A 55,527-nucleotide genomic window follows, 5' to 3' on the forward strand; every position below is an offset into this window, starting at 1 on the left:
GCCCTGGCTGTGCAGCCGCAAATAGGCGGTAGTGACCTGGCCAGGCGGTAGCTGCAGTTCGAACAGGTAGTTGTTCTGCAGGATCTGCCGGCTATGGTAGGGCAATGCGTCGCCGGTGCGCCGGGCAAGGCGGTAACTGCCACTGCTGTCGGGCAGGTACAGCTCGAGGTGATCCAGCGGCGGATAGGCCAGCTCCAGCAGCCATTGCCGTGGAGCGGCGCCGGGCGCGGCGAGAGGGCGCAGCTCGACCTTGAGCCAGAACACCGAGGTGGAGTAACCGGCGTTCAGCACGTCTTCGTGATGGGGGCGAAAATGCTTGGCAAACCCTGGGGCACTGACCTGGGCGATGCTGGCACTGCCTTCGAGGTCTTCATAAACCTGCATGGCCTTGCCCAGCGGAAGATGCCGGGTAGCGTCGTCGAAGTCGACTGCCCCGGCCAGCATGGGCAGAAAGCCCAGAAGCACAATCAGCAAATAGCGCATACAGCCCCAGCATGGCCTGTCCAGTCGAGTCGCGGTTGCCTCCCATCCGTTTGAGACGACACGATCCGGCAGAACCCGTTTGTAGAGTTATCCGAGCACTCTAGCATAGCTTCGCAACCTGGCAATCGACCACATCCAAACACAAAGAAAAGGCTCTAAATCAACGCTTACAGAAAGATATCCGACAAAAATCTGACCTATTGATCAACAAAACTCGTTTGTAGGACGATCCGCCCAAACGGGATTGGTGGTAAGCTCGCCGACCATGAATACCTACAGCTCCCGCCCCGTTGTCCTCTGTCTCTCCGGCCACGACCCCAGTGGCGGCGCCGGCCTGCAGGCAGATATCGAAGCCCTGATCGCCCAAGGCTGTCACGCCGCACCCGCAGTGACCGCCCTGACCGTGCAGGATACCGTCAACGTTTCCGACTTCCGCGTGCTCGACCGCGAGTGGGTGCTGGCCCAGGCCAACGCCGTGCTGGCCGACTCTACGGTGGCCGCCGTCAAGCTGGGCATGCTCGGTTCGATCGAGATGGTCGACACCGTCGCCGAACTGCTGGCCGCCCACCCGCATCTGCCGCTGGTCTGCGATCCGGTGCTGCGTGCCGGTGGTGGTGGCCGACTGGGCAAGGACGAAGTGGGCTACGCCCTGCGCGAACGCCTGCTGCCGCTGGCGACCATCGCCACGCCGAACCTGCCCGAAGCCCGCATCCTTGCCGAACTGCCCGAAGGCACCGCCGACGAGTGTGCCGAGAAACTGTTGCCGTTCTGTAGACACCTGCTGATTACCGGTGGTCACGGCGACGAAGACGAAATTCACAACCGCCTGTACAGCCGCGACGGCCAGCGCCACACCTGGACCTGCCAGCGCCTGCCGGGCAGCTACCACGGCTCTGGCTGCACCCTGGCCAGCGCCCTGGCCGGCCGTCTGGCCCTCGGCGAGCAGCTGGAAAGCGCCGTCCGCAGCGCCCTGGCCTACACCTGGCGCACCCTGCGTGACGCCGAACAACTGGGCAAGGGCCAGTTCGTACCACGCCGCCTGCCGCTGGATTTCTGTTCCTGACACGAGGCCTCCAATGAAGCTACGCGGTCTGTACGCCATCACCGACAGCCAGCTGCTCGCTGGCCGTTTCCTGTCCCATGTCGAGGCGGCACTGGAAGGCGGCGTGTGCCTGCTGCAGTACCGCGACAAAAGTGACGACGCGGCGCGCCGCCTGCGTGAAGCCGAAGGGCTGCTGAAGCTCTGCGAGCGCTACGGCACCCAGTTGCTCATCAACGACGACGCCGAACTGGCCGCGCGCCTGGGCGTCGGCGTGCACCTGGGCCAGACCGACGGCCCGCTGACCCCGGCCCGCGCATTGCTCGGCCGCCAGGCGATCATCGGTTCCACCTGCCACGCCAGCCTCGAACTGGCCGCCCAGGCTGCCAGCGAAGGCGCCAGCTACGTGGCCTTTGGCCGCTTCTTCAATTCCGTCACCAAGCCGGGTGCACCCGCTGCCAACATCGAACTGCTGGAGCAGGCCCGCGCCCAGGTGAAACTGCCGATCGCGGTGATCGGCGGCATTACCCTCGACAACGCCGCCCCGCTGGTCGCCCATGGCGCCGACCTGCTGGCGGTGATCCACGGCCTGTTCGGTGCCGACAGCGCGCAGGAAGTCACCCGCCGCGCCCGCGCCTTCAACGCCTTGTTCGCATCCTGATTCGAGAGAACCCCATGTCCCGTTCCGAAGCCCTGTTCGCCCAAGCCCAGAAGCACATCCCCGGTGGCGTCAACTCGCCGGTCCGCGCTTTCAAGAGCGTTGGCGGCACGCCGCTGTTCTTCAAGCATGCCGAAGGCGCCTACGTCGTTGACGAGGATGACAAGCGCTACGTCGACTACGTCGGCTCCTGGGGCCCGATGATCCTCGGCCACGGCCACCCGCAGGTACTGGACTCGGTACGCAGGCAGCTGGAGCACGGCCTGTCCTATGGTGCCCCGACCGCCATGGAAACCGAGATGGCCGACCTGGTCTGCTCGCTGGTGCCGTCCATGGAGATGGTGCGTATGGTCAGCTCGGGCACCGAAGCCACCATGAGCGCCATCCGCCTGGCCCGTGGCTACACCGGCCGTGACGCCATCATCAAGTTCGAAGGCTGCTACCACGGCCACTCAGACAGCCTGCTGGTAAAAGCCGGCTCCGGCCTGCTGACCCAGGGCGTACCGAGCTCGGCAGGCGTGCCGGCCGACTTCGCCAAGCACACCCTGACCCTGCCGTTCAACGACATCGCCGCCGTCGAGAAAACCCTGGCCGAAGTCGGCCAGACCGTAGCCTGCATCATCGTCGAGCCGGTAGCCGGCAACATGAACTGCGTACCGCCAGCGCCAGGCTTCCTCGAAGGCCTGCGGGAGCAGTGCGACAAGCACGGCGTGGTGCTGATCTTCGACGAAGTGATGACCGGTTTCCGCGTTTCGCTCGGCGGCGCCCAGGGGCACTACGGCATCAAGCCGGACCTGTCGACTTTCGGCAAGATCGTCGGCGGCGGCATGCCGGTCGGCTGCTTCGGCGGCAAGCGTGAAATCATGGGCTGCATCGCCCCGCTCGGCCCGGTGTACCAGGCGGGTACCCTGTCGGGTAACCCGCTGGCCATGGCCGCTGGCCTGACCACCCTGAAGCTGATCAGCCGCCCGGGCTTCCACGCCGAGCTGACCGACTACACCAGCCGCATGCTCGACGGCCTGCAACAGCGCGCCGATGCCGCAGGCGTGCCGTTCGTCACCACCCAGGCCGGTGCCATGTTCGGCCTGTACTTCAGCGGTGCCGACGACATCGTCACCTTCGAAGACGTGATGGCCAGCGACGCCGAGCGCTTCAAGCGCTTCTTCCACCTGATGCTCGATGGTGGCGTGTACCTGGCGCCTAGCGCGTTCGAGGCCGGCTTCACCTCTATCGCCCATGGCGACAAAGAGCTGCAGATTACCCTGGATGCGGCTGAGAAGGCTTTTGCAGCCCTGAAGTAATTGTCAGCCCGTACCGGCCCTTTCGCGGGCACGCCCGCTCCCACAGGTTCTGCACCAACCTTGAAAATGGTGCGATCCCTGTGGGAGCGGGCGAGCCCGCGAAGAGGCCGGTACAGGCAACAAATACCCATGCACAATCAGCTGACTTCCCCAACCAAGCAGAAAATCGAGTAAAACTTTGTAAGGTTGGCGCTGCTTATCCCATAATGTGCCACCAGAGACATTGGCCGCAGCTTTGCAGAGGTAAGTCGATCCCCATGAACCGCACCGGCCGCGCCCTGACCCTGGGCTGCCTGTTGCTTCTTCAGCCCCTGCTGGCCCTGGCAGAGGGCGGTAACTCGTTGCTCATTCCGGCGACGGGCCGCTGCACCTTGAATGTCCAGCCCGAAGACCTGGCAAACGCCCTCAAGGCTTGTGAGCAGACGGCAACCAGTGGGGATGCCCAGGCGCAATTCGAACTGGGCGAGTACTACTACACGCAAACGCCGAAAAATCTGGGCAAAGCCCTTAACTGGTTCGAAAAGGCCTCGCTGCAAGGCCATGCCGAGGCCCAGTACCGCCTGGGCGCCATGTTCTTCCGTGGCGAAGGGGTCAAGGCCAACAATGTGCAGGCCTACATCCTGCTGAAGATGGCCGCGGTCAACGGCGCCGAGGACGCGCTGGACATGGCCGACGAAGTGACCGAGCAGATGCCCCGCGACGAACTGGAGCATGCCACCCAGGTGCTCGGCCAGATCTTCCGCAAGTACCTGCTGGAGCTGCAGAACGCCGAAGGGCGCACGCCGTTCTCGCCACTGCCCTGAGTGGTCACTTTTCCGGCATCGGCATGGGGAATGGCATCACGTTGCCGCCGCCCTTGGCTTCGCTGATCTTCGCCGTGCCCAGGCGTTCCACCTCGTCGATGCGCACGATCGAGTGCATCGGCACGAAACTGCGGATCACCCCCTCGAACTGGCTCTTGAGCTTCTCCTCGCTTGGGTCCACCACCAGCTGCGAGCGCTCGCCGAACACGAACTCCTCGATCTCCAGGAACCCCCATAGGTCGCTCTGGTAGATCTGCTTGGCATACATCTCGAAGACTTGCCCCTGGTTGAGGAAGATCACTTTATAGATGGCAGGTTCGCGCTTGCTCATGTTCGGTGAAATAACACATGCGTAAGAAAAGGGGTGCATCATACCTGTACCGGCCCCTTCGCGGGCACGCCCGCTCCCACAAGTATTGCATCCATCTTCGAAGCGGTGCGGTACCTGTGGGAGCGGGCGTGCCCGCGAAGAGGCCAGAACAGGCCACACATACCCTTGATCGTTTCAGTGCTTTCGCCACTGCCATTCAAGGGTTATTCTTGAGCTCACATCCATTGCCGTCGAGCGGCTAAAAACGACCTTGAACGCACCCATAGAACCCCATCGTTTCATCCTCGAACCTTTCGAGGCCCACCGTTTCGCCAACTTGTGCGGCCAGTTCGACGAGCACCTGCGCCTGATCGAACAGCGCCTGGCCATCGAGATCCGCAACCGCGGCAATCAGTTCGAGCTGATCGGCGAACCCAAGACCACCTCCGCTGCCGAGCAGTTGCTGCGCCGTCTCTACCGCGAGACCAAGGCCAGCGACCTGTCCCCGGAAACCGTGCACCTGTACCTGCAGGAATCGACCGTCGAGAACATCGACAACCCGGCCGTCAACGAGGTCAGCGTGTCGCTGCGCACGCGCAAGGGCAACATTCGCCCGCGCGGCGTCAACCAGCAGCGCTACGTCAAGGAAATCCTGGCCAACGATATCAACTTCGGCATCGGCCCGGCCGGTACCGGCAAGACCTACCTGGCCGTTGCCTGTGCCGTGGACGCGCTGGAGCGCGAACAGGTGCGCCGTATCCTGCTGGTGCGCCCGGCGGTCGAAGCGGGCGAAAAGCTCGGCTTCCTGCCCGGCGACCTGGCCCAGAAGATCGACCCGTACCTGCGCCCGCTGTACGACGCCCTGTACGAAATGCTCGGCTTCGAGCACGTGGCCAAGCTGATCGAACGCCAGGTGATCGAGATCGCCCCGCTGGCCTACATGCGTGGCCGTACCCTGAACAACAGCTTCATCATCCTCGACGAGAGCCAGAACACCACGCTGGAACAGATGAAGATGTTCCTCACCCGTATCGGCTTCGGCTCCACCGCGGTCATCACCGGTGACATCACCCAGGTCGACCTGCCCCGTGGCACCAAGTCGGGCCTGGCGCACGTCATCGAGGTGCTGAAGGACGTTCCGGGGATCAGTTTCACCCACTTCCAACCCAAAGATGTGGTTCGTCACCCACTGGTGCAGCGCATAGTCGAGGCCTACGACCGCTTCGATGCCCGCCAGGCCAAGCCCGAGGCGCCCGGCAAAGATGCTTGAACTCGATATTCAACGGGCCACGGATGCTGCCGCCCCGGATGACACCGCCTTTCGCCGCTGGTGCGAACTGGCCCTGCGCCAGCGCAGCGCCGACTCGGAAATGACCATTCGCCTGGTCGACGAGGCCGAAGGCCGCGAGCTGAACCACACCTACCGGCACAAGGACTACGCGACCAATGTGCTGTCGTTCCCGGCCGACGTCCCCGACGACCTGCTCGATATCCCGCTGCTGGGCGACCTGGTGATCTGCGTGCCGGTGGTCGAGCGCGAAGCCGCCGAACAGGGCAAGTCGCTGGAAGCGCACTGGGCACACCTGGTCATCCACGGTTGCCTGCACCTGCTCGGCTACGACCACATCGAGGATGAGGAAGCCGAGGAAATGGAAGGCCTGGAACGGGAATTGCTGGCAGAACTGGGTCATCCCGACCCGTACGCCGACGATGAAACCGACACCCTCACACACTGATACACGAAGGATCACGAGAACCGCCATGAGCGAAGATCGATCGAGCAACGGGCAGAAGTCCTGGCTGGGTAAACTGACCCAGGCTTTTGCCCATGAGCCGAAAAACCGCCAGCAACTCCTTGAATTGCTGCGCGAAGCCCATCAGAACAAACTGCTGGACAGCGAAGCGCTGACCATCGTCGAAGGCGCCATCCAGGTGGCCGACCTGCAGGTTCGCGACATCATGGTGCCGCGTTCACAGATGATCAGCATCAAGGCCAGCCAATCGCCCCGGGAGTTCCTGCCGGCGGTGATCGACGCCGCGCACTCGCGCTACCCGGTGATCGGCGAAAGCCACGATGATGTGCTCGGGATCCTGCTCGCCAAAGACCTGCTGCCACTTATCCTCAAAGAGAACGGCGACAGCTTCAACATCAAGGACCTGCTGCGCCCGGCCACTTTCGTGCCCGAGTCCAAGCGCCTGAACGTGCTGCTGCGCGAATTCCGCGCCAACCATAACCACATGGCCGTCGTCATCGACGAGTACGGCGGCGTGGCCGGCCTAGTCACCATCGAGGACGTGCTGGAGCAGATCGTCGGCGACATCGAGGACGAGCATGACGTCGAGGAAGACAGCTACATTAAGCCGCTGCCCAGCGGTGACTTCCTGGTCAAGGCGCTGACCCCGATCGAGAACTTCAACGAGTTTTTCGACAGCGAATTCTCCGATGACGAGTTCGACACGGTCGGCGGCCTGGTGATGAGCGCCTTCGGTCACCTGCCCAAGCGCAACGAGACCACCGAGATCGGCCCTTACAAGTTCCGTATTCTCAATGCCGACAGCCGGCGGATACACTTGCTGCGCCTGACACCGATCACCCGTTAAGGACAAACATGCGTTGGATCACCCGCCCCGGCTGGCCCGGTAACCTGCTGGCCCTGGCGGCCGGTGCCTCCACCCTCCTGGCCCTGGCGCCATTCGACATCTGGCCATTGGCCGTGTTGTCCATCGCCCTGCTCTACCTCGGCCTGCGCGAGCTCAGCCCGCGCCAGGCCATGTGGCGTGGCTGGTGGTTCGGCTTCGGCCTGTACGGTGCCGGCACCTGGTGGATCTACGTCAGCATGAATACCTACGGCGGCGCCTCGCCGCTGCTGGCAATCCTGCTACTGCTGGCGTTCTTCGCCGCCCTGGCCTGGTTCTTCGCCCTGCCCACCTGGCTGTGGGCACGCTGGTTGCGGCGGACCGAAGCACCACTGGCCGACGCCTTGTGCTTTGCCGCTCTGTGGCTGCTGCAAGAGGCCTTCCGCGGCTGGTTCCTGACCGGTTTCCCATGGCTCTATGCCGGCTACAGCCAGCTGGACGGCCCACTGGCCGGCCTGGCACCGCTGGGCGGCGTATGGCTGATTTCCTTTGCCCTGGCCCTGACCGCTGCGCTGCTGTGCAACCTGCACCGCCTGCGTGCCCGCCCCTCGTTCCTGGCGGTGGGCTGCCTGCTGTTGCTGGCCCCTTGGGTGCTGGGCCTGGTGCTCAAGGGCCATGCCTGGACCAAGCCGGCGGGCGATCCGTTGAAAGTGGCGGCCATCCAGGGCAACGTAGAGCAGGACCTGAAATGGGACCCGGCGCACATCGACGCGCAACTGGCGCTGTACCGTGACCTTAGTTTCAGCTCCAGGCCGGTAGACCTGCTGGTGTGGCCGGAAACCGCGGTTCCGGTGCTCAAGGACCAGGCCCAGGGCTATATCGATGTGATGGGCCGGTTCGCCGCCGAGCGGCATTCGGCGCTGATTACCGGCGTGCCGGTGCGTGAAGTGGTGCACCACCAGCGCCGCTACTACAACGGCATTACCGTCACCGGTGAAGGCGATGGCACCTACCTCAAGCAGAAGCTGGTGCCGTTTGGTGAGTACGTGCCGCTGCAGGACATGCTGCGTGGCGCCATCGAGTTCTTCAACCTGCCCATGTCGGACTTCGCCCGCGGCCCGGAAGACCAGCCGCTGTTGCAGGCCAAGGGCTACCAGATTGCGCCTTACATCTGCTACGAAGTGGTCTACCCCGAATTCGCTGCTGGCCTGGCGGCACGTAGCGACCTGCTGCTGACCATCAGCAACGACACCTGGTTCGGCACCTCGATCGGCCCATTGCAGCACCTGCAGATGGCACAGATGCGGGCGCTGGAAGCCGGGCGCTGGATGATCCGCGCCACCAACAACGGCGTGACCGCGCTGATCGACCCGTTTGGCCGCATTACCACGCAGATTCCGCAGTTCCAGCAGGCGGTGCTGTATGGCGAGGTAGTGCCGATGCAGCAGCTGACGCCGTACCTGCAATGGCGGTCGTGGCCACTGGCGATTGTCTGTGCATTGCTGCTGGGTTGGGCGTTGCTGGCGGGCCGTATAGCCAAGACTGTTTGAGCTTTCCTGTACCGGCCTCTTCGCGGGCTTGCCCGCTCCCACAGGTACTGCGCACGCCTCAAGGGCTGTGATGAACCTGTGGGAGCGGGCAAGCCCGCGAAGAGGCCGGTACAAGCAATACAAGGCTCAGTAAAACAGCCGATACCCCACCAGCCCCGCCACTTCATTGAGCAACTGCCCGCTCTGCCACATCGCCCGGCTCTCCGGGAGCAACCCGCCGAACGGCCGCGCATGATCACGCCCGAGGAACCCGACCGGCGCCGGCACCACCTCGAACCCCGCCTGCTCGAAACTCCAGCGCGAGCGCTGCATGTGCCACGCCTGGGTCACCACAACCACCCGGTGAATTCCCAACGGCTGCAGCACCTTGGCCGTCAGCTGGGCATTCTCCCAGGTCGTGCGGCTGCCCTCCTCCCGCCATTTCACCTCGACGCCGAAATCTTCACGCAGGCGATCAGCCATCAAGCGCGCCTCGCTCGGCGGCGTACCATAGTGCAAACCGCCACTGGTCAGCACCGGCAAACCCGAAGCCTTGGCCAGCCGCGCGGCAAAGCGCAGGCGCTCCAGCGCTGTGGCTGTGGGCTGGTCGCTACCGCCCCAGGCTGGGTCACCGCGCTCTCGTCCCGCGCCCAGCACCACGATGGCATCCGCCCGGCTTGCCAGGCCGGCCCAATCGCTTACCGCCAGCGGCGCTTCCGTCTCCAGCACACGAGCGGTTTCCTGCACCACCAGCGGCAGGCTCATCAGCCACAGGCCACCAACGCCCACGGCAAAGCACAGCGCTGCCAGCCTGGGCCGACGGCGGCGCAGCCACCACGCCACGAGCAGCAGCAGGAGCAAGACGCCTGGCGGCATCAACCATTGTTTGACGAAGAATCGGATCGGCATTGGCTACACCTCCTTGGCAGGCGTGCAGCCTAGAAGGATCGACGCCGGTCAACAAGGGTGCGGCCGGCGCCGATCGTGAGCTGTGCAAATTTTGAAGAACCGGCGCGCGATAGCCTGCGCCTGGCGTCCTGAACGGCTAGCGATGTGGCAGCGTCCTGGATCTCGCCGTGCTGGCGGGGCGTTTCTTGTCCTTGAGCCAGATGATCTTGGCCGATGTCGGCTCCGCTTGTGGGTAACTGCCGACACAGGCATTGTGGCGCTCCGGGAGGGAATCCAGGTAGGCCTTGATCACTTCGAACTCTGCGTGGCTCAGGCCACGCAACTCCAGCTCGGCTGGCATCTCGTCGCGCAATCGCACCGAGGTCCTGGCCACTTCCAGTGCCAGGCCAAGCCGGTCGATCAGGCGTTCGTATAGCTCCGGTCTGATTGCGGGTAGCTGCGTCTCTCCCATCCGTTCACCTCATTGAAGATAAGAATATCTCCCCCCACACCTGAGCTTAGCGTCGTTGCAAAAAGCAGCCGTGTGCCGCGACCAGCGGGCATTCGCAACGAAGGTTTCCCACGATGCGCGGCGCTGCTGTATGCTACGGCGTTCACTCTAAACGACACCGGAGTGCCGGACGCAGCGAGGTTCCGCTGCCTGGAACAAGGTCTCTTCCCTCTCAGCAAAAAGTAGCCATGCACGAACAATACACGCCCCGTGATATCGAAGCCGCCGCCCAGAAGTTCTGGGACGAGCAACAATCGTTCGCTGTTACCGAACAGCCAGGCAAGGACACCTACTACTGCCTGTCGATGTTCCCGTACCCGAGCGGCAAGCTACACATGGGCCACGTGCGCAACTACACCATCGGTGACGTGATTGCCCGCTACCAGCGCATGCTGGGCAAGAACGTCCTGCAGCCGATGGGCTGGGACGCTTTCGGCATGCCCGCGGAAAACGCGGCGATGAAGAACAACGTCGCCCCGGCCAAGTGGACGTACGAAAACATCGACTACATGAAGACCCAGCTCAAGAGCCTGGGCCTGGCCATCGACTGGGCACGTGAAGTCACCACCTGCAAGCCCGACTACTACCGCTGGGAGCAGTGGCTGTTCACCCGCCTGTTCGAGAAAGGCATCATCTACCGCAAGAACGGTACCGTGAACTGGGACCCGGCGGACCAGACCGTACTGGCCAACGAGCAGGTCATCGATGGCCGTGGCTGGCGTTCGGGCGCGCTGATCGAAAAGCGCGAAATCCCGATGTACTACTTCCGCATCACCGACTACGCCGACGAGCTGCTGGAAAGCCTCGACGAGCTGCCGGGCTGGCCTGAGCAGGTCAAGACCATGCAGCGCAACTGGATCGGCAAGTCGCGCGGCATGGAAGTGCAGTTCCCCTACGACCTGGCCAGCATCGGCCACGAAGGCACCCTCAAGGTCTTCACTACCCGTCCCGACACGCTGATGGGCGCCACCTACGTCGCCGTCGCCGCCGAACACCCGCTGGCCACCCAGGCCGCCCAGGGCAACCCGGCGCTGCAGGCGTTCATCGACGAGTGCAAGAGCGGCAGCGTTGCCGAAGCCGACATGGCCACCCAGGAGAAGAAGGGCATGGCCACTTCCCTGCTGGTCGAGCACCCGCTGACCGGCGAGAAGCTGCCGGTATGGGTCGCCAACTACGTGCTGATGCACTACGGCGATGGCGCCGTCATGGCCGTGCCAGCCCACGACGAGCGCGACTTCGAGTTCGCCCACAAGTACAACCTGCCGGTCAAGGCCGTGGTACGCACCAGCGCTGGCGATGAAGTCGGCAGCGAGTGGCTGGCCGCCTATGGCGAGCACGGCCAGCTGATCAACTCCGGCGAGTTCGATGGGCTGGACTTCGCCGGTGCCTTCGACGCCATCGAAGCCGCCCTGATCCGCAAGGAACTGGGCAAATCGCGTACCCAGTTCCGCCTGCGCGACTGGGGTATCAGCCGCCAGCGCTACTGGGGCTGCCCGATCCCGATCATCCACTGCCCGTCCTGCGGCGACGTACCGGTGCCGGAAGACCAGCTGCCGGTCACCCTGCCGGAGAACGTGGTGCCGGACGGTGCCGGTTCGCCACTGGCGCGCATGCCTGAATTCTACGAGTGCAGCTGCCCGAAATGCGGCACCGCGGCCAAGCGCGAAACCGACACCATGGACACCTTCGTCGAGTCGTCCTGGTACTTCGCCCGCTACGCCTCGCCGAACTACGAAGGTGGCATGGTCGACCCGAAAGCGGCCAACCACTGGCTGCCGGTCGACCAGTACATCGGCGGTATCGAGCACGCCATCCTGCACCTGCTGTACGCGCGCTTCTTCCACAAGCTGATGCGTGACGAAGGCCTGGTCACCTCGAACGAGCCGTTCAAGAACCTGCTGACCCAGGGCATGGTGGTCGCCGAAACCTACTACCGTGTGGCCAGCAACGGCGGCAAGGACTGGTTCAACCCGGCAGATGTCGAGATCGAGCGTGATGCCAAGGCCAAGATCATTGGCGCCCGCTTGAAGACCGACGGGTTGCCGGTGGAAATCGGCGGCACCGAGAAGATGTCGAAGTCGAAGAACAACGGCGTCGACCCGCAATCGATGATCGATCAGTACGGCGCCGACACCTGCCGCCTGTTCATGATGTTCGCCTCGCCACCTGATGCGAGCCTGGAATGGTCCGACTCCGGCGTCGAAGGTGCCAGCCGCTTCCTGCGCCGTGTCTGGCGCCTGGCCCAGGCCCACGTGGCTCAAGGCCCGGCAGGCAAGCTGGACATCGCCGCCCTGGACGACGAGCAAAAGGTCATCCGCCGCGCCATCCACGCTGCCATCAAGCAGGCCAGCACCGACGTCGGCCAGTTCCACAAGTTCAACACCGCAATCGCCCAGGTGATGACCGTGATGAACGTGCTGGAAAAGGCCCCGCAGGCCACTGAACAGGACCGCGCCCTGCTGCAGGAAGGCCTCGAGGCCGTCACCCTGCTGCTGGCACCGATCACCCCGCACATCTCCCACGAGCTGTGGCAACAGCTGGGCCACCAGCAGGCCGTCATCGACGCCAGCTGGCCAGTCGTCGACGAGGCGGCCCTGGTACAGGACACCGTCACTCTGGTGGTGCAGGTCAACGGCAAGTTGCGTGGCCAGGTCGAAATGCCGGCCGCCGCCAGCCGCGAAGAAATCGAAGCCGCCGCGCGCAGCAACGAGAACGTCCTGCGCTTCATCGATGGCCTGACCATCCGCAAGGTTATCGTGGTTCCGGGCAAGCTGGTCAACATCGTCGCCAACTGATGGCAACGCCCGCCCGCAGCCACTGCGGGCGGGCGAACAGGCCCACAAGGGAGCAACAACATGATCAAACGCAATTTGCTGGTAATTGGCCTGGCGGTCATGCTCAGCGCCTGCGGTTTCCAGCTGCGCGGCACCGGCTCTACCGAGCTGAGCGTGAAGGAAATGGACGTCAGCGCACGCAACGCCTACGGCCCGACCGTGGTTCAGCTGCGTGAAGTACTGGAGCGCAGCGGCGTCAACGTGCACGCTGGCGCACCGTACCGCCTGGTGCTGACCAACGAGCAGGAGCGCGAGCGCTCGGCGACCTACAACAGCGGCAACCGTACTGCCGAGTACGAGCTGACCACCGTGCTGAACTACAGCATCCAGGGCCTGAACAACCTGGAGCTGATGAGCGACAAGCTGGAAGTGCGCAAGATCTACTTGCGTGACGGCTCGAACATCACCGGCTCCGAGCAGGAAGCCGACCGCGCCCGCGAAGAAATGCGCCGCGACCTGGTCAACGCCATGGTCGTTCGCCTGCAGATGCTGACCCCGTCCCAACTGGACGAGCTGCAGCGTCAGGCCGACGAGCGTGCCAAGGCCGAAGCCGCTGCACTGGACGCCGCTCGCCGCCAGCAGGCCGAGACGCCTCAGCAGTCGCCACTGGAAGTACCGGGCAACTAAGCCCGAGCGGGGTACCTTCGGGTGCCCCGCCTGTATCCCATGAAGCTCGCCCCCGCCCAACTCAACAAGCACCTGCAAGGCGCCCTGGCACCGGTCTACGTGGTCAGCGGCGACGACCCGCTGCTGTGCCAGGAAGCCGCTGACGCCATCCGCAACGCCGCGCGCCAGCAGGGCTTCGACGAACGCCAGGTATTCAGTGCCGACGCCAACTTCGACTGGGGTACCCTGCTCCAGGCCGGCGCCAGCCTGTCCCTGTTCGCCCAGCGCCGCCTGCTGGAGTTGCGCCTGCCCTCGGGCAAGCCCGGTGACAAGGGCGCTGCTGCGCTGATGGAATACTGCGCCAACCCCGCCGAAGATACTCTGCTGCTGGTCAGCCTGCCCAAGCTCGACGGCAGCGCACAGAAGACCAAGTGGGGCAAGGCGCTGATCGAAGGTGCCCACTGCCAGTTCATCCAGATCTGGCCGGTGGATGTGCACCAGCTGCCACAGTGGATCAATCAGCGCCTGCAACAGGCCGGCCTGTCGGCACAGCGTGACGCCGTCGACCTGATTGCCGCGCGCGTGGAAGGCAACCTGCTGGCGGCCGCACAGGAAATCGAAAAGCTCAAGCTGCTCGCCGAAGGCAACCAGATCACTGTGGAGACCGTACAGGCCGCCGTCGCCGACAGCGCCCGTTTCGATGTCTTTGGCCTGGTCGATGCCATTCTCAACGGCGAAGCTGCGCATGCGTTGAGGATGCTTGAAGGCTTGCGCGGTGAAGGCGTGGAGCCACCGGTGATTCTCTGGGCCCTGGCCCGAGAGTTACGCCAGCTGGCGGGGCTGGCCCAGCAGTTCAGCCAGGGCGTACCGCTGGACAAGGCTTTCAGCCAGGCCCGCCCGCCGGTCTGGGACAAACGCCGGCCATTGGTCAGCAAGGCCCTGCAGCGCCTGTCGGCGCAGCGCTGGGCGCAGTTGCTGCAGGATGCCCAGCGTATCGATGCACAGATCAAGGGCCAGGCCGAGGGCTCGCCCTGGACAGGCCTGGCGCGCTTGTCGCTGCTGATGGCCGGCCAGCGCCTGACACTACCTCCCGAGTAATGGGGCCACTGTGGGAGCGGGCATGCCCGCGAATCAGGCGACGCGGTGGATGGCACCGGCTTCGCCGGTGTTCGCGGGCACGCCCGCTCCCACAGGGCTGCAATGCCCCCAGCATCTCGACCATATACACAATCAATTGGCCCCACCCTGCCCCAAGCCCCTACAGTGCGCCGCGAAACCCACCCAACCCGGGAACCCCGCCATGAGCAAAAAGCCGAAAAAGCACGGCCCCAACAAGGCCAAGTCGATCATCGCCCAACCACTGTTCCGCTGCCGCCAGGAACGGCCAGACAAGGGCAAAGGCAGCTACCGCCGCGAAGCCTTCCAATCGAGAGATTGGGAGGCTTCCTACTTTTTGGCTGCATGAAAGCATCGAAAGCGCAGGCATGGTATGGTCGTCACCTGACCTGCAATTCTGGATCTGTGAATGCTCCTCAGTCTTCTCCCCCGCTGGAAAACCCGTCAGCTGATCGCGGCCTCCAGTTTCATCCTGCTAGTGGCCTGCGCAGAAAAGCCCACCGCCGCCGATGCCCTGCCGCTGGCCCCTGCCCAGCCCACCCCGGTGGTGACCCTGCCCGGTACGACGCCCGATACCAGCACTGAAATCCAGCCTCTGCAAACCTTCGCGCAATGGCAAGCAGGCTTTCGCCAGCAAGCCCTGCAAGCCGGCATTTCGCAGGACACCTTCGACCGCGCCTTCCTCGGCGTCACCCCCGACATGGACGTGATCAAGGCCGATCGCAGCCAGCCGGAGTTCACCCGTCCGGTATGGGAATACCTCGAAGGCGCCCTGTCGCCTTTGCGCGTGCGCAACGGCAAGAAGCTGCTGGAACAGAACGCCGAACTGCTGACCCGCATCGAGCAAAGCTATGGCGTCGATCGCCAAGTGCTGGTCGCGGTATGGGGCATGGAAAGCAATTTCGGTCAGTTTCAGGGCAACAAGTCGGTGATCCGCTCGCTGGCTACCCTGGCCTATGAGGGCCGCCGCCCGCAGTTCGCCCAGGACCAGCTGATCGCCGCGCTGCAGATCATCCAGCATGGCGATATCCTGCCTGAGGCCATGCGTGGCTCGTGGGCCGGCGCCATGGGCCAGACCCAGTTCATCCCGACCACCTACAACACCCATGCCGTAGACTTCGATGGCGATGGCCGCCGTGACATCTGGAACAGCACGGCAGACGCCCTGGCCTCGACCGCGCACTACTTGCAGAGCTCGGGCTGGAAACGTGGCCAGCCGTGGGGCTTCGAAGTACAGGTGCCGGCTGACTTCGATTACTGGCAGGCCGATGGCGCCCTGCGCAAGCCGGTGAGCGAGTGGCTGGCGATGGGCGTGAAACTGCCAGCCGGTACCCAGTTACCGGTGGGCAGCAACCAGCTGTCTGCCGCCCTGCTGCTGCCAGCGGGCGCGCGTGGCCCGGCGTTCCTGGTACTGGACAACTTCCGCGCCATTCTCAAGTACAACAATTCGTCGTCCTACGCGCTGGCGGTAAGCCTGCTGGGTGACCGCTTCACGGGCTGGGGCTTCATTGCCGGCAGCTGGCCAAAAGAAGACCTGCCGCTCAGCCGCAGCGAGCGCATGGAGCTGCAGAACCTGTTGAACAGCAAAGGGCACGAAGCCGGCAATGCCGATGGCATCATTGGCGCCAATACCCGCAAGGCGATCCGCAATGCGCAGCAGGGGCTTGGGTGGCCGGCGGATGGGTATCCGACGCACAAGCTGCTCGAGAGCCTGCGTCAGCAGTAACCTTGGGGCCGCTACGCGGCCCATCGCGACACAAGGCCGCTCCTACAAGCGATCGCGAACCATCGGGGTAACGCGCTCTCCTGTAGGAGCGGCCTTGTGTCGCGATGGGCTGCAAAGCAGCCCCGGCAATCTCAAGCCTTGAACAAGTCCTGCTCCAGCACCAGCGTTTGCTGGACACTGTCCAGCCTGACCCGAGCCCCCAACGGCAAGCACACATTCGGGTCACAATGCCCACTGCGCCACCCGGCCAGCACCGGCACACCCAGTGGCGCGAAGATATCCTTTAGCAGGGGCGTCAATGCCGCAGTGGTAATCCCGGCAAAATCCCCTACCAGAACACCCTTCACCCCCTCCAGCTTGCCCGCCAGGCGCAGCTGGGTGAGCAAGCGGTCCACCCGGTAAAGCGGCTCGTTGACGTCCTCGATGAACAGGATGCAGCCCTGCGTATCCAGCTCGGCAATCGTCCCCAGGGTCGCGCCCAGCATCGACAGGTTGCCGCCCAGAAGCGGCCCGCTGGCCACCCCATGCAGCACGCTGCTCAAGGCGAAGTCAGCAGGGTGCTCGATCTGCTCTCCGGCCCGCACATGCCCACCCAGCTGCGCCAGCAACGAAGCCTCGGTTGGCGCCAACTTGCCCCCCAGCAGGTCGGCATTGAGCATCCCGCCATGGAAGGTGAGCATCCCGGTATGCCGGTAGATCGCCGTGTGCAGCGCGGTGATGTCGCTGTAACCGATCAGCGGTTTGGGGTTGCGCCGGATCAGTTCGAAATCGAGCTGGTCTAGCAGGCGCATGCTGCCGTACCCCCCACGCATGCACAAAATGGCGTCGATGGCCGGGTCGGCAAAGGCATCATGCAAGTCCTGCAACCGCTGCTGGTCCGGCCCCGCCAGGTAGCCCTGGGCTTGGTGTGCCCCTGGGTAGATCCGGCACCGGTAGCCGCGCTCGGCAAACCATCGGGTGGCCTTCTCGGTATCCAGCCGGGCAGGGCCAGCGGGCGCAACGATGCCAAAGCAGGCGCCGGGCAGCAACGCCATCGGCAGATAGGGTTGGATACGCTCAAGGCAATTCACATGCAACTCCTTGCAGGTCGAAGGGCGTGATTCTATTCGCGTGGGCCAAACCCGAGCACAAGGAAACCCCCTCAACAAAAATGCCGATGCCGCCTTCCGGCATGCATCGGCATTTGGCCCAAACTTTGATCAGAGCTTGATCTTGGCTTCGTGAGCCTGCTGGTCAGCGTGGTACGAAGAACGTACCAGCGGGCCGGAGGCAACGTTCTTGAAGCCCATCTTGTAACCTTCCTCGGCGAACCATGCGAAGGTGTCCGGGTGGACGAAACGCTGCACCGGCAGGTGGCTGCGCGACGGTTGCAGGTACTGGCCGAGGGTGAGCATGTCGATGTCATGCTCACGCATGCGGTGCATCACTTCGATCACTTCCTCGTCGGTCTCGCCCAGGCCGAGCATCAGGCCCGACTTGGTCGGTACGTGCGGCACCAGCTGCTTGAACTTCTGCAGAAGGTCCAGCGACCAGTCGTAGTCCGAACCCGGACGCGCGGCCTTGTACAGGCGCGGTACGGTCTCGAGGTTGTGGTTGAACACATCCGGCGGCTCTTGCGCGGTAATCTCCAGGGCAATATCCATGCGCCCACGGTAGTCCGGCACCAGGGTCTCTAGCTGTACGCCCGGCGACAACGCACGGATTTCGCGGATACAGTCGGCAAAGTGCTGGGCACCACCGTCACGCAGGTCGTCGCGGTCCACCGAGGTGATTACCACGTACTTCAGGCGCAGGTCGGCGATGGCAACCGCAAGGTTCTTCGGCTCATCGAGGTCCAGCGGTTTCGGCCGGCCGTGGCCAACGTCGCAGAACGGGCAACGACGGGTGCAGATGTCGCCCATGATCATGAAGGTGGCGGTACCTCCGGAGAAGCACTCGCCCAGGTTCGGGCAGGACGCCTCTTCACACACGCTGTGCAGCTTGTGCTTGCGCAGCAGCTGCTTGATACGGTCTACCTCGGGCGACACCGGGATACGCACGCGAATCCAGTCGGGCTTCTTCGGCAGCTCTTCGGTAGGGATGATCTTCACCGGGATGCGCGCCACCTTTTCGGCACCACGCAGCTTGACCCCGGCTTCCACCTTCTTCGGCGCTGGGCGCGGGGTGGCATCCTGGGAGGGTGTCAGGTTCGGCACGGCTTCTTGCACAGTTGTCATATTCAGTCGATTCCGCCCGTGAGGGTCGTCTGCTCAGCGTAGTCGAGGTGCTTGACCAGCTGTCCGCGCAGCCTTGTCCTGACCTCGTCGAGTTCGATCGGACCTGCCAGGTCGCGCAGCTGGGTCATCGCCAGCCCCGCATAGCCGCAGGGGTTGATTCGGCGGAATGGCGCAAGGTCCATGTCCACGTTCAGGGCAAGGCCGTGGAACGAACGGCCGTTGCGGATTCGCAGGCCGAGGGAGGCGATTTTCGCTCCGTCGACATAGACGCCCGGGGCATCGGGCTTGGCCGCGGCCTGGACATCGTAACTGGCGAGCAGGTCGATGAGCGTCTGCTCGATACGGCTGACCAGCTCACGCACGCCAAAACCCAGTCGCCGCACATCCAGCAGCAGGTAGGCCACCAGCTGCCCGGGGCCATGGTAGGTCACCTGGCCACCGCGATCGGTCTGTACCACCGGGATGTCGCCCGGCACCAGCAGGTGCTCGGCCTTGCCGGCCTGGCCCTGAGTGAAGACCGCAGGGTGCTCGACCAGCCAGACTTCATCCTGGCTGTCCGTGCTGCGCTGCTCGGTGAAGCGACGCATGGCCTCCAGCACCGGTTCATAGGGCTGCAGGCCAAGCTCGCGAAAACCGAGGCAGGCGGACATCAGAGCACCATTTTCACGATGCCGGTAGCGCGCAGGGCGCTGTTGATATCGTGCAGCTGGTTCTCGCTTTCGGCAACGATGTGCAATTGCACGGTGGTGTATTTGCCTTCCTTGCTCTGGCGCTCGGCCAGGGTGGAAAGGTCGACCTTGGCGTGCTTGCTCAGGATCTCGATCACCGTGTCCTTGAAGCCGACAACGGTGTCACCGATGACCTTGATCGGGTAATCGTCGCAGGGGAATTCGATCTTGTGCGACTTGACGTCTGGTTCGCTCATGGCGGAAACGGCCTCGTAAGCCGTGGCAACAACAACGCCCCCGCTGGATACGCGGGGGCATGCAGGTCACGTATCAGTTGAACAACCCGTAGAAGAATAGACGGATGCTATCCCACATACGGCGGAAGAAACCACCTTCCTCGACGCCATCGAGGGCGATCAGGTCGGCGCTGTGAACCACTTTCTCGTCCAGTTTGACTTCCACTTTGCCGATCACGTCACCTTTGGCGATTGGCGCGGTGAGCTGCGGGTTCATGGTCATCGAAGCCTGAAGGCGCTTCAATTGGCCTTTAGGCATAGTCAGGGTCAGGTCGTTGGCCAGGCCGGCCTTCACTTCGCCAGTCGCACCTTTCCAGACCGGCGACTTGGTCAGCTCGGTGCCCTTCTGGTAGAAGGTCTGGGTTTCGAAGAAGCGGAAGCCGTAGGTCAGCAGCTTCTGGGTCTCGGCAGCACGCGACTGCTCGCTGTTGGTACCGAACACCACGGCGATCAGGCGCTGGCCATCGCGAACGGCCGAAGCCACCATGCAGTAGCCGGCTTCGTCGGTGTGGCCGGTCTTCAGGCCATCGACGGTCTTGTCACGCCACAGCAGCAGGTTGCGGTTTGGCTGCTTGATGTTGTTCCAGAAGAACTCTTTCTGCGAGTAGATGGCGTAGTGGGCCGGGTCGACGTTGATGATCGCACGGGCCAGGGTAGCCATGTCGTGAGCCGACGAGTAGTGCTCCGGGTGCGGCAGGCCGGTCGGGTTCATGAAGTGGCTGTTGGCCATGCCCAGGTCGGCAGCGGTCTTGTTCATCATGTCGGCGAAGGCGTCTTCGCTGCCGGCGATGTGCTCGGCCAGGGCGACCGAGGCGTCGTTGCCGGACTGGATGATGATGCCGTGCAGCAGGTCGCTGACGGTCACCTGGCTGCCCACCTTGATGAACATGCGCGAGCCACCGGTACGCCAGGCGTTTTCGCTGACGGTAACCGGGTCGTTTTCACCGATCTGGCCGCGGCGGATGTCCAGGGTGGCGATGTAGGCGGTCATCAGCTTGGTCAGGCTGGCCGGCGGCAGGCGCTCGTCACCGTTGTTCTCGACCAGCACGTTGCCGCTGGACGCGTCCATGAGTACGTAGGACTTGGCTGCCAGTTGCGGTGGTGCCGGCGTCATCTGCTCAGCCGCGAAGGCAGCAGGCGTGATCATCAGCAGTACGGGCAGGCAAAGTCGTTTGGCAAGGTTGGTGATGTTCATCCGTCTCTCGAAAATCGCTAATGGTCTGATGTTCCCTGGGCAAGATCATGTGCCCAGCGCCAGTCAGGCTAGTTTTTGTGGCCGTAGGCCAGGCTCGCAAACTGCGGCTTTATGTCGCTGCGGGCAAAAGCCAACATTGTACATGCCCGCGCCCGGCAATTCATGACAAAACCGACAGTTTGGTGTTGCCTTCTTCGCGGGCGCGCCCGCTCCCACAGGGTTTCGCATGCCCCTGTGGGAGCGGGCGTGCCCGCGAAGAAGGCAACGCGGTCAGTCAGCTGTGACCAGCTTGGCTTGCCCAAGGTTCGCCAGGCGGATGCTGTCCTGCGCTTGCTGGATCTCGCCCTGGCTGTTGATCGGCCCCAGGCGCACGCGGTGCAGGGTCTGCTGGTTTCGCACGATCGAGCTGATGAACACTGGCGCGCTGACCATGCTGCTGAGCTTGGAGCGCAGCAGTTCGGCGGCGTCCGGATTGGCGAAGGCGCCCACCTGCAGGAAGCTGCCGCCATTGCCGGCCGGCACGTTGTTGCCAGCCACCTGCACCGGCACCACCGGCGCCGCGTGCTGCTGGGGCGGCGGGGTCCATTGCTCGACGCGCCCGGTACTGGCCGGGATTGCCTGGGTCTGGGCTACCTGCGGCTCTTTCAGCACCATCGGTGGTGTCTGGCCACGCTGGGCCCACCACTGCTGCGGGTCGATGCCTTCGACGCGCACGTGCGCGGTACCGATCTCGGCATAACCAAGCTTTTTCGCCGCAGCGTAGGACAGGTCGATGATGCGGTCCGAATAGAACGGGCCACGGTCGTTCACCCGCAAGATCACGCTGCGGCCGTTGGCCAGGTTGGTCACCCGCACGTAGGCCGGCAGCGGCAGGGTCTTGTGCGCCGCGCTCATGCCGTACAGGTCGTACAGCTCGCCGTTGGCGGTGTTCTGGCCGTGGAACTTGGTGCCGTACCACGACGCGGTACCCTCCGCGCGATAATTGCGCGAGTCCTGCATCGGGTAGTAGGTCTTGCCCAGTACCGTGTACGGGTTGGCCTTGTAGTTGCCGGTGTGCACGGTTGGCGTGGCGTCGGGGATCTTGTTCACATCCACGTCCCACCACGGCGCGCCGTCCTTGTGCGCCCGGTTGATGTCCAGGCCCGGCTGGGTGCGCACCACGTTGCCACTGCTTTGCTTGGGCGGGCGGTTGGACGAACAGCTGGCCAACACCACGCTGACGGCGAGGCAGGTGAGCAGCTTGAAAGAGTTGCCAGAGATGATTGCGCGCATTACTTGACGCCCCGTGCTTGAACCAGCTGTTCCGATAGCTGATGCACCGCCATGGCATACATCACGCTGCGGTTGTAGCGAGTGATCGCGTAGAAATTCTTCAGGCCCATCCAGTACTCGGGGCCATTGTCGCCCTCGAGACGGAAGGCGGTAACCGGCAGATCATCGCGCAGCGAATCATGGACCGACCAGCCAAGCGTGCGCAACTCCCCAACGGTTTTTACCGGTTCGATGCCGGTGGTCAGGCCTTCGTCGGCGCGCCCACCGTCCGCCCAGGCGCGGCTGACCACACCTTCGCCAGCCACCCAGCCGTGGCGCTTGAAGTAGCTGGCCACGCTGCCGATGGCATCGTCCGGGTTGTTCCAGATATTGATGTGGCCATCACCGTCGAAGTCCACCGCGAAGTTGCGAAAGCTGCTCGGCATGAACTGCGGCAGGCCCATGGCGCCAGCGTAGGAGCCTTTGAGCGTCAGCGGATCGAGCTGCTCATCACGGGCCAGCAGCAGGAATTCGCGCAGCTCCTTGCGGAAGAATTCGGCCCGTGGCGGGTAGTCGAAGCCCAGGGTCGACAACGCATCGATCACCCGGTAGTTGCCGGTGTTGCGACCAAAGAAGGTTTCCACGCCGATGATGGCGACGATGTACTGTGCCGGCACGCCGTATTCCTGCTCGGCACGGGCCAGCACCGCCTCGTGCTGGCGCCAGAAGTCCACACCGCGGGCAATGCGCGCGTCAGTGATGAACATCGGCCGGTAGTCCTTCCACGGTTTTACCCGTTCGGCCGGGCGCGAAATGGCGTCGAGGATCGACTGTTTGCGCTGCACCTCACTGAACACAGCCATCAGCTGCTCAGGGGCAAAGCCATAGTCGCGGCTCATTTCACCAACGAACTGGGCCACCTGGGGCGAGCCTTGGTAATCGCCGGCATGGGCCAGCTGTACAGCGCCGAACAGGCCCACCGCGCCGATCCACGGCGCACAACGGGCAGCCCAGTTACGCACTGCTTGCATGAAATTCTTCACCTTATTCAAACCTGAGCGATCCATTTGCGGTGCGTGTGGATCGACATCAGAACGCCAAACGCTGACAGCAGCGTCACCAACGAAGTTCCGCCATAGCTGATGAAGGGCAGCGGCACGCCCACTACGGGCAGAAGGCCGCTGACCATACCGATATTGACGAACACGTATACAAAGAAGGTCATGGTCAGGCTGCCCGCCAGCAGCTTGCCGAACAGGGTCTGCGCCTGGGCGGTGATCATCAGGCCGCGGCCGATCAGCAGCAGGTAGACGATCAGCAGCAGACAGATGCCGACCAGGCCGAATTCCTCGCCGAGCACGGCGATGATGAAGTCGGTGTGGCTTTCCGGCAGGAAGTCCAGGTGCGACTGGGTGCCGAGCAACCAACCCTTGCCGAACACGCCGCCCGAGCCAATGGCCGCCTTCGACTGGATGATGTTCCAGCCAGTGCCCAACGGGTCGCTTTCCGGGTCGAGGAAGGTCAGCACCCGCTGCTTCTGGTAGTCGTGCATCACGAAGAACCACATCGCCACCGCAACCGGCACCGCAGCCGCCAGTACGCTGAGGATCCAGCGCCAGCGCAGGCCGCCCATGAACAGCACGAAGGCCCCGGAGGCAAGGATCAGCAGCGCCGTGCCCAGGTCGGGCTGGCGCACGATCAGGATGAACGGCACGCCGATCAGCACCAGGCTGATCGCCACATGCTTCAGATGCGGCGGCAAGGTGCGCTTGGACAGGTACCAGGCGATGGTCGCCGGCATGATGATCTTCATGAACTCCGAGGGCTGGAAGCGGATCACCCCGGGGATGTTGATCCAGCGCGTGGCGCCCATGGCGTTGTGGCCCATCACGTCCACCACCACAAGCAACAACACCCCGGCCAGGTAGGCCAGCGGCACCCAACGGGCCATGAAGCGCGGCTCCAGCTGGGCGATGATGAACATCGACACCAGGCCGATGCCGAACGAGGTGGCCTGCTTGAGCAGCAGGTCCCAGTTCTTGCCACTGGCCGAATACAGAACAAACAGGCTGCCGGCCGCAAGGGTCAGCAGAATGACCAGCAAAGGGCCGTCGACGTGGATGCGCTGCAGAAAGCTGGCGCGCCTACGCATCACATCCTCGCTGGAGAGCATGCGATCGAAATTGTTCATCACAGGGCTGATTCCTGGGTAACGGTGGCAGGCGCGAACTCGGGCTTGAGCCGGCCGTTTTCGTCGAGCAGCCAGGCGTCCATCACCTGGCGCACCACCGGGGCGGCGACGCCCGAGCCGGACTCACCGTTCTCGACCATCACTGAAACGACGATCTTCGGGTCCTCGGCCGGGGCGAAGGCGACGAACAGGGCGTGGTCGCGGTGGCGCTCCTGCAGCTTGTTGCGGTCGTACTTCTCGCCCTGCTTGATCGCCACCACCTGGGCCGTACCACTCTTGCCGGCAATGCGGTACTGCGAGCCGATGGCCGCCTTGCGTGCGGTACCACGAGCGTTGTGCATCACCTGCTCCATGCCATGAGTGACCTTGGCCCAGTCGGACTTGTCACGCAGCACGATGTTTTCCATGGGGTTGTCGTCCACCGGCGGCTGGCCTTCGATGGTCTTGGCCAGATGCGGGCGGTTCCACACACCCTTGTTGGCGATCAGCGCCGTGGCCTGGGCAAGTTGCAGCGGCGTGGCCTGCATGTAGCCCTGGCCGATGCCGAGGATCAGGGTTTCGCCGGGGAACCAGGCCTGGCGGCGGGTGGCGCGCTTCCACTCGCGCGACGGCATCAGCCCGGCGGATTCCTCGAACATGTCGAGGGAAACCCGCTGGCCGATGCCGAACTTGTTCATGTAGCTGGACAGCCGATCGATGCCCATCTTGTGGGCAAGGTCGTAGAAGTAGGTGTCGTTGGAACGCATGATCGCGGCGTCCAGGTCGACCCAGCCATCGCCCGAGCGGTTCCAGTTACGGTATTTGTGATCGTAGTTGGGCAGCTGGTAGTACCCTGGGTCGAACACCCGGCTGCCGGCATTGACCACACCGCTGTCCAGGCCGGCGATGGCCACCGCCGGCTTGATGGTCGAGCCAGGCGGATACAGGCCGCGCAGCACGCGGTTGAAAAGCGGTCGGTCGATCGAGTCTCGCAGTTCGGCATAGGCCTTGAAGCCGATGCCGGTGACGAACAGGTTGGGGTCGAAGCTGGGCTGGCTGACCATCGCCAGCACCTCGCCGGTACGCGGGTCAAGCGCCACCACAGCACCACGCCGGCCACCCAGGGCGGCCTCGGCGGCCTCCTGCAGCTTGATGTCCAGGCTCAGCACGATGTCCTTGCCCGGTTTCGGGTCGGTGCGCTTGAGCACCCGCAGCACACGGCCGCGGGCGTTGGTCTCGACTTCCTCGTAGCCCACCTGGCCATGCAATTCGGCCTCGTAGAAGCGTTCGATGCCAGTCTTGCCGATGTGGTGGGTGCCGCTGTAGTTCACCGGGTCCAGCGTTTTCAGCTCTTTTTCGTTGATCCGCCCCACATACCCCACCGAATGGGCAAAGTGCGCGCCCTGCGGGTAATGGCGTACCAACTGGGCCACCACTTCCACGCCCGGCAGGCGGAACTGGTTCACCGCCACGCGGGCGATCTGCTCTTCGTTGAGTTCGAACAGGATCGGCACCGGCTCGAACGGCCGGCGACCCTGACGCATGCGCTTCTCGAACAGGGCGCGGTCGTCGGGCGTAAGCTCCAGCACTTCGACGATGGTATCCAGCACTTCCTGCCAGTTACCCGCACGTTCGCGGGTCATCGACAGGCTGAAGCTGGGCCGGTTGTCGGCGACGATCACCCCGTTGCGGTCGAAGATCAGCCCGCGGGTCGGCGGGATCGGCTGCACATGCACCCGGTTGTTCTCCGACAGCGTCGAGTGATAGTCGTGCTGGATGACCTGCAGGTAGTACAGCCGCGCAATCAACACGCAAATAAGCAGCATGATCGCCACTGCGCCGACCACGACGCGGTTGCGCACCAGGCGGGCGTCTTTCTCGTGGTCCTTGAGACGGATCGGCTGCGACATCGGACTGCTTACAGGCTCATTTATGGTAAGGATGCCCGGACAGCACGGTCCAGGCGCGGTAGATCTGCTCGCCGATGAGTATCCTTACCAATGGGTGCGGCAAGGTCAGCGGCGACAGCGACCAGCGTTGCTCGGCGCGCGCGCAGACCTCGGGCGCCAGGCCTTCCGGGCCACCCACCATCAAATTCACCGTGCGCGCATCCAGGCGCCAGCGGTCCAGCTCGGTAGCCAGCTGCTCGGTACTCCAGGGCTTGCCATGGACCTCGAGGGTAACGATGCGTTCCCCTGGCTGAACCTTGCTCAGCATGGCCTCGCCCTCCTGACGGATCAGGCGGGCGACGTCGGCATTCTTGCCTCGGGTGTTCAGCGGGATTTCCACCAGCTCCAGCGACAGCTCGGCGGGCAGGCGCTTGGCATATTCATGCCAGCCTTCCTCGACCCACTTCGGCATGCGCGAGCCGACCGCGATCAGGCGCAGACGCACAGCGCTTTCCTTATTCGCGGTCTTTGAGCTTGTCGGAGTACTCGTGGGCATGGTCCGGGCTGTGGTGCTTGCCATCAGCAGCACGGCTCTGCTCGGCACCTTGCCACAGGCGCTCCAGGTCGTAGAACTGGCGGGCAGCGGCGGTCATCATGTGCACGATGACGTCGTTCAGGTCCAGCAGCACCCAGTCGCTGTCGCCCTTGCCTTCTTCACCCAGTGGCTGGGCACCCTTGGCCTTTACCGCCTCGCGGACCTTTTCGGCCATCGCGTTGATCTGGCGGTTGGAGGTACCGGTGGCAATGATCATGTAGTCGGTCAGGCTGTGCTTTTCACGCACGTCGATGACCTGGATGTCCTGGGCCTTGACGTCTTCCAGCGCGGCCTTGGTCACTGCGACCAGTTCTTCGCCGTAAATTTTCTGCTTGGTCATATAAAACTCGTTCAACTCGTTGGATGAGGCGCCAGAGGCACCGTCAGTTAGGTGCACGATACAGTTCGTGCGCCTCGATGTAGGCCAGTACGGCGTCCGGCACCAGGAACCTCACCGATTTGCCGCTGGCCAGCAGCTGTCGGATCTGTGTAGCCGACACCGCAAGCGGCGTCTGCCAGACGAACGAAATGTTTCCCGCCGGGCCGGACATGGCGGTGGGATCGCTCTCCGAGCGCGCAGCCAGCAGGTTGCGCAGCTCGTCAGGGGGTTCTACGTCGGCATCCGGGCGCTGCAGCACCAGGATGTGACAGTGTTGCAGCAATTCTTCCCAGCGGTGCCAGCCGGGCAGGCCACAGAAGGCATCCCAACCCAGCACCAGGAACAGCTGGTCGTCGGCGGCCAGTTCGGCGCGGATCGACTCCAGCGTGTCGATGGTGTACGACGGCTTGTCGCGCGCCAGCTCGCGGTCATCCACGCTCAGGCAGGGCACGCCCTGCACGGCGCCTTGCACCATGGCCAGGCGGTCCTGCGCAGCCACCTGCGGGGTGTCACGGTGCGGCGGCCGGGCGTTGGGCAGCAGGCGCAGCTCGTCCAGCCCCATGAACTCCGCCACTTCCAGCGCGCTGCGCAGGTGGCCGATGTGCACGGGGTCGAAGGTGCCGCCAAGAATGCCGATGCGCCGGACTGCCTGGGCCTTGCTCAACTCAGCAGGACTCCTGGCCGCGCAGCTGGCCATCGCCGATCACTACGTACTTCTCGCAGGTCAGGCCTTCCAGGCCGACCGGGCCACGGGCATGCAGCTTGTCTGTGGAAATGCCGATTTCCGCACCCAGGCCGTACTCGAAGCCGTCAGCAAAGCAGGTCGGGGTGTTGAGCATGACCGACGCCGAGTCGACCTCGGCCATGAACTGGCGGGCTTCGCCCTGGTGTTCGCTGATGATCGAATCGGTGTGATGCGAGCCATAGTGGTTGATGTGCTCGATCGCCTGATCCAGGCCGTCGACCACGCGGATCGACAGGATCGCGTCCAGGTATTCGGTGTGCCAGTCGGCCTCGCTGGCCGGCTTGGCGTCGATGATCGCCCGGGTGCGCTCGCAGCCACGCAGTTCGACGCCCTTCTCCAGGAAGCGGCGGGCCATTTCCGGCAGGAAGCGCTCGGCCACCTGCTGGTCGACCAGCAGCGTTTCCATGGCGCCACAGATGCCGTAGCGGTACGTCTTGGCGTTGAACGCCACGCGCCAGGCCTTGTCCAGGTCGGCGTGCCGGCTGACGTAGACATGGCAGATTCCGTCAAGGTGCTTGATCACTGGCACTCGGGCATCGCGGCTGATGCGTTCGATCAGGCCACGGCCACCGCGCGGCACGATGACGTCGACGAATTCCGGCATGCTGATCAGCGCGCCCACGGCTTCGCGGTCGGTAGTCTCGACCACCTGCACCACGGCTGCCGGCAGGCCGGCAGCGGCCAGGCCACGCTGGATGCAGGTGGCGATGGCGCGGTTAGAGTGGATGGCTTCGGAGCCGCCGCGCAGGATGGTCGCGTTACCAGACTTCAGGCACAGGCTGGCGGCATCGATGGTCACGTTCGGGCGCGATTCGTAGATGATCCCGATCACCCCCAGCGGCGTGCGCATCTTGCCGACCTGAATACCCGATGGGCGGTAGCTCATGTCGCGAATGGCACCGACCGGGTCCGGCAGGCTGGCCACCTGGCGCAGGCCGGTGATCATGCCGTCGATACGCGCCGGGGTCAGCGCCAGGCGATCGAGCAGCGCAGGCTCCAGGCCGTTGGCGCGGCCCGCGGCCAGGTCCAGCTCGTTGGCAGCAGTCAGCTCGGCACGAGCGGCGTCCAGTGCGTCGGCGGCAGCTTGCAGGGCGCGGTTCTTCTGCGCGGTGCTGGCACGACCGATCACCCGGGAAGCCTCTCGGGCAGCGCGACCCAGGCGGGTCATATAGTCAAGAACGGACTCAGTCATGGGTTCGGTGTCTTGGCGAAGGGGAAATCGGCTGATTATAACTGGCGCGCAGGTGTACGCCCAGCGGCGGGTGGCGGATGGTAGAAAATGGCTGGGGGCATTGTGCAGGAAAGATGTAACTGCGCTTAACGAAATTTCTTGCTCCTACTGCGGCCTATTCGCGGGTAAACCCGCTCCCACAGGGGTTGCATGACTCGAGCCTTGTAAATTCCCTGTGGGAGCGGGTTTACCCGCGAAGAGGCCGACCCTGCCAACATCACTCTTGATTCAGCCTCGATTAAGCCATTCATTGCTATCATCCCCGCCTCCCCAACCGCGAACCGCCCGCATGCCAGCCTTGCCCGACAGCTTTTTCGACCGCGATGCCCAAACCCTGGCCAAGGCCTTGCTGGGCAAGGTCATCCGCCATCGCCACGGCGACCTATGGTTGGCCGCGCGCATCATCGAGACCGAGGCCTACTACCTCACCGACAAGGGCAGCCACGCCTCGCTCGGCTACACCGAGAAACGCAAGGCGTTGTTCCTCGATGGCGGGCATATCTATATGTACTACGCGCGCGGCGGCGACTCGCTGAACTTCAGCGCCCACGGGCCAGGCAACGCCGTGCTGATCAAGTCGGCCTATCCTTGGCAGGACGCCCGTTCAGGGCCGAACAGCCTGGCGCAGATGCAACTGAACAACCCCGATGCCAGCGGCAATCTGCGCCCCGTCGAGCGACTGTGCGCCGGCCAGACCTTGCTGTGCCGGGCGCTGGGCCTGAAGGTGCCGCACTGGGATGCCCAGCGTTTCGATGCCGAGCGCCTGTACGTGGAAGATTGCGGCAACGCCGTGCCACGGGTGATCCAGGCTGCCCGCCTGGGCATCCCGCATGGCCGCGACGAGCACCTGCCCTACCGTTTCGTCGATGCCGAGTACGCCCGTTTCTGCACGCGGAACCCGTTACGTCGTGGCCAAGTCGAAGGCCGCGACTTCTTCATTCTCGAACAAGGAAGCTGAACCATGGGCCAATGGCTCGACAGCCTGACTGGCTGGCTCAGCGCCAACCCGCAGTGGCTTGGCCTGGCAATATTCCTGGTGGCCTGCATCGAGTGCCTGGCCATTGCCGGCATCATCGTGCCAGGCACCGTACTACTGTTCGCGGTTGCGGTACTGGCCGGCAGCGGCACCTTCAGTCTGGGCGAAACCCTCCTGCTGGGCTTTCTCGGTGGCCTGGTTGGCGATGCCTTGTCGTACACGGTGGGCAAGTACTTCCACCAGAACATTCGCCGCTTGCCCCTGCTGCGCCACCATCCGGAATGGATAGGCAGCGCCGAGGCCTATTTCCAGCGCTACGGCATCGCCAGCCTGCTGGTAGGGCGTTTCATAGGGCCGTTGCGGCCGATGCTGCCGATGGTCGCCGGCATGTTCGACATGCCGCTGCCGCGCTTCATCGCCGTCAGCCTGGTGGCCGGTGCCGGCTGGGCGGTGGCTTATTTGCTGCCCGGCTGGGCTACCGGCGCAGCCATGCGTCTGCCCTTGCCGGAAGGGTTCTGGCTGGACGCCGGGATCATCGCCGGCACCCTGGCAGTCATCATCGGGCTGAGCCTGAACACCAGCATTCGCGATCAACGCCACGGCACCCGGCTGATCGCCGGCATGAGTTTCCTTGCCTTGGCCGGGGTATTCCTCGGCTGGCCCTACCTGCACGAGTTCGACCAGGGCGTGATGACACTGGTGCAGGAGCACCGCAGCCAGGCCATCGATGGCGCCGTGGTGCTGGTGACCCGGCTGGGCGACTTCCGCACCCAGTTATTCCTCGGCGGCCTGCTGACGGGCCTGTTGCTGCTTGCCCGGCAGTGGCGGCATGCGATGTTCGCCGCGGGCGCGCTGATGGGTACGGCATTTGCCAATGGCACGCTGAAGTGGCTGTTCGCGCGCGCCCGCCCCGAAGTGCTGAGTGACCCGCTGACCAGCTACAGCATGCCCAGCGGGCACAGCTCGGCGTCGTTTGCGTTCTTCCTGGTAATGGCGGTACTGGCCGGGCGCGGGCAGCCGCCGCGGATGCGCCTGACCTGGGTAATGCTGGGCTGCATTCCGGCGCTGGCGATTGCCCTGTCACGGGTGTATCTGGGCGCGCACTGGCCGACTGACATCCTCGCCGGGGCCTTGCTGGCATGCTGTGTGTGCGCGCTCAGCCTGGCACTGGCGCAGCGTCACCAGACCCTGCCGGCACTGCCACTGCGGGTGTGGTGGCTGGTGTTGCCGGCGTGTGTCGCGTTGCTGGCGTTCTTTGCCATGCATGCGCTGCCGCAGGCTTTGCTGCGGTATCAGTATTGATGTCGCCAGTACCGGCCTCTTCGCGAGCCTGCCCGCTCCCACAGAGATAGCGTCGCTCTCAAGCCTGAGGCAGTACCTGTGGGAGCGGGCGAGCCCGCGAAGAGGCCGGCACAGGCAGTGAAGGCTGATCAGGCAAACAATTCACCCTGAATCCGCTCCAGCAGCTTCTGGATCTCGCCCAACCGCTCCTGTGGCGAGTCGAGGCTGAGCAAATCCAGCTTGTCCTCCTCCATGAACGGCAGCAGGTACGCCAGCTGGTTGGCCAACGCCTGGCGCCCGTCCACCGGGCGCGGCATGTCCAGGGCTTCGACCATCGGGTGCTCGCCCAGGGCCACCAGCAACGCCAGCAGATCTTCATCCACCTCGAGCAACGGGCTGTCCACCTGCTCCGGCAACCATTGCACCTGCCCTACCAGCAACTGGTCCTTCTGCACCTCGGTGCTATCCAGATTGAAGCGTCGCACACCTTCCACGCGGATACCCAGCAAGCCGTTATCCTGCTGCACGAAGTCACGGATCACTGCCTCGCAGCCGATCGAGGCGACCACTGGCGGCGCCTTGCCAACCTGCTCGCCTTCCAGGATGCATACCACACCAAAACCTTCGCCCCGCTTCATGCAGCGCCCGATCATGTCCAGGTAGCGCGCCTCGAAAATCTGCAAATCGAGGAAACAACCAGGAAACAGCACGGTATTGAGAGGAAACAGCGGTAGCGTCATCACAAGTCCTCAAGCCACCAGGCTGACCGCCAGCGGCAGGAATACCGCCGTGGCCACCCCCATCAGGCTCATCGCCAGCGCGGCAAAGGCGCCGCATTCGTCACTTTCCTGCAGGGCCACCGAAGTGCCCACCGCGTGTGCCGTCACGCCCAGCGACATGCCGCGCGCCTCGGGGCTATGCACGCCAAAACGGCTCAGCAGCGCCGGACCGAAGATTGCTCCGATCACCCCGGTAATCAACACGAACACCGCAGCCAGGGCCGCCACGCCGCCAATCTGCTCGGCCACCAGCATGGCGATTGGCGAGGTCACCGACTTCGGCGCCATGGTCATGAGAATCATGTGCTCGGCACCGAACCACCAGCCCAGCAACAGGCAGCACAGCGTGGCGAACAGGCCTCCGACTACCAGCGTAGTAAATGTGGGCCAGAACAGCTGCCGGATACGCCGCAGGTTGAGGTAGAGCGGCACGGCCAGGGCCACGGTGGCAGGCCCCAGCAGGATGTTCATGATTTCGGTGCTCTTGCGGTATTCGCTGTAGTCGATGCCACACACCAGCAACACGCCGATCACCAGCAGCATCGATACCAGTACCGGCTGCAGGAAGATCCAGCGGGTCTTCTCGTAGGCCGCCAGTACCACCTGGTAGGCCCCAAGCGTGATGCCGATACCGAACAACGGATGATGAACGACCGCATCCAGTGCGCCTTGCCAGTCGAGCATCATGGCTGCTCCTCGCGTCGGCCCTGGCGGTGGATGAGCTTTTGCATCAACACGCCGACGAACACCAGGGTCACAAGGCAGGAGATCAGCAAGGCACCGGCAATGGCCCAGAAGTCGGCGGCAATATCCTTGGCATACACCATCACCCCCACCGCTGGCGGCACCAGCAACAGCGGCAGGTAACGCAGCAGGCTGCTGGCGGCCTCGTTCAGCGGCTTGCCCACCTCACCACGGGCCATGAGGAAGAACAACAGCAGCAACAGGCCGATGATCGGCCCCGGCAGAAACGGCACCAACAGGTGGTTGATTGCCGTCCCCAGCAGCTGGAACAGCACCAGCCAGGTCAAACCACGCAACAGCATAAGCATCTCCCTCGAGCATGGCCGCCATTATAAGCATGTGCCGCCACATACCGATATTCGTCGAAAAGCGCGCAACTTGACTGAAACGGTTCGTCGTGCTGATCTTGCACTTTCGTACCAACTTACAACTCGGAGAGTCCGCGATGCCCCATGTACCGGTTACAGAGCTTTCGCAGTACGTTGGTAAGGAACTGGGCCACTCGGCCTGGCTGAAGATCGACCAGCAGCGCATCAACCTGTTCGCCGAAGCAACGGGAGATTTCCAGTTCATCCACGTCGACCCCGAAAAGGCGGCAAAGACCCCGTTTGGCAGCACGATCGCCCACGGTTTCCTGACGTTGTCGCTGATTCCGAAGCTGATCGAGGACATCCTGGTCCTTCCGGAAGGGCTGAAGATGGTGGTGAACTATGGCCTGGACAGCGTGCGGTTCATCCAGCCGGTCAAGGTCGACAGCCAGGTCCGGCTCAAGGTGGATCTGGCCGAGGTGACGGAGAAGAGGCCGGGGCAGTGGTTGCTCAAGGCGATTGCCACGCTGGAGATCGATGGTGAAGAGAAGCCTGCTTATATAGCTGAGTCGCTTTCGCTCTGTTTTGTCTGATGCATTCTGAGGGCGCTTCGCGCCCTATTCGCAGCACAAGGCTGCTCCTACCGGGGTATGCGACCTCCTGTAGGAGCAGCCTTGTGCTGCGAATGGGCTGCAAAGCAGCCCCGATCCACAAATCCCCCGCACTCGCGTAAACTGCCAGCCTTCGCGCAGCCTTGGGCTGCCCCTGTCGATTTACCAAAGGTGCCCGCCATGCCCTGGCTGCAAGTACGCCTGGCCATCAGCCCGGAACAAGCCGAAACCTACGAAGACGCCCTGCTCGAAGTGGGTGCCGTCTCGGTCACGTTCATGGATGCCGAGGATCAACCGATCTTCGAACCAGACCTCAACACCACTCCGCTGTGGTCGCATACCCACCTGCTGGCCCTGTTCGAGGCCGATGCCGAGCCCGAGCAGGTGTTCTCCCACCTGCGCCTGCTGACTGGCGCCGAGCTGCCCGAGCACCAGGCCGAGGTGATCGAGGACCAGGATTGGGAACGTAGCTGGATGGACAACTTCCAGCCGATGCGCTTCGGCCGCCGCCTGTGGATCGTGCCCAGCTGGCACGAGGCCCCGGAACAGGACGCGGTGAACCTGCTGCTCGACCCAGGCCTGGCGTTCGGTACCGGCACGCACCCCACCACTGCCCTGTGCCTGGAATGGCTCGACGGCCAGCAGCTCGAAGGCACCCAGGTGCTGGACTTCGGCTGCGGTTCGGGCATCCTGGCCATCGCCGCGCTGCTGCTGGGCGCCCGTGAGGCGGTCGGTACCGATATCGACGTGCAGGCGATCGAGGCTTCGCGCGACAACGCCCAGCGCAACGGCATCGCCGACGAGAAGCTGGCGCTGTACCTGCCCGAGAACATGCCGACCATGCAGGCCGATGTACTGGTCGCCAACATCCTCGCCGGCCCGCTGGTGTCGCTGGCACCGCAACTGTCCGGCCTGGTCCGCCCAGGTGGCCTGCTGGCGCTGTCGGGTATCCTCGCCGAGCAAGGTGAGGAAGTTGCCGCCGCGTATGCCGCCGACTTCGAGCTGGACCCGATCGTCGTGCGCGACGGCTGGGTGCGCATCAGTGGTCGCCGCCGTTAAGCAGGCCTAGAATACTTTTCTGCACAGCTCCCGGATCGCCGCATGACCGACAGTTTCGTCACCCAGTGCCCGCATTGCCAGACCAGCTTTCGCGTCACCCATCACCAGTTGAGTGTGGCCCGCGGCGTAGTGCGCTGCGGCCACTGCTTGCAGGTGTTCAACGCCGCCAGGCAGCTGCTGGAGCAGAACCGCGCCAGCGGAGCCAGCGCCCCTGCGGTGACGGCGCCGATGCCAGCTGCCCCTGCCGAGCCGCCGGTCGAGGCGATCGAACCGGCGATCGAACCCGAGCCTGTCGCCAGCGCGCCGGGCATCACCCCGGACGAGGACTGGGCACTTACCTCCCAGGCGCTGGAAGCGCTAGATCTCGACATGGAGCTGGAGCGCCTGGAACGCCGCGGCCAACCGGCCACGGCTCGCCCGGCAAGCCAGGATGACGGCTTGCAGGCGCGGCGTGACGAACTGCACCCGGACGAACATGCCGACGACCTGTTCGGTACGGCTACCGATGAGCCGTTCGAACCGCAACCGGAGATTGAACCCGCACCCGTGCTGCGGGAGCCGGAGCCCCTGGAGCTGAATCTGGAACCCGCGCCTGGCGAGCGTACCGAGCCGACATTAAGCGGCAATCTGGACCTGGACATCGACGACGAGCCGCCGGTACGCCATGCCGCCGAAATCGCTGACCACCCTGAATTCGACGAACCGCTGAGAGCCAGCGATGATGAAGCCCCCATACTGGGCCTGAGCGCCCGCGATGACGAGCCGCTGGAGCTGCGCCTGTCAGCGCGCGATGACGAGCCTGTCGAGCCGCTACCCGGCGAACGCCTGGAACCAGGCCTTGCCGGCAAAGCCGAGCGCCCGGCGCGCAAGGAGCCGCTGGTCGACGTGGTCGACGACCCGCTGCAGCTGGGCTGGGAAAAGCCCGCACCCAACTGGGGCAAGCGCCTGTTGTGGGGCTTCCTGACACTGCTGGCCGCTGGCTTGCTGGCGTTCCAGTACGTGTGGTTCCATTTCGACGAAATGGCCCGCCAGGACCAATATCGGCCGCTCTTCCAGCAAGTCTGCCCGCTGGTCGGCTGCGAGGTGCCGACCCGTGTCGATATCGCCCGAATCAAGAGCAGCAACCTGGTGGTACGCAGCCACCCGGACTTCAAGGGCGCGCTGATCGTCGATGCGATCATCTACAACCGCGCGCCGTTCGCCCAGCCTTTCCCGCTGCTGGAGCTGCGCTTCGCCGATCTCAACGGCCAGCTGATCGCCAGCCGGCGCTTCAAGCCCAGCGAGTACCTGTCGGGCGAACTGGCCGGACGTGGCGAAATGCCCAGCCAGACTCCGATCCATATCGCCCTGGACATCCTCGACCCGGGGCCAAAGGCAGTGAACTACAGCCTGAGCTTCCGTTCGCCGGAATAGCCACCAACCCTGTGGGAGCGGGCGTGCCCGCGAACACGGGCGAAGCCCGTGCCATCCATTGCGCCGCCTGCTTCGCGGGCACGCCCGCTCCTACAGGGGCCGCGCAAGGTCCTGGGGCCTCATCCGTACCAAAAGTCATAAGCCGACAACTGTTCAGATTTTATCCAAATCCATCTTTATCCGGTCATCGAGAGCGGGTATCATGCCAACCCTTTTTCGAACTCCAAGATTCGGCCCCACAACAGGGATCACCTATGTCGGCGGTACGCATCGGCCCATACACACTACGTAACAACCTGATCCTCGCGCCCATGGCCGGGGTCACGGATCAGCCTTTCCGTACACTTTGCCAGCGCCTGGGTGCCGGCATGGTGGTGTCGGAAATGGTCTCCAGCGACATGAGCCTGTGGAACAGCCGCAAGTCGAGCCTGCGCCGCATCCATGAAGGTGATCCCGAGCCACGCTCGGTGCAGATCGCCGGTGGTGATGCGCAGATGATGGCAGCGGCGGCGAAGGCCAACGTCGAAGCAGGTGCCCAGATCATTGATATCAACATGGGCTGCCCGGCAAAAAAAGTCTGCAACAAAGCCGCAGGCTCTGCTTTATTGAGAGATGAAGCCTTGGTCAGCGAGATTCTCCACGCCGTGGTCGGCGCCGTGGACGTTCCGGTGACCCTGAAGATCCGCACCGGTTGGGACCGGGCGAACAAGAACGGCCTGAACGTGGCGAGGATCGCCGAGCAGGCCGGCATCCAGGCGCTGGCGGTGCATGGCCGCACACGCGCCGACCTGTACACCGGCGAAGCCGAATACGACACCATCGCTGCCATCAAGCAGGCGGTGTCGATCCCGGTTTTCGCCAACGGCGATATCACCTCGCCAGAAAAGGCCCGGGCGGTGCTGGACGCCACCGGGGTCGATGGCCTGTTGATCGGCCGTGCCGCCCAGGGGCGGCCATGGATCTTTCGCGAGATCGAGCATTACCTGCGCACTGGCGAACACCTGCCAGCGCCGCAGCTGGACGAAGTGGAACGCATCCTGCTGGAGCACCTGGCCGCGCTGCATGCCTTCTATGGCGATGTGATGGGCGTACGTATCGCCCGCAAGCACGTTGGCTGGTACCTGGCAACACGACCCGGCGGCAAGGAGTTTCGCTCCCGGTTCAACGCTTTGGAAGACACACAAGCGCAGTGCGCCAACGTTCGCGCGTTTTTCAGCGAACGTCGACAGAGCCTTGAGACAGAGGACGGACAAGGGGTGGCCGCATGACGATGATGACCGAGACATTTGTGAGTGGAACAACGCCCGTGAGCGACAACGCCAACCTGAAACAGCACCTCAACACGCCGAGCGAAGAGGGCCAGACCCTTCGCGACAGCGTCGAGAAGGCGCTGCACAACTACTTCGCCCACCTGGAAGGCGCGACCGTGACGGACGTGTACAACCTGGTGCTCTCCGAAGTCGAGGCGCCCCTGCTCGAAAGCGTGATGAACTACGTGAAGGGCAACCAGACCAAGGCCAGCGAGATGCTCGGGCTGAACCGAGGTACCCTGCGCAAGAAGCTCAAGCAGTACGACTTGTTGTAAGCCAGAATCCCAACCAGAAAAGGCGGCTCCCTGAACAGAGGCGCCTTTTTTGCTGACTCCACCGCGTTATTGGAACCCGAAATGACCGACCAGACTACCCGCCTGCCAGTCCGCCGCGCCCTGATCAGCGTCTCCGACAAGACCGGTATCCTCGAATTCGCCCGTGAGCTGCAGCAGCTCGGTGTCGAGATCCTGTCCACCGGCGGCACCTACAAGCTGCTCAAGGACAACGGCGTCAACGCGGTGGAAGTGGCCGACTACACCGGCTTCGCCGAAATGATGGATGGCCGGGTCAAGACCCTGCACCCAAAAATCCACGGTGGCATCCTCGGCCGTCGCGGCACCGACGACGCCATCATGAACGAGCACGGCATCAAGCCGATCGACCTGGTAGCGGTCAACCTGTACCCGTTCGAAGCGACCATCTCCAAGCCTGGCTGTGACCTGCCGACCGCCATCGAGAACATCGACATCGGCGGCCCGACCATGGTCCGTTCAGCTGCCAAGAACCACAAGGACGTGGCCATCGTGGTCAACGCCAGCGACTACGCCGGTATCGTCGAAGGCCTCAAGGCCGGTGGCCTGACCTACGCCCAGCGCTTCGACCTGATGCTCAAGGCGTTCGAACACACCGCTGCCTACGACGGCATGATCGCCAACTACATGGGCACCATCGACCAGGCCAAAGAGACCCTGAGCACTGAAGGCCGCAGCGAGTTCCCGCGCACCTTCAACAGCCAGTTCGTCAAGGCCCAGGAAATGCGCTACGGCGAGAACCCGCACCAGAGCGCGGCGTTCTACGTAGAAGCGAAGAAAGGCGAAGCCAGCGTTTCCACCGCTATTCAGCTGCAGGGCAAGGAACTGTCGTTCAACAACGTTGCCGACACCGACGCCGCACTGGAGTGCGTGAAGAGCTTCGTCAAGCCGGCCTGCGTTATCGTCAAGCACGCCAACCCGTGCGGCGTGGCCGTGGTACCTGAGGACGAAGGCGGCATCCGCAAGGCCTACGACCTGGCCTACGCCACCGACACCGAGTCGGCGTTCGGCGGCATCATCGCCTTCAACCGCGAACTGGACGGCGAAACCGCCAAGGCCATCGTCGACCGCCAGTTCGTCGAAGTGATCATCGCCCCGAAAATCTCCCAGGCCGCGCGCGACGTGGTTGCCGCCAAGCAGAACGTACGCCTGCTGGAGTGCGGCGAGTGGCCAGCCGAGCGCGCAGCCGGTTGGGACTTCAAGCGTGTCAACGGTGGCCTGCTGGTACAAAGCCGCGATATCGGCATGATCACTGCCGATGACCTGAAGATCGTCACCAAGCGTGCGCCGACCGAGCAAGAGATCCACGACCTGGTGTTTGCCTGGAAAGTGGCCAAGTTCGTCAAGTCCAACGCCATTGTCTACGCCAAGCAGCGCCAGACCATCGGCGTCGGCGCCGGCCAGATGAGCCGCGTCAACTCCGCGCGCATTGCTGCAATCAAGGCCGAGCATGCCGGCCTGCAAGTGCAGGGCGCAGTCATGGCGTCGGATGCGTTCTTCCCGTTCCGCGACGGCATCGACAATGCGGCTAAAGTAGGTATCAGCGCCGTGATCCAGCCGGGTGGTTCGATGCGTGATGCCGAGGTGATTGCTGCCGCTGACGAAGCCGGCATCGCCATGGTCTTCACCGGAATGCGCCACTTCCGCCACTAATTACGCGGATCCCGGGCAGGCGGCGATCCTGTGGGAGCGGGCGTGCCCGCGAATACGATGGTGCATGCACCGCCGCATTCGCGGGCACGCCCGCTCCCACAGAGTTCGCCGTAAGCCTCAGGATCACCTGAATCGAGGTTTTGACATGAAAGTTTTGATCATCGGCAGCGGCGGCCGTGAGCACGCCCTGGCCTGGAAAGTCGCCCAGGACCCACGCGTCGAGAAAGTCTTCGTTGCACCGGGCAACGCCGGCACCGCCATTGAAGCCAAGTGCGAGAACGTTGCCATCGATGTGTGCGCCCTGGAGCAACTGGCTGACTTCGCCGAGAAGAACGTCGACCTGACCATCGTCGGCCCGGAAGCCCCCCTGGTCATCGGTGTGGTCGACCTGTTCCGCAGCCGCGGCCTGGACTGCTTCGGTCCGACCAAGGGCGCGGCCCAGCTGGAAGGTTCCAAAGCCTTCACCAAGGATTTCCTGGCGCGTCACAAGATCCCGACCGCCGACTACCAGAACTTCACCGAAATCGAGCCAGCGCTGGCCTACCTGCAGGAAAAAGGCGCGCCGATCGTGATCAAGGCCGACGGCCTGGCCGCGGGCAAGGGCGTGATCGTCGCCATGACCCTGGAAGAAGCCGAAGCCGCCGTGCGTGACATGCTGGCCGGCAACGCCTTCGGCGATGCAGGTTCCCGCGTGGTCATCGAGGAGTTCCTCGACGGCGAGGAAGCCAGCTTCATCGTCATGGTCGACGGCCAGAACGTGCTGCCCATGGCCACCAGCCAGGACCACAAGCGCGTCGGCGACCAGGACACCGGCCCGAACACCGGCGGCATGGGTGCCTACTCCCCTGCCCCGGTAGTCACCGCCGAAGTGCACCAGCGCGTGATGGACCAGGTGATCTGGCCGACCGTGCGCGGCATGGCCGAGGAAGGCAACGTCTACACCGGCTTCCTCTACGCCGGCCTGATGATCGACAAGGCGGGCAACCCCAAGGTCATCGAGTTCAACTGCCGCTTCGGCGACCCGGAGACCCAGCCGGTCATGCTGCGCCTGGAGTCGAGCCTGGTGCTGCTGGTCGAGGCAGCCTTCGCCAAGGCACTGGACAAGGTCGAAGCACAGTGGGACCCGCGCCCGAGCCTGGGCGTTGTGCTGGCTGCCGGCGGTTACCCGGGCGACTACGCCAAGGGTGACGTGATCAACGGCCTGGACGCTGCCGCGAAAATCGAAGGCAAGGTGTTCCATGCCGGTACCGCACTCAAGGATGGCAAGGTGACCACCAACGGTGGGCGTGTGCTGTGTGCTACCGCCATGGGCAGCACTGTTGCCGACGCGCAGCAGCAGGCTTACCGCCTTGCCAAGGAAGTAAGCTGGAACGGCAGCTTCTACCGCACCGACATCGGCTACCGGGCCATCGCCCGCGAACGCGGTGAGCACCAGCAGTAAGTGGTACCGGACTGCCGCAGCGCGCCCAGCATCTTGCGCCTGCGGCATCCGGCTCGTCGACAGGGCCCCGAGGGGCCTTGCCTTCGACTTGGCGCGCCGCGCATAGTTAATACCCGGCACCTTGGCTAAGAAGGGATCTCGTAGTGCGTCGGCTTCGGATTGCCTCAGCTCTGATCGTCAGCTTGCTGACCTTGCTCTGCATGTTCCCGGCTGCGGCCGAACAGGACGGAGGCTGGGCCGTTCTGCTCGACGAACAGGCCAACCTGCAACTGAGCGACGTGCGTTCCGAGCGTTATCGCAACCAGTTCAGCCCGCTGGTACTTGCCGACCTGGATGCCGCACCTGCGGAACAGGCCCTGTGGTTGCACTACCGCCTGGACCCCGGCGAGCAGGAACAACTGCTGCGGGTTTTCGCCCCAGACCTTTCCGGCCTGGACCTCTACGCCCTCGAGGGCGACCAGCTTCTGCGTCAGCTGCACCATGGGCGCCAGGCCGGCAATGCCAGCCCGACCCTGCGCGGCAGCGACCATGTATTGCCCCTGCCCAACAGCAAGCAACCCCTGGATATCTACCTGCGCCTGGTTTCCGAACACCAGCTACGCCCGGCCATCAGCCTGGAGCCTGCAGCCGTGGCAGCCTCCGACCAGCGCCAGCCACTGCTGTTCGGCATGCTTTTCGGCGGGCTGGTGATGCTGATCCTGCACAACCTGATCCGCTTCCTCTACAGCCGCTCCAACACCACCCTGATACTGGCGCTGTACCACGGCCTGATGCTGCTCAGCGGCCTGATCCTGCTGAACCTCAGCGGCCCCTGGTGGCACGTGTGGCATAGCGCGCAAACACCCGCCGCATACCTGACACTGGTCCTGGCCGGCCTGGCCGGGCTGTGTTTCACCCAGCATTTCTTCTCGCCATGCAACTCGCCACGGCTCAACCGCCTGCTGCAGGGCGAGATGCTGGTGGCCGGGGTGAGCGGGTTGGTGCTGCTGTTTGTCGACACCCTGCCGCTCAACCTGATGACCTACGCCCTGATGGCCCTGGGCAGCGTGAGCATGCTGCTGGTCAGCAGCTACCATTGGTACAAGGGCTATGCGCCAGCACGCCTGTTCAGCCTGGCCATGGTGGTGTTCAACCTCGGTGGCCTGGTGCTGCTGCCGGCACTGCTGGGCCTGACTCGTACCTCGACACCCTGGCTGCTGTGCATCCTGCTGGGCCTGACCGTGGCCAGCGGCCTGCTGCTCAACCTGGCAGTCAGCGAACGTCTGCGACGCATGAGCGAGGAGCGCTTCAGCGCCAGCCGCGCCCTGGCCGCCAGCGATGCCGAGATCAACGCCAAGGCTGAGTTCCTGGCCAAGATCAGTCACGAAATCCGCACCCCCATGAACGGTGTGCTGGGCATGACCGAGCTGCTGCTGGGCACGCCGCTGTCGGTCAAGCAGCGCGACTACGTGCAGACCATTCACAGCGCCGGCAACGAACTGCTCACGCTGATCAACGAGATTCTCGACATTTCCAAGCTGGAATCCCGGCAGATCGAACTCGATGATGTGCAGTTCGACCTCAACGCCCTGATCGAGGATTGCCTGAACATCTTCCGCGCCAAGGCCGAACAACAGAACATCGAACTGATCAGCTTCACCCAGCCACAGGTACCACGGGTGATCAGCGGCGACCCGACGCGCCTGCGCCAGGCCTTGTCGAGCCTGCTGGAGAATGCCCTGAAAAACACCAGCCAGGGCGAGATCCTGCTGGTAGTGGCGCTGGACCAGCGCGGCGAGGTACCGCGCCTGCGCATCGCCGTGCAGGACAGCGGCGAACCGTTGCCCGCCGCTGACCGCGAAGCCCTGCTACAGGCCGAGTTGCACAGCCATCACTTCCTCTCCAGCAACAAGCTGGGCGGCCACCTGGGGCTGGTCATCGCCAAGCAGCTGATTGGCCTGATGCAGGGTGAGTTCGGCATCAAGAGCAGCACCGGCATGGGCAACACCCTGTGGCTGACCCTGCCACTGGACCCTTCGCGCCTGGAACAGCCACCGGCAGACCTCGACAGCCCGCTGCGCGATGCCCGCGTGCTGGTGGTGGACGACAACGACACCTGCCGCAAGGTGCTGGTACAGCAGTGCAGCGCCTGGGGCATGAACGTCAGCGCGGTCCCGTCGGGCAAGGAAGCCCTGGCCCTGCTGCGCACCAAGGCTCATCTGCGCGACTACTTCGATGCCGTGCTGCTGGACCAGAACATGCCAGGCATGACCGGCATGCAGCTGGCCGCCAAGATCAAGGAAGACCCGAGCCTGAACCACGACATCCTGGTGGTGATGCTCACCGGCATCAGCAATGCGCCGAGCAAGGTCATTGCGCGCAACGCCGGGGTCAAGCGGATCCTCGCCAAGCCGGTGGCCGGCTACACGCTGAAAACCACCCTGGCCGAAGAGCTGGCCCAACGCGGCCGCGAGCAAGCCGTACCGCCCAGTTTGCCCGGCAGCCCCCAGGCACTAGACCTGCCCGGCGACTTCCGCGTGCTGGTCGCCGAGGACAACAGCATTTCGACCAAGGTGATCCGCGGCATGCTCGGCAAGCTCAACCTCGAGCCCGACACCGCCAGCAATGGCGAAGAGGCCTTGCAGGCGATGAAGGCGCAGCACTATGACCTGGTGCTGATGGACTGCGAAATGCCGATACTGGACGGTTTCTCGGCCACCCAGCAGCTGCGCGCCTGGGAAGCCGCCAACCAGCGCCAGCGCACCCCGGTGGTGGCGCTGACTGCGCACATACTTGCTGAACACAAGGAACGCGCCCGCCTGGCGGGCATGGATGGGCACATGGCCAAGCCGGTGGAATTGTCACAGTTGCGAGAGCTGATCCAGTACTGGGCCAATCAGCGGGAAGCCAAGGTGGATCCCGCGCATACTTCCTGATCTGAGGCGCCTGTGCCGGCCTCTTCGCGGGTGAACCCGCTCCCACAGGGATAGCATTGCCTTCAGGCCTTGTGCAGTACCTGTGGGAGCGGGTTCACCCGCGAAGAGGCCGGCACAGGCTATCAATAGAATCTGCTGATAAACTCTGCCCAGCCATAACTGCCTGGACTAGCCCCCATGCTCCATGAGTTGTTCAGCGTCTACCTGAAAATGCTCGTGCTCTACAGCCCGTTCTTCGTGCTGTCGTGCTTCATCAGCCTGACCCGCGGCCACTCCAGCAAAGAGCGCAAGCAGCTGGCATGGAAGGTGGCTATTGCCGCGCTCGTCGCCAGTGTCCTGCTGTACCTGTTCGGGCGGGCGATCTTCGGCATCTTCGGCATCACCGCCGACGCTTTCCGCATCGGCGCGGGCAGCGTGCTGTTCATCTCGGCACTGGGCATGGCTCAAGGCAAATCCGCAGTACAGGCCGACAACGTGCAGCAGGACGTCACCATCGTACCGCTGACCATCCCGCTCACCGTTGGCCCCGGCACCATCGGGGCACTGCTGGTAATGGGCGTCGGCCACCCGCATTGGGACGACAAGCTGCTGGCCATCATCAGCATAGCCCTGGCCAGCTTCACCGTCGGCCTGGTGCTGTACCTGTCACACCGTATCGAGCGCATCCTCGGCGACCAGGGCCTGCAGATCGTCAGCCGCCTGATGGGGCTGTTCGTCTGCGCCCTGGCGGCGCAGATCATCTTCACCGGAATCAAGGGCTACCTGACCTCCTAGAGGGCGTAATCCAGAACACGCTGCATGGACACCTGCACCACCCGGTCCTGCACCTTGGGCAAGAAGCTGTGCTCGAATGCCAACAGGTTGAAACGTATCAACTCCGCACGCACGTTCCGGTAGCTGCGCTTGTGGCTGATGAAGCCCGCGCCGAAGGCCGAGCGCGTGTCGGTCTCATGGTAAAGCACCATATCCACACGATTGGCACCGGCCGGCGCACACGGCAACAACTGGAAGTGCTGGCGTTCATAGGCGCGCCGCTCAAGCTCCTGCAGAACCGACGGGTTGGCCAGCAGCTTCTGCATGGAGATGCCGATGGCCGAGGCAAAATGTTCGCCGGCGGTTACCGCGATGGTTTCCAGCACCTGATCGGCCTGCCGGGCGCGGCGCTGGTCGGGCCAATGAAGCTGCTCGGCAGACACGGCGTCCCAGCCCATGTACTTGAGCTGGTTGCGGTAGTAGGCAAACCAGTCCTCGACCAACCCTTCCCTGCACGCCGTCTCGGTCGCGCGCTCGGCCATCGCCAGGGCCAGTTTCACCTTGGTTTTGTGCGCCGCGGAAATACCCGGCAGAAACGAGACAATTCCTGCACCGATCACGGCAGACGTGGCTTCACTCATGATGTGCTCCTGTTGCTGGCGCATGAGGGTCGAATCGGTAGTCACCCTGGGCATCCTTCAGTCTCATCAATGCCTGCAGTTCGTCACGCTGGTGTTGGAAGCGCCCGTTATCCAGCAACAGAGAAACTGCATTGAACTCGGCTTCCCCCTGAAGCAGTTGTTCGCTTAGCAATCGATCCAGCGAGACGCCCGAGATCGGCTTGTCGATTTGCAAGGTGATGCTGCAAAGCTCGAGGGCCGGACCTGGTTTGAGCAGGCCAAGCTCGATCACCAACTGCGAACGCTGCGCCTGGTCCTGCGCGCTGAATTTCAGCAAGTGGCAAAAACCTGCTGCTGATCGTTCCAGGCCCGCCTTTACCGCGGCCAGCACGGCCTCGTGGCGGATCGAGCGTATTTTCAGCCATGCCTCAAGTGGCTGAACCTGCGCGCTACGCGCGGGTTGCCCCAACTGTTTGAGGTCATGCGTGCTGGCCAGCTTGATCCAGCCCAGTTGGCGGTATGCATCTAGGTAGGCGGCGTACCAGCCGTCGTAGTTTTCAAAGCGTGACCCAGCGTTCTTGTTGGCCAACAACTGCGCGTAAAGTATCGAGTCGAAGGCGGCCTGACGCTGAATCGGGCCGGTTCCCGCGGGATACAGCAACGCCGTTCCACCAATCAACATCAGTTGTTCAACTGTCTTATCCATTGCGTTGCCTCGTCACAAGGAGTCGAACAAGGCGGCGTTGCGTCAACGCCGCCTTGCACTCAGATGTCGTATTGGAGAACGTTCTCGACGCTGCGCACACCGAGTTTGTTTTCCACGGTTTCGCGGATTTTGTCGTAGACGAAGGTGTTGAGGGTGAGTACCGCCGTGCCGGCATAGTAGTGGGTCTTGTCCAGCTTCCACTGGATGCCCAGGATGTCGTCATCCAGTTGCGGGGCAGAGGCCTGGATGCAGCTCACCACCATGACCACATCCTTGTTTTGGGTTTCGATGCAGGCGGCCAGGCCGACCATGCCCCTGGCCTTGTTCTTGCGCTTGTGGTCGAGCACCTTGGCGTCGTTTTCGACTTCGGTCATTTTGTCGAAGGCCACCTTGGCCAGCTTACCCAACTTGGTACCAGCCAGCATTGCATTCCCCGCCACACCGATCGCCCGTATAGCGACAGCGCCTACGGTGACAGACAGTTCCGCCGAGGTTTCCAGTTCGAAACTACGCTTGGGAATGGTAAAGCCAAGATCACGCATGACATCGATGAACCGCTCGTACCACTCCCTGCTCTGCTTTTCTGCATCGAAGGATTTGTCAGCCACCAGGGTGGCAAAGTGGAAGGCGTTCTTTACGTCATGACGGCTTTGCGCCGACATGCCAGCGCCGCAGGCCAGCAGGTTGCCTTCGACCAGGATGGCGGAATCTTTGGTGGTGGTGCCTTGTATTGCTTCGGACATGTGGAAACTCCTTGATGGTTGCCCCATGAGTCAGGGGCAGCCACCTTAGCCAGCGCGGGCGATACGCAACGCGCTGAAGAGTTTCCGAAGTATTCAGGAGGCCGAGGGATACCAACGTGGAGTGTAGGCCCACACTCCACCCGACAGGCGAGGAAACACGCAGGTTGTCGAGGAGCCCACCAACACCATGGTGCGCATGTCGACCATTTCCGGCAGCAGCTCGGCCAATGTGACGACCTTCAGCGTCTGCCCCGGCCTACCGATATCCCGGCCAAGGACTACAGGCGTGTTCCCCTCGCGGTGTCGGCGCACGACCTCCAGCGCAACCCCAAGCTGGTGTGGCCTGGCCTTGGAAATCGGGTTGTAGAACGCCAGCACCAGGTCGGCCTGGGCCGCCAGGTCCAGGCGCTTTTCAATGATCGACCAAGGCTTGAGGTTGTCCGACAGCGACATCACGCAGAAGTCATGCCCCAGCGGCGCGCCTGCCTGCGCGGCTGTCGCGAGCGAAGCCGACACCCCCGGCAGTATCTCGAGATCGACGCGATGCCACGCGGGGTCGCTCGATTCGTGCAACGCTTCGAGCACCGCAGCAGCCATGGCGAACACGCCTGGGTCGCCAGACGAAACCACCACCACCGAACGCCCTTGGGCCGCCAGTTCGAAAGCGTGCCGGGCACGCTGCATCTCTTCACGATTATCGGTGCAGTGCAGCACCTGGTCGTCACGGAACGGACCGGCCATGCGCACGTAGGTTTCGTAACCGAGCACATCCTCGGCCCGCGCCAGTTCGGCCTTTACCGCCGGCACCATCAGCTCGGCTGCACCCGGCCCCAGGCCAATGACCGCCAGGCGACCCCGACGACGGCCAACCTGCGCCACCTCGACCGGGGCAGGCGCCACCGCGATGACTACATCTGCCACCTCGATCAGTTGCGCAGCGGGCAATGCCGCAGCAACCATGCCCGCCACATCATGCGCTTTGGCGGCAAAACGCAAGGCGACACCCAGGGCCTGTGCCGCTTCGTGCAGGGCGCCATCGGCCATGGCTTGCTCGTCGGCCAGCAGGCAGGCCACTGCAGGCTCGGCGATGCCGGCCTGCTGCAATGCCGCACGGATACTGGCCAGGCTGCCGCCGGCAACACCCACTACCACCGAACGCGGGTGGATCAGCAGCTCGTCGCGGCTGGCCGGGCGGGCCTGGTGCCCCACATGGATGGTACGCCGGGCCGCCTCGCTGGCAGGCAACTGCGCCTGCTGCAGCCACGGCGCGTCACCTTCGATGCGCACCGCCTCGCCAGCCAGCAGGTCGGAGACGAAGCGCTTGCCTTGTTCGATATCCCCCAGCGCATAGCCTTGCGGCGGGTTCAGCAGACAGGTGCCGAAACGCAGCTCGCCGCTGGTGGTGATCGCCGCAGCAACCCCCAATGCTTCAGCGATCTGGCGCGCGATCACGTTCACACCGCCAAGGCCACCGAGCAACGGCACTACGGCACTGCCGTCTTCGGCCACGGCCAGTACCGGCGGCTCGACACCTTTCTCGCTGAGCAAGCTGGCCAGGCTGCGGATGACGATACCCGCCGCGCACAGGGCGATGATCGGTGTGTTCTGCTGGTACAGCTCGCGCAGGGTATCGCCGAACGCGGTGTAGCAAAGGTCGGCACCCTCGACCCGGCCTTCCAGCCCATGGATCGATGCTTGTGGATAACACTGCTGGATACGCTGCGCCGTGGCCAGGCTGCCCTGGCCAAGAATGACGATCGCCGGTGCCTGGTGCATGTTCAGCCCTGCCATTTTTCACCCGGTACGATGATCAGCGAGAAGTACGGTGACGACTGTGGGTCGACCTGGTCCAGCGGCACGATCTTCTGGTTGGCCATGGTCGCCCGCTCCACATACAGCGCGCGCCCGTCCAGGCCCAGTTCAGCCAGCACTTCGCGCACCTTGGGGAAGTTGCGGCCAAGTTTCATGATCACCGCCGCGTCGGCGTCGGCCAGGCGACGCTTGAGCTCTTCGGCCGGCAACACGCCAGACAGCACCGACAGGCTCTGGTTGCGGTATACCAACGGCGCGCCCAGTACCGAGGCGCCACCGAGCATCGAGCAGACGCCCGGGATCACTTCGGCCTCGTAGCGCTGCGCCAGTCGGTCGTGCAGGTACATGTAGGAACCGTAAAAGAACGGGTCGCCTTCGCAGATAACCGCCACGTCGCGGCCGGCATCCAGGTGCTCGGCTACCTGCACGCTGGCCTCGTCGTAGAAGTCGCTGATTACCTGCTCATAGGACAGCGGCGCCGGCAGCGCTTCGGTGGTTACCGGGTAGACCAGTGGCAGCAAGGTCTGCTCGGGCTGCAGGTGCGCCTCGATGATGCCGAAGGCGTTACCGCGCTTGCCCTTGGCCACGAAGTAGCCGACCACGGGCGCTTCACGCAGCAGGCGCAGGGCCTTGAGGGTAATCAGTTCAGGGTCGCCAGGGCCTACGCCCAGGCCGAGCAGACGTCCACGCGGCGCCATCATTCCACCTCCGTGGCCAGGGCGTTGACCGCGGCGGCGGCCATCGCGCTGCCGCCCAGGCGGCCCTGCATGATCACGAACGGCACGCCACGGCTGTCGGCGGCGAGCATCGCCTTGGACTCGGCGGCACCGACGAAACCGACCGGGAAGCCTAGGATCAACGCCGGCTTGGGGGCGCCGGCGTCGAGCATTTCCAGCAGGTAGAACAGTGCGGTAGGCGCGTTGCCGATCACCACCACACTGCCTTCCAGATGCGGGCGCCACAGCTCCAGGGCCACGGCGGAACGGGTGTTGCCGGCGTCTTTCGCCAGGCCCGGCACGCTCGGGTCGCGCAGGGTGCAGATGACCTTGTTGTCGGCGGGCAGGCGGGCGCGAGTGATGCCTTCGGCGACCATATGCGCATCGCACAGGATCGGCGCGCCGTTCAGCAGCGCCTCGCGCCCGGCCCGGCCGGCGCCTTCGGAGAACTGCAGGCCGTCGATGGCGTCAACCATGCCACAGGCGTGGATCACGCGCACGGCGAGCTTTTCGAGGTCTGCGGGGATCCGCTCGAGTCGGGCTTCTTCGCGGATGATCCGGAAGGAGTTGCGATAGATCTCCTGACCATCGCGGATGTAGTCAATCATCAAGGTGCTCCGTCGGCAGGTCGAGCATGGCGCCTGCTTCATTCAAGGTAAGGTCGGTGGCGCGCAGGGCGCCGAAGCCCGGCTGGCGTGCATCACGCAGGTACAGGTCATAACGGCCCGGCGCGCGGGCCAGCAGGGTGGCCGGGGCAACATGGGCCACGGCGCAGGATCGGGGGCAACCGGACAAGTGCACGCTGCCGGGCAAGCCAGGGCCGAGCAATGCCGCCAGGGTGACGGCGTCGGACTTGGTCTCGCCCAGGGCCTTGGCGCAGCCACTGGCGCCGGTACAGGCGCTTATGCGTGCCAGCGGCTCATGGTCGTGGCACAGCAGGCCCAAGGCGGACAACTCGGCCTGGGCGTGGTCGATGTGTTGCGCTTGCAGGTTGGTCAGCACCAGGCTTTGCCAGGGGCTCAGGCGAAGGCTGCCATCGCCATGTTCACGGGCGACGCGCGCAGCGCCACGCAGCATGGCCGGGGTCAGGCGCCCCTGCGGCGGGGCAACGCCCAAGGCGAGGCCCTGCGCCTGCGGCAGAACGCCCAGCCACGAGACGCTGCGCGGTTCACGCCGCCATGCGAGCACGGCGGCATCGCGGCGGATGGCCAGGCCGAGCCCGTCGATAAAGTCGATTACGGAACACACCTCGAGCAACTGGCGCATGCGCGACTGTGCCGGGGTCGCCAGGTCGAGGAAACGCTCCAGTACCGCACGCACCAGTGCAAGGCCTTGTTCCGCCGGCACCGCGCCGAGCACCTTGCCGTCTGCCGGGCAACCCGCCAGGCCAAACGCCAGCCAGGTCTGCTGCTCCAGGCGCAGGGCCGACAGCCACAGGTCATGGGGGTGTTCGAGCATGGCCAGGTTTTCGCCGGCATCCAGCTGCACGGCGAACTTGGCCGACAACTGGTGAAAACGCGGGGTGCCTTCCAGCAGGTCGAGGATCTGCCCAGCCAGCGGCCGAGCGTCCAGCAACATCGCCGGGTCATGCCCGGCCAGCGGGCTGAGCATCAGGTTGCGCACATCGTCCCCGGCGGCATCACGTGGGCCCAGGCCGGCAGCGAGCAGTGTCTCGACCAGGCCGCGATGCTCGCTGCCGATGCCGCGAATCTGCAGGTTGCCGCGGTTGGTGGCTTCGATCACGCCACCGGCGAAACGCTCGGCAGCCGCCGCCACCGCATCGGCCTGGTCGGCCAGCAGCAGGCCGCCCGGCAGCTTGATGCGGCAGATGCCGCCATCAAGGGCACTGACGATACGCCACAACCCCGGGCAGGCCGAGGGACGGGGCGATTCATGGGGGGCATTGGCCTGGGTCAATGGGGCGTCCGGCAATCTGTGAAAATGCGCTTGAGTGTAGAAGGCGCGGTATTATGCCTGCTTTGTCCGGCGGCATGAAAAGCCGGTGGTCGAGCATCATCGACGATCGAGTGGAAATCCAGGACCGCGTCGCCTTCTTCGCGGGCATGCCCGCTCCCACAGGACCAACGCTGCCCTCAACGGCTGCGCTGCACTTGTGGGAGCGGGCGAGCCCGCGAAGGGGCGCGCAGCGGCCCCAAAAATGGCGGAATGAAATACATGGCACCCTGGCTGACAGTAGTAGGTATCGGCGAAGACGGCTTCAGCGGCCTGGGCAAGCAGGCCCGGCGCGCGCTGCTGGGCGCTGAGCGGATCTTCGGCAGCCCGCGCCAGCTGGCCTTGCTGCCACGCTGCGTGGCCGGCGAACGGCTGGGCTGGCCAAGCCCGTTCTCGCTGGCCCCGGTACTGGCCCTGCGCGGCGAGCCGGTGTGCGTGCTGGCCAGCGGCGATCCGATGTTCTACGGCGTGGGCGCCAGCCTGGCGCGCCAACTACCCGCCGCTGAAATGCGCGTGCTGTCGATGCCCTCCTCCTGTGCCCTGGCTGCCGCCCGCCTGGGCTGGCCACTGCAGGATGTGCAGGTGGTATCGCTGGTCGCTCGGCCCCTTGCAACGCTCAATGCCCACCTGCACAGCGGCGCACGCCTGCTGGTGCTGAGCAACGACGGCGACAGCCCGGCAGCAATTGCCATGCAGCTGCGCGAGCGGGGCTTTGGGCCAAGCCGCCTGCGGGTCTTCGAACACTTGGGTGGCGCGAACGAACGTGAGGTGGCCGGCACCGCCCAGGACTGGCCGCACAGCGACGTCGCCGCGCTCAACCTGGTAGCCATCGAGTGCCTGGCCACGCCCGAGGCCCCGCGCCTGCACCGCCTGGCAGGGTTGCCAGACAGCGCCTTCCGGCATGACGGCCAGCTGACCAAACGCGATGTCCGTGCTATCACCCTGGCCCGCCTGGCACCGCAGCCCGGCGAGCTGCTGTGGGACGTGGGCGCCGGCTGCGGCTCGATCGGCATCGAATGGATGCGTGCCCACCCCGCCTGCCGCGCCCTGGCCATCGAGGCCGACGAAGGCCGCCAGGGTTTCATCGAACACAACCGCGATGCGCTGGGTGTACCCGGCCTGCAACTGGTCCGCGGCAAGGCCCCGGCGGCGCTGGAAGGCCTGGAGCAACCGGATGCTGTCTTCATCGGTGGCGGCGTCACCCGCGAAGGTGTGCTCGACCTGTGCTGGGCAAACCTGCGCCCCGGTGGCCGGCTGGTGGCCAACGCCGTGACCCTGCAAAGCGAGCTGGCCCTGGCCCATTTCCGTGAGCGCCACGGCGGCGAGCTGACTCGCATCCATGTCGCCCATGCCCAGCCACTGGGCGCGTTCGACACTTGGCGCCAGGCGCTGCCGATTACCTTGCTGGACGTGGTGAAACCCGCCCATGCGTGAAGAAACCCGCGAACAGCCCGCCCCATTGCGCAGCGGCCTGACCACCGGCAGTTGCGCCACCGCCACCAGCCTGGCGGCAGCACGCTTGCTGCTGCTCGGCGAGAGCAGCGATGCCGTCAGCATCACCCTGCCCAAGGGCAAGGTGGTGCAGATGCGCCTGGAGTTCTGCCGTCTCACCAACCAAGGTGCCGAAGCGGGCACGCTCAAGGACGCCGGCGACGACCCGGACGTGACCCACGGCGCCCTGCTCTACAGCCAGGTGCGCCTGTTGGCCGAACCGGGCATCCGTTTTGTCGCCGGTACTGGCGTCGGCACCGTGACCCGCCCGGGGCTGGTGCTGGCGGTGGGTGAGCCAGCCATCAACCCGGTGCCCCGGCGCATGATCAGCGAACACCTGCAACGCTTGGCGGACGAATGCAGCTACCCCGGCGGCTTCGAGGTCACGGTCAATGTGCAGGGCGGCGAGCAACTGGCCCTGAAGACCATGAACCCGCGCCTGGGCATCCTCGGCGGGCTGTCGATCCTCGGCACCAGCGGCATCGTGCGGCCGTTTTCCTGCGCTGCCTACATCGCCTCGATCCACCAGGGCATCGACGTCGCCCACACCAACGGCTACACGCATATCGCCGCCTGTACCGGCAACGCCAGCGAAGACACCATGCGCCGCGTCTATGGCCTGCCGGAGATAGCCCTGATCGAAATGGGCGACTTCGTCGGTGCAGTGCTCAAGCACCTGCGCAAGGTGCCGGTGCCACGCCTGACTCTTTGCGGGGGCTTCGGCAAGATCAGCAAACTGGCTGCCGGGCACATGGACCTGCACAGCCGCCACTCCAGCATCGACCTGCCACAACTGGCCGGCTGGGCAGCGGACATCGGCGCCGACGAGGCGCTGCAGGCATCGATCATTGCCGCCAACACCAGCCAGCAGGCCCTGGCACTGGCCCATGCCGCCGGCATCCACTTGGGTGACGCGGTGTGCGCCCACGCCCTGGCCTTCGCTCGCAGCGTGGTGCCGGCGCAGGTACAGGTGGAGGTGTTCGCCATCGACCGCCAGGGCGGCATCGTCGGCCGGGCGGGTGTGCAATGAACGGGCGCATCCTGCTGCTGGGCGGCGTCACTGAAGCTCTGGCCATCGCTCGCCGTCTGGGCCCGCAGCACATCTACAGCCTGGCGGGCATCGGCCGGGTGCCGCAGGACCTGCAATGCCAGGTTCGAGTCGGCGGCTTTGGTGGCGCCGAAGGGTTGGCCAACTACCTGCGCGAGGCAGGCATCACGTTGCTTATCGATGCCACCCATCCCTATGCCGCGCAAATCAGCAGCAATGCTGCCAACGCCGCAAGCATGGCCGGTATCCAGTGCTGGGCCTTGCGCCGCCCGGCCTGGCAGGCACAAGCCGGGGACGACTGGCGCGAGGTCGAGGACTGGACAGGTTTGATCGGGGCACTCAAGCCGTTTCGCAGGCCATTGTTCACGCTGGGGCGTGAGCCGCTGCAGCATCTGGACGAGATACCGCCAGAGCAATTCTGGACCTTGCGGGCGCTGGAGGCGTGCCCTGGCAACGATCGCTGCGAAGTGATTGGTGCGCGGGGGCCATTCCATATAGAGGATGAGCGGGCGTTGTTCCTGCGCCGCAAGATCGATGTGCTGATCAGCAAGAACAGCGGCAGCGTGGCGACCGAACCGAAGCTGGAGGTGGCGCGGGAGCTGGGCGTGCCGGTGCTGATCCTCAAGCGCCCGCCGTTGCCGGAGGTGGACCGGGCTTTCGACTCGCTGCCTGATCTGACAGCAGCGCTCGACCTGCGCGGATAACAAATCCCGTCATCGCGCTGCGGATCCCTGTGGGAGCGGGTTTACCCGCGAAGAAATCAACGCGGTGCATGGCACCGGCTTCGCCGGTGTTCGCGGGTGAACCCGCTCCCACAGGGAACGCGGCAATTTTCATACATTTGCGCAAGGCAGCTACTCCTACAGCCATTTCGGACTTTTCTTTCACACCATGAAGTGGCCCTGTGCCGCCCTGCTACCTTAAACTCGGCACTCCCCCCGGAAGGCGCTACACATATGGAAATGCAATGGTGGATCTGGCTGGTGTTCGGCATCGCGCTGATGCTGCTCGAACTGGTCCTGCCGACGTTCTTCATCCTCTGGTTCGGCATCGGCGCCGTGCTGGTATCACTCATTTCGCTGGCCGCCCCCAGCCTGCAACTGGATATGCAGGTACTGCTGTGGGTGCTGATGTCGTCAGTCACCACTGCACTGTGGTTCAAGCTGTTCCGGCGCAAGCAACCCGACGTGCGCTGGACCGCCGAAAGCGTGATCGGCGAAGTGGGGCTGCTGACGGCTGGTGTATCGGAGTTCCAGAAAGGCCGCGTGCGCTTCCAGAAGCCGATCCTCGGCAACGAGGAATGGGTCTGCATCGCCAACAGCGAGATCGCTGCCGGCGAGCGGGTACGCCTCACCGCCATCGAAGGGAACACCGCCCGGGTCATTCGGGCCTGAATCCGCACTAAAAGGAATTTCGCATCATGACCAGCCTCATCGTCGTCATCGCCATCGCCCTGTTCGTCCTGATCACCGTGTTCAAGGGGGTGCGCATCGTGCCCCAGGGCGAGGAATGGGTCGTCGAGCGCCTGGGCCGCTACCAGAGCACGCTCAAGCCCGGCCTGAACATCGTCATCCCGTACATGGACGTGGTCGCCTACCGCCTGCCGACCAAGGACATCATCCTCGATGTGCAGCAGCAGGAAATCATCACCAGGGACAACGCGGTGATCGTCGCCAATGCCTTGTGCTTCGCCAAGGTGGTCGACCCGCAGAAGGCCGCCTATGGCGTACAGGACTTCTCGTTCGCCGTCACCAGCCTGACCATGACCTCGCTGCGCGCCATCGTCGGGGCCATGGACCTGGACGAAGCGCTGTCCAGCCGCGAGCAGATCAAGGCGCGCCTGCGCGAGGCGATGTCCGAGCAGACCG

At 64.2% G+C, this 55,527-nt stretch carries 56 protein-coding genes (1 of these 56 only partly in view); 29 read left to right on the top strand and 27 right to left on the bottom strand.

The genetic code is table 11. The features are described from left to right. On the bottom strand, positions 1-483 hold a 483-nt coding region (locus JV551A3_RS27705; protein WP_328592122.1), incomplete at its 3' end, for a 7TMR-DISMED2 domain-containing protein. 265 nt (positions 484-748) lie between these two features. Here JV551A3_RS27705 and JV551A3_RS27710 point away from each other — a divergent pair. From JV551A3_RS27710 to JV551A3_RS27725, 4 genes are all read left to right on the top strand, one after another. Next, positions 749-1,546, top strand: a complete 798-nt coding sequence (locus tag JV551A3_RS27710) for a hydroxymethylpyrimidine/phosphomethylpyrimidine kinase (protein WP_133975627.1) — start codon at positions 749-751, stop codon at positions 1,544-1,546. 13 nt (positions 1,547-1,559) lie between these two features. Further along, on the top strand, positions 1,560-2,183 hold the full coding sequence (gene thiE / locus JV551A3_RS27715; RefSeq protein ID WP_025340753.1) for a thiamine phosphate synthase: 624 nt from the start codon (positions 1,560-1,562) through the stop codon (positions 2,181-2,183). Positions 2,184-2,197: 14 nt separating this feature from the next. Further along, the gene (gene hemL, locus JV551A3_RS27720; RefSeq protein WP_133975629.1) at positions 2,198-3,481 is read left to right on the top strand and encodes a glutamate-1-semialdehyde 2,1-aminomutase; all 1,284 of its coding nucleotides are present in this window, start codon (positions 2,198-2,200) and stop codon (positions 3,479-3,481) included. Between the two features lie 257 nt (positions 3,482-3,738). Beyond that, the gene (locus JV551A3_RS27725; protein WP_133975631.1) at positions 3,739-4,284 is read left to right on the top strand and encodes a tetratricopeptide repeat protein; all 546 of its coding nucleotides are present in this window, start codon (positions 3,739-3,741) and stop codon (positions 4,282-4,284) included. Positions 4,285-4,288: 4 nt separating this feature from the next. Here the strand turns inward: JV551A3_RS27725 and JV551A3_RS27730 are convergent, their stop codons facing one another. Beyond that, positions 4,289-4,615, bottom strand: coding sequence for a DUF1820 family protein (locus JV551A3_RS27730; protein WP_016489346.1), 327 nt, complete (start codon positions 4,613-4,615; stop codon positions 4,289-4,291). 250 nt (positions 4,616-4,865) lie between these two features. Between JV551A3_RS27730 and JV551A3_RS27740 the strand changes: the two genes are divergently transcribed. The 4 genes from JV551A3_RS27740 to lnt are packed head-to-tail and all read left to right on the top strand — an operon-like array spanning position 4,866 to position 8,721. Next, positions 4,866-5,864, top strand: a complete 999-nt coding sequence (locus JV551A3_RS27740) for a PhoH family protein (RefSeq protein ID WP_112253612.1) — start codon at positions 4,866-4,868, stop codon at positions 5,862-5,864. Next, entirely contained in the window at positions 5,857-6,330 is a 474-nt protein-coding gene (ybeY, locus tag JV551A3_RS27745) for an rRNA maturation RNase YbeY (protein WP_133975639.1), read from the top strand. The genes JV551A3_RS27740 and ybeY overlap by 8 nt, the downstream gene beginning before the upstream one ends. Before the next feature lie 25 nt (positions 6,331-6,355). Then, positions 6,356-7,195, top strand: coding sequence for an HlyC/CorC family transporter (locus JV551A3_RS27750; RefSeq protein ID WP_046613214.1), 840 nt, complete (start codon positions 6,356-6,358; stop codon positions 7,193-7,195). A gap of 8 nt (positions 7,196-7,203) precedes the next feature. Then, positions 7,204-8,721, top strand: a complete 1,518-nt coding sequence (gene lnt, locus JV551A3_RS27755; protein ID WP_133975641.1) for an apolipoprotein N-acyltransferase — start codon at positions 7,204-7,206, stop codon at positions 8,719-8,721. 126 nt (positions 8,722-8,847) lie between these two features. Here lnt and JV551A3_RS27765 read toward each other — a convergent pair whose 3' ends face one another. Further along, the gene (locus JV551A3_RS27765) at positions 8,848-9,609 is read right to left on the bottom strand and encodes a YdcF family protein (RefSeq protein WP_133975643.1); all 762 of its coding nucleotides are present in this window, start codon (positions 9,607-9,609) and stop codon (positions 8,848-8,850) included. Between the two features lie 136 nt (positions 9,610-9,745). Then, a complete protein-coding gene (locus JV551A3_RS27770; protein WP_112253616.1) occupies positions 9,746-10,060 on the bottom strand; it encodes a hypothetical protein in 315 nt (104 codons plus the stop codon). Positions 10,061-10,287: 227 nt separating this feature from the next. On the opposite strand from JV551A3_RS27770, the gene leuS reads away from it, so the two are divergent. The 5 genes from leuS to JV551A3_RS27795 all read left to right on the top strand — a co-directional run bounded on the left by leuS (position 10,288) and on the right by JV551A3_RS27795 (position 16,381). Continuing rightward, positions 10,288-12,894 (top strand): leucine--tRNA ligase, encoded by a 2,607-nt coding sequence (gene leuS / locus JV551A3_RS27775; RefSeq protein ID WP_133975645.1) that lies wholly within the window; start codon positions 10,288-10,290, stop codon positions 12,892-12,894. Between the two features lie 60 nt (positions 12,895-12,954). Next, on the top strand, positions 12,955-13,560 hold the full coding sequence (locus JV551A3_RS27780) for an LPS-assembly lipoprotein LptE (RefSeq protein ID WP_112253618.1): 606 nt from the start codon (positions 12,955-12,957) through the stop codon (positions 13,558-13,560). 39 nt (positions 13,561-13,599) lie between these two features. Continuing rightward, a complete protein-coding gene (holA, locus tag JV551A3_RS27785) occupies positions 13,600-14,637 on the top strand; it encodes a DNA polymerase III subunit delta (RefSeq protein ID WP_039613557.1) in 1,038 nt (345 codons plus the stop codon). Positions 14,638-14,839: 202 nt separating this feature from the next. Further along, positions 14,840-15,004: an alternative ribosome rescue factor ArfA gene (gene arfA, locus JV551A3_RS27790; RefSeq protein ID WP_027917766.1), complete on the top strand. Its 165-nt coding sequence runs from the start codon at positions 14,840-14,842 to the stop codon at positions 15,002-15,004. Positions 15,005-15,064: 60 nt separating this feature from the next. Continuing rightward, entirely contained in the window at positions 15,065-16,381 is a 1,317-nt protein-coding gene (locus JV551A3_RS27795; RefSeq protein WP_133975647.1) for a lytic murein transglycosylase, read from the top strand. A gap of 131 nt (positions 16,382-16,512) precedes the next feature. On the opposite strand, the gene JV551A3_RS27800 is transcribed toward JV551A3_RS27795, so the two are convergent. The 13 genes from JV551A3_RS27800 to JV551A3_RS27860 all read right to left on the bottom strand — a co-directional run bounded on the left by JV551A3_RS27800 (position 16,513) and on the right by JV551A3_RS27860 (position 28,977). Continuing rightward, complete coding sequence (locus tag JV551A3_RS27800) at positions 16,513-17,415, bottom strand: S66 peptidase family protein (RefSeq protein WP_133975857.1); 903 nt, start codon at positions 17,413-17,415, stop codon at positions 16,513-16,515. 165 nt (positions 17,416-17,580) lie between these two features. After that, positions 17,581-18,597 (bottom strand): lipoyl synthase, encoded by a 1,017-nt coding sequence (lipA, locus tag JV551A3_RS27805; protein ID WP_112253622.1) that lies wholly within the window; start codon positions 18,595-18,597, stop codon positions 17,581-17,583. Positions 18,598-18,599: 2 nt separating this feature from the next. Further along, positions 18,600-19,247 (bottom strand): lipoyl(octanoyl) transferase LipB, encoded by a 648-nt coding sequence (gene lipB / locus JV551A3_RS27810; protein ID WP_085663573.1) that lies wholly within the window; start codon positions 19,245-19,247, stop codon positions 18,600-18,602. Further along, on the bottom strand, positions 19,247-19,522 hold the full coding sequence (locus tag JV551A3_RS27815) for a DUF493 domain-containing protein (RefSeq protein WP_003249736.1): 276 nt from the start codon (positions 19,520-19,522) through the stop codon (positions 19,247-19,249). Before JV551A3_RS27815 ends, lipB begins: the two co-directional genes overlap by 1 nt. Before the next feature lie 73 nt (positions 19,523-19,595). Continuing rightward, the gene (locus JV551A3_RS27820; RefSeq protein WP_085591614.1) at positions 19,596-20,756 is read right to left on the bottom strand and encodes a D-alanyl-D-alanine carboxypeptidase family protein; all 1,161 of its coding nucleotides are present in this window, start codon (positions 20,754-20,756) and stop codon (positions 19,596-19,598) included. Positions 20,757-21,026: 270 nt separating this feature from the next. Further along, on the bottom strand, positions 21,027-22,028 hold the full coding sequence (locus JV551A3_RS27825; protein ID WP_133975649.1) for a septal ring lytic transglycosylase RlpA family protein: 1,002 nt from the start codon (positions 22,026-22,028) through the stop codon (positions 21,027-21,029). After that, the gene (gene mltB, locus JV551A3_RS27830; RefSeq protein ID WP_133975651.1) at positions 22,028-23,038 is read right to left on the bottom strand and encodes a lytic murein transglycosylase B; all 1,011 of its coding nucleotides are present in this window, start codon (positions 23,036-23,038) and stop codon (positions 22,028-22,030) included. The genes JV551A3_RS27825 and mltB overlap by 1 nt, the downstream gene beginning before the upstream one ends. Before the next feature lie 17 nt (positions 23,039-23,055). Next, positions 23,056-24,159, bottom strand: a complete 1,104-nt coding sequence (gene rodA / locus JV551A3_RS27835; RefSeq protein ID WP_166674314.1) for a rod shape-determining protein RodA — start codon at positions 24,157-24,159, stop codon at positions 23,056-23,058. Positions 24,160-24,197: 38 nt separating this feature from the next. After that, positions 24,198-26,087: a penicillin-binding protein 2 gene (gene mrdA / locus JV551A3_RS27840; protein ID WP_112253625.1), complete on the bottom strand. Its 1,890-nt coding sequence runs from the start codon at positions 26,085-26,087 to the stop codon at positions 24,198-24,200. 16 nt (positions 26,088-26,103) lie between these two features. Beyond that, positions 26,104-26,571 carry a 23S rRNA (pseudouridine(1915)-N(3))-methyltransferase RlmH gene (gene rlmH, locus JV551A3_RS27845; RefSeq protein WP_003249722.1) on the bottom strand — a complete coding sequence of 156 codons (468 nt, stop codon included), beginning with the start codon at positions 26,569-26,571 and terminating at the stop codon, positions 26,104-26,106. Positions 26,572-26,581: 10 nt separating this feature from the next. Beyond that, positions 26,582-27,001 carry a ribosome silencing factor gene (gene rsfS / locus JV551A3_RS27850; protein ID WP_009685825.1) on the bottom strand — a complete coding sequence of 140 codons (420 nt, stop codon included), beginning with the start codon at positions 26,999-27,001 and terminating at the stop codon, positions 26,582-26,584. 43 nt (positions 27,002-27,044) lie between these two features. Further along, positions 27,045-27,737, bottom strand: a complete 693-nt coding sequence (nadD, locus tag JV551A3_RS27855) for a nicotinate-nucleotide adenylyltransferase (protein WP_133975655.1) — start codon at positions 27,735-27,737, stop codon at positions 27,045-27,047. Further along, the gene (locus JV551A3_RS27860) at positions 27,706-28,977 is read right to left on the bottom strand and encodes a glutamate-5-semialdehyde dehydrogenase (protein WP_133975657.1); all 1,272 of its coding nucleotides are present in this window, start codon (positions 28,975-28,977) and stop codon (positions 27,706-27,708) included. Before JV551A3_RS27860 ends, nadD begins: the two co-directional genes overlap by 32 nt. A 328-nt stretch (positions 28,978-29,305) precedes the next feature. Here JV551A3_RS27860 and JV551A3_RS27865 point away from each other — a divergent pair, with 328 nt between their 5' ends. Both JV551A3_RS27865 and JV551A3_RS27870 read left to right on the top strand, forming a co-directional pair. Next, the gene (locus JV551A3_RS27865; protein ID WP_112253629.1) at positions 29,306-29,974 is read left to right on the top strand and encodes a DNA-3-methyladenine glycosylase; all 669 of its coding nucleotides are present in this window, start codon (positions 29,306-29,308) and stop codon (positions 29,972-29,974) included. Positions 29,975-29,977: 3 nt separating this feature from the next. Then, positions 29,978-31,294: a bifunctional DedA family/phosphatase PAP2 family protein gene (locus JV551A3_RS27870; RefSeq protein ID WP_133975659.1), complete on the top strand. Its 1,317-nt coding sequence runs from the start codon at positions 29,978-29,980 to the stop codon at positions 31,292-31,294. Positions 31,295-31,422: 128 nt separating this feature from the next. Here the strand turns inward: JV551A3_RS27870 and JV551A3_RS27880 are convergent, their stop codons facing one another. Genes JV551A3_RS27880 through JV551A3_RS27890 form a run of 3 tightly spaced genes read right to left on the bottom strand, consistent with a single transcriptional unit; the run spans position 31,423 to position 33,098 of the window. Further along, positions 31,423-32,013: an LON peptidase substrate-binding domain-containing protein gene (locus JV551A3_RS27880; RefSeq protein WP_133975661.1), complete on the bottom strand. Its 591-nt coding sequence runs from the start codon at positions 32,011-32,013 to the stop codon at positions 31,423-31,425. 9 nt (positions 32,014-32,022) lie between these two features. Then, positions 32,023-32,739, bottom strand: a complete 717-nt coding sequence (locus JV551A3_RS27885; RefSeq protein ID WP_013974365.1) for an LrgB family protein — start codon at positions 32,737-32,739, stop codon at positions 32,023-32,025. Further along, on the bottom strand, positions 32,736-33,098 hold the full coding sequence (locus tag JV551A3_RS27890) for a CidA/LrgA family protein (protein WP_046613232.1): 363 nt from the start codon (positions 33,096-33,098) through the stop codon (positions 32,736-32,738). The genes JV551A3_RS27885 and JV551A3_RS27890 overlap by 4 nt, the downstream gene beginning before the upstream one ends. A gap of 143 nt (positions 33,099-33,241) precedes the next feature. Between JV551A3_RS27890 and JV551A3_RS27895 the strand changes: the two genes are divergently transcribed. The 9 genes from JV551A3_RS27895 to JV551A3_RS27935 all read left to right on the top strand — a co-directional run bounded on the left by JV551A3_RS27895 (position 33,242) and on the right by JV551A3_RS27935 (position 44,591). Then, complete coding sequence (locus tag JV551A3_RS27895) at positions 33,242-33,697, top strand: MaoC family dehydratase (RefSeq protein ID WP_133975663.1); 456 nt, start codon at positions 33,242-33,244, stop codon at positions 33,695-33,697. Between the two features lie 198 nt (positions 33,698-33,895). Next, positions 33,896-34,774, top strand: coding sequence for a 50S ribosomal protein L11 methyltransferase (gene prmA, locus JV551A3_RS27900; protein WP_133975665.1), 879 nt, complete (start codon positions 33,896-33,898; stop codon positions 34,772-34,774). A 42-nt stretch (positions 34,775-34,816) separates the two neighbouring features. Then, a complete protein-coding gene (locus tag JV551A3_RS27905) occupies positions 34,817-36,187 on the top strand; it encodes a DUF3426 domain-containing protein (RefSeq protein ID WP_133975667.1) in 1,371 nt (456 codons plus the stop codon). Positions 36,188-36,441: 254 nt separating this feature from the next. Beyond that, positions 36,442-37,455: a tRNA dihydrouridine synthase DusB gene (gene dusB, locus JV551A3_RS27910; protein ID WP_046613238.1), complete on the top strand. Its 1,014-nt coding sequence runs from the start codon at positions 36,442-36,444 to the stop codon at positions 37,453-37,455. Beyond that, on the top strand, positions 37,452-37,772 hold the full coding sequence (fis, locus tag JV551A3_RS27915; RefSeq protein ID WP_012274390.1) for a DNA-binding transcriptional regulator Fis: 321 nt from the start codon (positions 37,452-37,454) through the stop codon (positions 37,770-37,772). Before dusB ends, fis begins: the two co-directional genes overlap by 4 nt. Positions 37,773-37,853: 81 nt before the next feature. Next, the gene (gene purH, locus JV551A3_RS27920; RefSeq protein ID WP_063911866.1) at positions 37,854-39,461 is read left to right on the top strand and encodes a bifunctional phosphoribosylaminoimidazolecarboxamide formyltransferase/IMP cyclohydrolase; all 1,608 of its coding nucleotides are present in this window, start codon (positions 37,854-37,856) and stop codon (positions 39,459-39,461) included. Between the two features lie 145 nt (positions 39,462-39,606). Continuing rightward, on the top strand, positions 39,607-40,902 hold the full coding sequence (gene purD / locus JV551A3_RS27925) for a phosphoribosylamine--glycine ligase (RefSeq protein ID WP_075046492.1): 1,296 nt from the start codon (positions 39,607-39,609) through the stop codon (positions 40,900-40,902). Positions 40,903-41,045: 143 nt separating this feature from the next. After that, positions 41,046-43,817 (top strand): hybrid sensor histidine kinase/response regulator, encoded by a 2,772-nt coding sequence (locus JV551A3_RS27930; protein WP_133975669.1) that lies wholly within the window; start codon positions 41,046-41,048, stop codon positions 43,815-43,817. A 177-nt stretch (positions 43,818-43,994) separates the two neighbouring features. Continuing rightward, positions 43,995-44,591 carry a MarC family protein gene (locus JV551A3_RS27935; RefSeq protein WP_112253636.1) on the top strand — a complete coding sequence of 199 codons (597 nt, stop codon included), beginning with the start codon at positions 43,995-43,997 and terminating at the stop codon, positions 44,589-44,591. Here JV551A3_RS27935 and JV551A3_RS27940 read toward each other — a convergent pair. From JV551A3_RS27940 to cobG, 7 genes are all read right to left on the bottom strand, one after another. Beyond that, the gene (locus JV551A3_RS27940; RefSeq protein ID WP_133975671.1) at positions 44,588-45,211 is read right to left on the bottom strand and encodes a hypothetical protein; all 624 of its coding nucleotides are present in this window, start codon (positions 45,209-45,211) and stop codon (positions 44,588-44,590) included. The two genes, JV551A3_RS27935 and JV551A3_RS27940, sit on opposite strands and share 4 nt — an antisense overlap. After that, positions 45,204-45,896 (bottom strand): hypothetical protein, encoded by a 693-nt coding sequence (locus tag JV551A3_RS27945; RefSeq protein ID WP_235874649.1) that lies wholly within the window; start codon positions 45,894-45,896, stop codon positions 45,204-45,206. The genes JV551A3_RS27940 and JV551A3_RS27945 overlap by 8 nt, the downstream gene beginning before the upstream one ends. 59 nt (positions 45,897-45,955) lie before the next feature. Next, complete coding sequence (locus JV551A3_RS27950; RefSeq protein WP_133979310.1) at positions 45,956-46,639, bottom strand: hypothetical protein; 684 nt, start codon at positions 46,637-46,639, stop codon at positions 45,956-45,958. 93 nt (positions 46,640-46,732) lie between these two features. Then, the gene (cobJ, locus tag JV551A3_RS27955; protein WP_133975860.1) at positions 46,733-48,415 is read right to left on the bottom strand and encodes a precorrin-3B C(17)-methyltransferase; all 1,683 of its coding nucleotides are present in this window, start codon (positions 48,413-48,415) and stop codon (positions 46,733-46,735) included. A gap of 2 nt (positions 48,416-48,417) precedes the next feature. Continuing rightward, a complete protein-coding gene (locus JV551A3_RS27960) occupies positions 48,418-49,152 on the bottom strand; it encodes a precorrin-2 C(20)-methyltransferase (RefSeq protein WP_016712210.1) in 735 nt (244 codons plus the stop codon). Then, the gene (locus tag JV551A3_RS27965; protein ID WP_003257545.1) at positions 49,149-49,775 is read right to left on the bottom strand and encodes a precorrin-8X methylmutase; all 627 of its coding nucleotides are present in this window, start codon (positions 49,773-49,775) and stop codon (positions 49,149-49,151) included. The genes JV551A3_RS27960 and JV551A3_RS27965 overlap by 4 nt, the downstream gene beginning before the upstream one ends. After that, positions 49,768-51,099: a precorrin-3B synthase gene (gene cobG / locus JV551A3_RS27970; protein ID WP_177421379.1), complete on the bottom strand. Its 1,332-nt coding sequence runs from the start codon at positions 51,097-51,099 to the stop codon at positions 49,768-49,770. Before cobG ends, JV551A3_RS27965 begins: the two co-directional genes overlap by 8 nt. Before the next feature lie 243 nt (positions 51,100-51,342). Here cobG and cbiE point away from each other — a divergent pair, with 243 nt between their 5' ends. The 5 genes from cbiE to JV551A3_RS28005 all read left to right on the top strand — a co-directional run. Continuing rightward, positions 51,343-52,554, top strand: a complete 1,212-nt coding sequence (cbiE, locus tag JV551A3_RS27980; protein WP_133975679.1) for a precorrin-6y C5,15-methyltransferase (decarboxylating) subunit CbiE — start codon at positions 51,343-51,345, stop codon at positions 52,552-52,554. Continuing rightward, complete coding sequence (locus tag JV551A3_RS27985; RefSeq protein WP_112253643.1) at positions 52,547-53,641, top strand: cobalt-precorrin-5B (C(1))-methyltransferase; 1,095 nt, start codon at positions 52,547-52,549, stop codon at positions 53,639-53,641. Before cbiE ends, JV551A3_RS27985 begins: the two co-directional genes overlap by 8 nt. Then, positions 53,638-54,363: a cobalt-precorrin-6A reductase gene (locus JV551A3_RS27990; protein WP_133975681.1), complete on the top strand. Its 726-nt coding sequence runs from the start codon at positions 53,638-53,640 to the stop codon at positions 54,361-54,363. The genes JV551A3_RS27985 and JV551A3_RS27990 overlap by 4 nt, the downstream gene beginning before the upstream one ends. 252 nt (positions 54,364-54,615) lie before the next feature. Beyond that, positions 54,616-55,053, top strand: coding sequence for an NfeD family protein (locus tag JV551A3_RS28000; protein ID WP_112253645.1), 438 nt, complete (start codon positions 54,616-54,618; stop codon positions 55,051-55,053). Positions 55,054-55,079: 26 nt separating this feature from the next. Further along, a protein-coding gene (locus tag JV551A3_RS28005) for an SPFH domain-containing protein (protein WP_112253646.1) crosses the window boundary here: on the top strand, positions 55,080-55,527 show its 5' portion. 407 nt of this gene lie beyond the right edge of the window; 448 of the gene's 855 nt are visible here — the first part of the coding sequence; its start codon is at positions 55,080-55,082; the stop codon falls past the right edge of the window.

The sequence above is a fragment of the Pseudomonas inefficax genome, assembly GCF_900277125.1.
GTDB classification, from domain to species: Bacteria; Pseudomonadota; Gammaproteobacteria; order Pseudomonadales; family Pseudomonadaceae; genus Aquipseudomonas; species Aquipseudomonas inefficax.

Coding starts and splice junctions, on each gene's coding strand:
- JV551A3_RS27710 (WP_133975627.1), top strand. CDS start 749: ATGAATACCTACAGCTCCCGCCCCGTTGTCCTCTGTCTCTCCGGCCAC.
- thiE (WP_025340753.1), top strand. CDS start 1,560: ATGAAGCTACGCGGTCTGTACGCCATCACCGACAGCCAGCTGCTCGCT.
- hemL (WP_133975629.1), top strand. CDS start 2,198: ATGTCCCGTTCCGAAGCCCTGTTCGCCCAAGCCCAGAAGCACATCCCC.
- JV551A3_RS27725 (WP_133975631.1), top strand. CDS start 3,739: ATGAACCGCACCGGCCGCGCCCTGACCCTGGGCTGCCTGTTGCTTCTT.
- JV551A3_RS27730 (WP_016489346.1), bottom strand. CDS start 4,615: ATGAGCAAGCGCGAACCTGCCATCTATAAAGTGATCTTCCTCAACCAG.
- ybeY (WP_133975639.1), top strand. CDS start 5,857: ATGCTTGAACTCGATATTCAACGGGCCACGGATGCTGCCGCCCCGGAT.
- JV551A3_RS27750 (WP_046613214.1), top strand. CDS start 6,356: ATGAGCGAAGATCGATCGAGCAACGGGCAGAAGTCCTGGCTGGGTAAA.
- lnt (WP_133975641.1), top strand. CDS start 7,204: ATGCGTTGGATCACCCGCCCCGGCTGGCCCGGTAACCTGCTGGCCCTG.
- JV551A3_RS27765 (WP_133975643.1), bottom strand. CDS start 9,609: ATGCCGATCCGATTCTTCGTCAAACAATGGTTGATGCCGCCAGGCGTC.
- JV551A3_RS27770 (WP_112253616.1), bottom strand. CDS start 10,060: ATGGGAGAGACGCAGCTACCCGCAATCAGACCGGAGCTATACGAACGC.
- leuS (WP_133975645.1), top strand. CDS start 10,288: ATGCACGAACAATACACGCCCCGTGATATCGAAGCCGCCGCCCAGAAG.
- JV551A3_RS27780 (WP_112253618.1), top strand. CDS start 12,955: ATGATCAAACGCAATTTGCTGGTAATTGGCCTGGCGGTCATGCTCAGC.
- holA (WP_039613557.1), top strand. CDS start 13,600: ATGAAGCTCGCCCCCGCCCAACTCAACAAGCACCTGCAAGGCGCCCTG.
- arfA (WP_027917766.1), top strand. CDS start 14,840: ATGAGCAAAAAGCCGAAAAAGCACGGCCCCAACAAGGCCAAGTCGATC.
- JV551A3_RS27795 (WP_133975647.1), top strand. CDS start 15,065: ATGCTCCTCAGTCTTCTCCCCCGCTGGAAAACCCGTCAGCTGATCGCG.
- JV551A3_RS27800 (WP_133975857.1), bottom strand. CDS start 17,415: ATGGCGTTGCTGCCCGGCGCCTGCTTTGGCATCGTTGCGCCCGCTGGC.
- lipA (WP_112253622.1), bottom strand. CDS start 18,597: ATGACAACTGTGCAAGAAGCCGTGCCGAACCTGACACCCTCCCAGGAT.
- lipB (WP_085663573.1), bottom strand. CDS start 19,247: ATGTCCGCCTGCCTCGGTTTTCGCGAGCTTGGCCTGCAGCCCTATGAA.
- JV551A3_RS27815 (WP_003249736.1), bottom strand. CDS start 19,522: ATGAGCGAACCAGACGTCAAGTCGCACAAGATCGAATTCCCCTGCGAC.
- JV551A3_RS27820 (WP_085591614.1), bottom strand. CDS start 20,756: ATGAACATCACCAACCTTGCCAAACGACTTTGCCTGCCCGTACTGCTG.
- JV551A3_RS27825 (WP_133975649.1), bottom strand. CDS start 22,028: ATGCGCGCAATCATCTCTGGCAACTCTTTCAAGCTGCTCACCTGCCTC.
- mltB (WP_133975651.1), bottom strand. CDS start 23,038: ATGCAAGCAGTGCGTAACTGGGCTGCCCGTTGTGCGCCGTGGATCGGC.
- rodA (WP_166674314.1), bottom strand. CDS start 24,159: ATGCGTAGGCGCGCCAGCTTTCTGCAGCGCATCCACGTCGACGGCCCT.
- mrdA (WP_112253625.1), bottom strand. CDS start 26,087: ATGTCGCAGCCGATCCGTCTCAAGGACCACGAGAAAGACGCCCGCCTG.
- rsfS (WP_009685825.1), bottom strand. CDS start 27,001: ATGACCAAGCAGAAAATTTACGGCGAAGAACTGGTCGCAGTGACCAAG.
- nadD (WP_133975655.1), bottom strand. CDS start 27,737: ATGGCCAGCTGCGCGGCCAGGAGTCCTGCTGAGTTGAGCAAGGCCCAG.
- JV551A3_RS27860 (WP_133975657.1), bottom strand. CDS start 28,977: ATGACTGAGTCCGTTCTTGACTATATGACCCGCCTGGGTCGCGCTGCC.
- JV551A3_RS27865 (WP_112253629.1), top strand. CDS start 29,306: ATGCCAGCCTTGCCCGACAGCTTTTTCGACCGCGATGCCCAAACCCTG.
- JV551A3_RS27870 (WP_133975659.1), top strand. CDS start 29,978: ATGGGCCAATGGCTCGACAGCCTGACTGGCTGGCTCAGCGCCAACCCG.
- JV551A3_RS27880 (WP_133975661.1), bottom strand. CDS start 32,013: ATGACGCTACCGCTGTTTCCTCTCAATACCGTGCTGTTTCCTGGTTGT.
- JV551A3_RS27885 (WP_013974365.1), bottom strand. CDS start 32,739: ATGATGCTCGACTGGCAAGGCGCACTGGATGCGGTCGTTCATCATCCG.
- JV551A3_RS27890 (WP_046613232.1), bottom strand. CDS start 33,098: ATGCTGTTGCGTGGTTTGACCTGGCTGGTGCTGTTCCAGCTGCTGGGG.
- JV551A3_RS27895 (WP_133975663.1), top strand. CDS start 33,242: ATGCCCCATGTACCGGTTACAGAGCTTTCGCAGTACGTTGGTAAGGAA.
- prmA (WP_133975665.1), top strand. CDS start 33,896: ATGCCCTGGCTGCAAGTACGCCTGGCCATCAGCCCGGAACAAGCCGAA.
- JV551A3_RS27905 (WP_133975667.1), top strand. CDS start 34,817: ATGACCGACAGTTTCGTCACCCAGTGCCCGCATTGCCAGACCAGCTTT.
- dusB (WP_046613238.1), top strand. CDS start 36,442: ATGTCGGCGGTACGCATCGGCCCATACACACTACGTAACAACCTGATC.
- fis (WP_012274390.1), top strand. CDS start 37,452: ATGACGATGATGACCGAGACATTTGTGAGTGGAACAACGCCCGTGAGC.
- purH (WP_063911866.1), top strand. CDS start 37,854: ATGACCGACCAGACTACCCGCCTGCCAGTCCGCCGCGCCCTGATCAGC.
- purD (WP_075046492.1), top strand. CDS start 39,607: ATGAAAGTTTTGATCATCGGCAGCGGCGGCCGTGAGCACGCCCTGGCC.
- JV551A3_RS27935 (WP_112253636.1), top strand. CDS start 43,995: ATGCTCCATGAGTTGTTCAGCGTCTACCTGAAAATGCTCGTGCTCTAC.
- JV551A3_RS27940 (WP_133975671.1), bottom strand. CDS start 45,211: ATGAGTGAAGCCACGTCTGCCGTGATCGGTGCAGGAATTGTCTCGTTT.
- JV551A3_RS27945 (WP_235874649.1), bottom strand. CDS start 45,896: ATGGATAAGACAGTTGAACAACTGATGTTGATTGGTGGAACGGCGTTG.
- JV551A3_RS27950 (WP_133979310.1), bottom strand. CDS start 46,639: ATGTCCGAAGCAATACAAGGCACCACCACCAAAGATTCCGCCATCCTG.
- cobJ (WP_133975860.1), bottom strand. CDS start 48,415: ATGCACCAGGCACCGGCGATCGTCATTCTTGGCCAGGGCAGCCTGGCC.
- JV551A3_RS27960 (WP_016712210.1), bottom strand. CDS start 49,152: ATGATGGCGCCGCGTGGACGTCTGCTCGGCCTGGGCGTAGGCCCTGGC.
- JV551A3_RS27965 (WP_003257545.1), bottom strand. CDS start 49,775: ATGATTGACTACATCCGCGATGGTCAGGAGATCTATCGCAACTCCTTC.
- cbiE (WP_133975679.1), top strand. CDS start 51,343: ATGGCACCCTGGCTGACAGTAGTAGGTATCGGCGAAGACGGCTTCAGC.
- JV551A3_RS27985 (WP_112253643.1), top strand. CDS start 52,547: ATGCGTGAAGAAACCCGCGAACAGCCCGCCCCATTGCGCAGCGGCCTG.
- JV551A3_RS27990 (WP_133975681.1), top strand. CDS start 53,638: ATGAACGGGCGCATCCTGCTGCTGGGCGGCGTCACTGAAGCTCTGGCC.
- JV551A3_RS28000 (WP_112253645.1), top strand. CDS start 54,616: ATGGAAATGCAATGGTGGATCTGGCTGGTGTTCGGCATCGCGCTGATG.